The sequence below is a fragment of the Arcicella lustrica genome, from assembly GCF_034930985.1.
GTDB classification, from domain to species: Bacteria; Bacteroidota; Bacteroidia; order Cytophagales; family Spirosomataceae; genus Arcicella; species Arcicella lustrica.
Map to the genome: position 1 here is coordinate 115,344 of NZ_JAYGIM010000014.1, position 57,671 is coordinate 173,014.

Genomic DNA, 57,671 nt, shown 5'->3' on the forward strand with positions numbered 1-57,671 from the left:
TTGAACTCTGATTGAATCCGCTAATTCATTCAGGGCTTCTTCGTCAAAATGCGTTCTTGGTTGATATGGGTTCGTTTCGATTAAATCAACCGAAATTTCGTTCATCGAACTAATTTGCTCTAAACGTGTAGGGCGTTCGATGGGTGTTGCAGGTTGACGAGGCTGCGTGTTATTTACTTCGTCCGAATCTTGAAGTAAAGCTCCTAAGCCTCTACCAAGTCCGACACGTTTTTTTACTGCTGGGATTTCTACTTTACTCATTTCTTATACGATGATATAGAACAGATTTTTCGGGATGGCATTTTCCAAAAGGAAAAATCTACTCTTGTGTTACATATCCATTTTTAGCCAAAACCTCACGAGCGAGGTTCAAGTAACTAATTGCACCTTTACTTTCTGAATCGTGTGCAATGGCTGGAACACCAAAACTTGGAGATTCTGAAAGACGAATATTTCTAGGAATGATGGTATTGAATACCATGTTATGAAAATGTGCTGTTACTTCGGCAACTACTTGGTTCGACAAGCGTACTCTTAAATCATACATTGTCAATAAAATACCTTCAATCGCCAAATTGGTATTCAAACGAGATTGAATAATTTTTACAGTATTCAATAGTTTTCCAAGTCCTTCTAATGCAAAGTATTCGCATTGTACAGGAATTATCACAGAATCAGCGGCTGTAAGGGCATTAATGGTGATTAAACCTAAAGACGGCGAACAGTCGATAATGATAAAATCATAGTTATCAAGAATAACACTTAATGATTCTTTCATTTTTTGTTCACGGTCACGAAGGTTAATCATCTCAATTTCAGCACCAACCAAATCAATGTGTGAAGGAATAATATGCAGATAAGGTAAATCTGTAGCAATGATAATATCTTGCACATTTACTCCATCAACCATACATTCATAAATTGAATTTTCAATTTCCTTAGGATTAAACCCTAAACCTGAAGTAGAGTTTGCCTGAGGGTCAGCATCAACAATGAGTGTTCTGAATTCGAGAGCGGCTAAACTTGCCGCCAGATTTATAGTGGTTGTCGTTTTTCCAACTCCTCCTTTTTGGTTGGCTATGGCAATTATTTTCCCCATCTTGGATTTTTCTGAGTTACAGTTTTTTTAAGCTAGGCATTTACGAACAGACAAACAGGTAAAAGAAGTACTTGATAAAAAAGCCAAATCTTACTCCTTAATTCCTACAAGTTGATTCACAATTCCCAGTACCTCAAATAACAGACTTCAAATATCGTCCTTTCCGACCACATAAGCAAAGAGTGTTCCACAAAATGTTTCACGATTATTGATTTATGAGTATAATACTATTATTGATTCAGTATTAACAATCAATAGGATTGACAATTTTATGAGTTAAAATGATTATTTTTATTTTGTAAAAAATTAGATTAAGACAATAAAAATGATGATTTTTAGATATAAATAACAACAAAGTACAAATAACAGACATTCGACATACTTTTAGAGATGTATTCAAAATTGTTTCTAAAAATCAGAAAATGTATTTTAGCATAATTTTGGAACGTTCAATCTTAACATTTTATTTACATTTCATTCATATACTTTATTAACAAATTTATTTTATGACATCAAAATCCATTGAAACCGAAGAGGTTCAAAAATCAAATAGCTATCCCAAGGCTGTTCCCTACATCATCGGAAATGAAGCCGCTGAGCGTTTTAGTTTTTATGGTATGCGTTCTATCCTTCCTACTTTTTTAATTGCACAATTTTTCAATCCTACTTTCAATCCGCTCCTTCAACAAACTGCCGAAGCCCAATCTAACCAAAAAGTACACATGTTTGTTGCCTTGGCATATATTATGCCTATTTTAGGAGGTATTGCAGCTGACTGGTTTTTCGGGAAGTATAAAGTGATATTATATGTCTCTATTTTATATTGTTTTGGGCATTTAATGTTAGCTATGTTTGATACCAACCTTGCATTGTTCTCATTAGGAATGACGGTTATCGCAGCGGGTGCAGGTGGAATTAAATCCAATGTTTCTGCCAATGTGGGCGACCAATTTGATAAAACTAATGAACATTTTATGTCTAAAGTATATGGTTGGTTTTATTTCTCAATCAACTCTGGCTCTGTAGTATCTAACCTTTGTATTCCAATCATTTATGCAAAATATGGAGCAGCTTGGGCATTTGGAGTACCAGGAATATTAATGGTACTGGCTACTATAATATTCTTCTCGGGTAGAAATAAATATGTGAAAGTGCCGCCAATGGGTATTAATAGAAATAATTTTATTTTTATTTCTTTCAATGCGCTAGTAAATATGGGCAAGAGAGTAAAGGGTGAACATTGGTTAGACGTTGCCAAAGCAAGTTATGACCCACAAAAAGTTGATGATATAAAAGCTGTATATCGTTTAATCATCGTATTTGCTTTTATTCCAATTTTCTGGGCGTTGTGGGATCAAAATTTATCTGAATGGGTTTTGCAAGCTCAAAAAATTGATTTGAATACAGGCTTAGGCTTTGCTTTATTACCAGAACAAGTACAAGTATTTAATCCTTTCTTCTTAGTAAGTTTCATTCCTATTTTTACCTATTTTATCTATCCTTTCTTTGAAAAACTGGGCATAAAAACTACGCCCTTGCGTCGTTTAGGGGTTGGGTTTTTCTTGACAGCTTCATCTTTCGTGATTATTGCCTTGATTCAAGAAAGTATTGATGCTGGTGGTAAACCTTCTGTTTGGTGGCAAATATTAGCTTATTTAGTTTTGGCTTGGGGTGAAATCTTAGTGTCAATTACAGGTTTAGAATATGCTTATACCAATTCGCCAAAATCTATGAAATCGACGATGACTGCTATTTTTTATTCAACTGTTTCTATCGGGAATTTAGCCGTTTCGCTTATCAACGAAAACATTGCTAACAAAGGCTTCTTTGCTCAATTAGATGGCGCTAAGTATTTTTGGTTTTTTGCAGGATTGATGTTTATCTCGTTCTTGATTTATATTTCTATTGCTTCAAGAATGAAAGAAACACGTTATGTAGGAGTGGCGGAGTAAAGCCATTAACGAGTTTTTAGCTTTGAGCTTCAAGAAATAGACTAAGATAAAACTTAAATCATATTTCTTGAAGCTCATTTTTTGTATATTTCCACGAAAAAGCTCAAGGCTGAAAGCTCATTGCTCAAAGCCCTTAAAAACATTATGGAAGAACAACACTTAGAAAGCTCTGATTTTATTAAAGATATTGTTATCGGGATGTCAGATGGATTGACCGTCCCTTTTGCTTTGGCGGCTGGACTTTCTGGAGCGGTGGCTAATACTTCCATCATTACTACAGCGGGCATTGCTGAAATTGTAGCAGGTTCAATTGCGATGGGCTTGGGTGGTTTTTTAGCAGGTCAAACAGAAGTAGAACATTATGATGCCGAACTAAAACGAGAATACGAAGAAGTAGAAAGAGTTCCTGAAAGAGAAAAAGAGGAAGTAAGAGAAGTATTTGCAGACTATGGTTTGGATGAAGAAGCACAAAATTTAATCGTTGAAGCCCTTTCAAAAGACAAAAAGAAATGGGTAGATTTTATGATGAAGTTTGAATTAGGTTTAGAAAAACCAGATATTAACCGAGCTAGAAATTCTGCTTTAACGATTGGTACTGCCTACATCGTTGGTGGAATTATTCCGCTTTCCCCTTATTTTTTTGTTGAAGACGCTCATCAAGGATTACTTTATTCAATGACGGTAACTTTGCTAACACTTTTTGTTTTTGGTTATTTTAAAAGTAAAGTAACAGGACAAAATCCTTTAAGTGGTGCCATCAAAGTAACATTAATTGGCGCAGCCGCTGCTGGTGCAGCTTTCTTTGTAGCAAAGATGTTTGGAGGATAAATAGAATAGTCGTGAATTGTAAATTAGCGAGTTAGTGATTATTTGACACAAAGAATAAAAAATCCAACAAAGAAAAACCTATCAGATAAACCTAGATTATTACAAATGACAAAACAACAAGCAATTTTTAATTGGAGTGGAGGGAAAGATTCTGCTTTGAGTTTATATAAAATCCTTCATTCGAAAGAATATGACGTGAATTGTTTGCTGACAAGTATCAATGAACAATATCGTAGAATTTCAATGCACGGCGTTAGAGAAGAATTATTAATTCAACAAGCTAAAAGCATCGGTATTCCTTTGGTAAAAATGTATCTTCCTGAAATGCCTACAATGGAAGTTTATGAAAACGTAATGAAAGCTACTTTAGAAGATTTGAAAACTAAAGGAGCAACAACTTCTATTTTTGGAGATATTTTTTTAGAAGATTTACGCCAATACCGTGAAAATAAATTAGCTGAATTGAATTTAAGAGGTGCTTTTCCTTTATGGAAAATCCCAACGAAAGATATTATCAAAGAATTCCTTGGCTTAGGTTTTAAAACTATTACTACTTGTGTAAATGATAAGTATCTGGATAAGAGTTTTGTGGGAAGAATCATTGATGAATCCTTTTTAAGTGATTTACCCGACAATGTTGACCCTTGTGGTGAAAATGGAGAATTTCATACTTTTGTTTTCGATGGACCGATTTTTAAGCAACCCATTCCATTTGAAAAAGGTGAAATCGTATATCGACAATATACTCCTGCTACACAAAAAGACGATACAAGTTATGATTGCGATGATTCTACACAAGAAAATCCATTTAATAATGGTTTCTGGTATTGTGATTTATTACCCAAATAATCTTGTAATTTAAAGTCAGAAAAATATTGAATTTGAGAACTAACAGTATAGTTTTTGGATTAAGTTTTAAATAATCTGCCTAATAAAATAAAAATTGTCCTTAATTTCGTACTCATTTGAACACCAAATACCTTAATAATCTATATTTAGTAATGGTTAGTTCTATTTAAAATTCAACATTAGGCATGATAAGTACAACCCCAAAACGTAATCAATCTATTGATTTTCTAAGAACAATTGCTGTTTCTTTAACCCTATTTCGCCATTTTAAAATATCTAATTTCCTTCACAAAATCGGATGGATTGGAGTGGATCTTTTCTTTGTTTTAAGTGGTTTACTTGTTTCAGGTTTACTATTTAACGAATATAAAAAAACCAGAAAAATCAATTTCGTTCGATTTTTTGTGCGAAGAGGACTCAAAATTTATCCTTTATTTTACTTGTTATTTATAGCCGTCGTCATACATACACAACTCCATCCTGAATTTAAAATTTCAATTCGCCATTTTGTAGCTGAAGCTTTTTTCCTTAAAAATTATTTTGGCACAAGTGATTATGCATTAATTCATACATGGTCAATTGATGTTGAAGAACACTTCTATTTTATATTACCTATTCTTCTAATTATTTTAATTTTCTTTAACAAAGAAAGTAGCAATCCATTCAAAGCGATTCCATTTATATTTATGATTATTACTTTAATATGCCTAGCACTTCGTATATATGTAAATCATATAGAGCCACAATTCGACCATTTAACACATGTAGCACCAACACACCTCAGAATAGATTCTTTATTTTTTGGAACAATGCTTGCATATTTCTATAACTTCCATTTCGAAAACCTTAATAAATGGGTAAACAAATACAGAAGATTTATTTTACTTAACTCCATTTTATTATTATCTCCAGCTATTATCTTGTGGGACAACAACTTATTCATGCGAACATTTGGTTTTATCACATTGTATCTAGCCTTTGGCGGAATCATCTTACTTAGCCTTTTCTCTAAAAACAATCTTACAATCACTACTTTTGTATTCAATTTTATTGCTAATCTAGGTTTCTATTCTTATGCCACATACATCATTCACTTTCCTATTTATTTGTGGTACATTCATCCGCATCTGGATTACTTAGACTCACACTTATCTCTTAAATTAATAGTATTTATCTCATATTTCATGGTTAGTTTTATAGGAGGTTGGCTACTATCCTTTACAATTGAAATCCCTTTTTTAGCATTAAGAGATAAACTATTTCCAAGTAATTCTAAGGCATTGTAAAGCCTAAAAGCTACTGTTTCAAGATAAAACGTCTATATTTAAAATAACATTCTAAAGTAGTTTTTTATCGTGTCTGAACAATATGCAAGAGCTATCCATTAAACAATTTTTATCTAAAGAGATTAAAGCCTTCTTTAAACTTAAAAAGTCGGATAGACTTTGGCATATTCCTGTACTTGCTTCACTCTGTATAGGAATTCCTTTATTGATTGGTTTGGCTTTTGATAATGTAAAATCGGGTTTATTAGCAAGCCTGTCAGGACTTGTCATTTTATACATTCCTACTGCCAATTCAATCGTAAGCAGAATGGCAACCATGTTGATTTGCTCCTTTGGCTTTATGGTGTCTTATGCAGTAGGCTTAATTTTCAGTTTTAATCCATTTGTTTCAACTATCGTTTTCGGCATTTTTTCAACGATGGTTTATTGGATTAACCTCTATTTTAAGACAAAACCACCTGCAAGTTTCTTCTTTATCATGATTGCCTCATTGGCTAGTGGCATGCCTCATGACTTATCAAGTATTCCTCAGAAGATTGGTCTAATTGCTATGGGAACCATGTTGGCTTGCACTTTGGCTTTACTTTACAGTTTTTTAGTGAAACGTAAAAATCATAAAAAAGACGCTGCTATTATTTCTGATTTATTGGTAAAAAGTAAGTATGCAGATTTAGTTGAAGCCATGATTGTAGGTTCTTTTATGTTTACTTCGATGCTTATCGGACATGTTTTAAAATTGCAAAACCCTTATTGGATTCCCATCTCCTGCTTGGCGGTGATGCAAGGTGTAAACCTTTACCATATTTGGCAAAGAGTTATTCATCGCATTTTGGGTACTTTTTTAGGTTTGGGTCTATGTTGGCTTTTTCTATCAATCGTCCACACGCCTTTCAGTATTTGTATTACAATTATTGTTTTACAATTTATCATTGAAATATTAATTGTTAGACATTATGCTTTAGCCGTTATTTTTATTACGCCCATGACGATACTCCTAGCTGAGGCTGCCAATCCATTAATTCTTAACCCTGATTTATTAATTGCTACTCGTTTTTTAGACATTTCAATTGGTAGTTTAATTGGTGCAATTGGTGGTTGGTTTGTTCACAATGAAAAAATTCGCTTTTATACTACCATGAAAATCAGAAAAGCCAAATTAGTAGTAATGGGTAAATAGGTAAAATATACGCTCGCTGATTTTTTGAAATCTATATAGACTAACATGAATAAAAAAATACTTTTAGTAGAAGACGATTTTAGCGTTGTTGAATTTTTAAAAAAGGGCTTAGACGAAGCTAATTTTGAAGTATCCGTCGCCTTGAATGGGAATTCAGCCATCAGCATGGCTTCAGAATCTTCTTTTGATATTATCCTTTTAGACATCATGTTGCCTGATAAAAATGGGATTGAAGTATGTAGAATATTGCGTTCTCAAGGTATTAAAACACCCATTCTTTTTCTAACAGCTCTTGGTACTTCCGAAAATATCGCTTTGGGCTTAAATACTGGTGCAGACGATTATCTGGTAAAACCTTTTAAGTTTATTGAATTATATGCCAGAATCAATGCCCTTTTGAGAAGAACATCTTATACTGATAACCTTTCAGATGAAAAGGTTAAAAACACTTTTATCATCAGCGATTTAATCATTGATGATGATGCCAAAACGGTAGTGAGAGGAGAACAAAAAATTTCATTAACAGCCACAGAATATCGTTTGTTACTGGTTTTAATGAAAAATAAAGGAAGAGTACTTTCAAGAATAGATATTTTAGAAAGTGCTTGGGACATTAATTTCAATATGGGAACTAACGTTGTGGATGTCTATATTAATTACCTAAGAAAAAAAATTGATGGTGATTTCGAAAACAAGCTTATCCATACGGTTGTTGGAATGGGATATGTGCTAAAAGAAAAATGAAAACACAAACTAAACTAGCCATCATACTTGGTTTTCTGAGTACTACACTTGTTGTGGTTTTTGGTATATCTGTATATTATTTTCTGGATAAATACTCTTATGTAGATTTTTATAAAAGACTAGAAGCACGAGTAAGTATTTCGGCACAATACAGTTTAAATTCAGGAACGTTAAATGCTAAATACTTAAAAAGTTTAAGAAAACAGCATTTAGAAACGCTTGAAAAAGAGAAAGAGTATTTGATTGAAATTTCACCAAATGTGTCCTTAAAAGACATTTCTCAAAAAAATAAATTACCTCTTAATTTTCTTATTTCGCTCTCAAAAGTAGGAACTTACAAAGAAAAACAAGGTAATTTATTCATAGCGGGTTCACAGTATAAAAAAGGGAATAAACATTACTTTGTCATTGTTTCGGCTGAAAATTACTACGTTTCCAATCACTTAATTTTTTTAAGAACAGTATTGATTGGTGGAATTTCGATGGTGATTTTAATCGTTGCAATTTTCTCTTTTTACTTTTCTAGACATATTTTTGACCCTATTCGAGACATCACCGTTAAAGTAAAACAAATCAGTACTGAAAATATTCATCTTCGATTGGAAAACAATATTGATAAAAGTAGTGAAATCAGTGAGCTAACCAGTACTTTCAATGAACTCCTTAATCGTATCGAAACGGCTTTTGAAACTCAAAAAAACTTCATCAGTAATGCCTCTCACGAACTTGGTACTCCGCTTACAACCATTATTGGCGAAGCAGATTTTTCTTTATTGAAACCCAGAACTTCTGAAGAATACATTGCAGCCATTAAAAATATACTCCAACAGGCTGAACGTTTAAACGAAATAACAAAGTCATTACTTTTCTTGGCTCAAACTGGCTACAAAGGCAAAGCTATTACTTTTGAAATGGTTCGAATTGATGAAATTATTTGGGAAACCAAAAGCTTGATTGATAAACTAAATCCCAATAATAAAATTTTGGTTGATTTACGCCTCCTCCCAGAAGACCCCAAAAAACTAAAAGTAAAAGGCAATCAACAATTGTTGCATTTAGCTTTTGCCAATATTCTGAGTAATGCTTGTAAATATTCAAACAATAAACCTGTAACGGTGCATATTGCTTCTAGTAATTCTCAAGTAGTTATTATGGTTGAAGACCAAGGTATCGGTATTCCAGCATCTGAAATCGCCTACATTTATGACCCATTCTTTAGAGCTTCCAATACTAATCTTTTTGAAGGCTATGGCATCGGATTGCCACTAACCCGAAATATCGTTTATCTGCATAAAGGTGACTTAATTGTAAGTTCACAAGTAAATGTTGGCACGAAAGTACAAATAAGAATTCCCCTGATAGAAAAATAAATCCACTCTTATCGAATTCTAATCTCACTCTTAAAAGTTTATAATCTGCTCAAAATAGATTTGTCTCAATACTTAAACAATAAGTGATGACAAAAACTATTTTAGTCCCGATTGATTTCCGTGTTGCATCGCTCAACACGCTGAAACTTGCGCTGGAACCATACAGTGAAGACCCTATTGAGGTAATCCTCATGTACTCCGAATATCTGGATGATTCTATCACAGAATTATTATTTTATACACCAAACAAAACGGTTGCAAATCATATTACTCCCGCATTTAGAGAAGCCTTAGAAATCATTCGAAACCGATTTGAGGGGAAAATAAAGTACATCAGCATTGAATTATTTCATGGGCATAATAAAAATGCGATAAAGACTTTCCTTGAAGCCAACAAGGTAGATGAAATCTATATTGCCCAAAACTACCAGCTCAAAATGTCAAAACGAGCATTTGACCCTACTCCTCTTCTCAAAAAATCATCCTATAAAATCATAGAAGTAAATATTAACAATGACATCGAACAAACCGAACATGAACAATTAATAGCACTCTTTAACTAACATTAGCCATGAATAAGAAAACCTTCCCAACTACTCCGCTAGGGAGAATTAAATTGTTCTTTACTTTTTTTGATTCACGTTGGGAAGACCTAACAAAGGAAAACTGGCTAACAATTGTTTACAGAGATTTCAGTGCAGGTTTGATTGTAGCAATGACCGCCATCCCGATGGCAATGGGTTTTGCGATGGCAATGGGCATGCGTCCCGAACATGGTATTGTTGCAGGAGCTTTGGCTTGTACTATCGGTAGAACATTCGGTGGTTCTAAATATCAGGTTTATGGCCCTACTGCTGCTTTTATTCCAGTGATTGCTAGCTTGATGACGAAGTATGGTCCAAGTAATGGTGGGGTTTTCGAAACAGCTCATGGTTTTTTAATCTTGGTATCCATCATAGCGGGTATAATCTTAATCATTATGGGTATATTTGGCTTTGGCAGATTTGCCAAACTGGTACCTAATTCAATCATTGTTGGTTTTACTGTAGGTATTGCCTTAGTCATTGCACTTACAAATCTTGAAGACATTTTGGGTATTGAGTCTTTTTCTGACTTATTAGGAGGACAAGAAGAAAGCCTAAGTGGAGGATTCATCCATAATATTAGTACTGCTTTTAATAATTTACATTTGATTAACGGCTGGTCGATTTTATTAGGTGTTATGACCTTCGCTTTAACCAAAATACTTTTACGAATTTCAATTTTCATTCCTGGACCAGTCATTGCAATGAGTTCAGCTACAGTACTGTCCGCCACAGTACTTCAAGACAAAAACATTATTTTGGTAAAAGATCTTTATGGTTCTATTCCAAATAATTTTTTCAAATTCACGACACCCATTTTACCAGCTTTGGATAGCTCGGTCATCATCGACATCGTTTATTATGTAGCTGCCATTGTATTTGTTTCGGGCATAGAAAGTATTTTGTGTTCATCAATGGCTGATAAATTAGCCAATAATGACAGAACACCTTTTAACCCAGACAAAGAATTTTTCGGGCAAGGATTAGTACAAATCATTACACCACTGTTACAAGGTTTTCCATGCACAGGTGCTTTAGCCAGAACTGCAACAAGTATTAAAGCTGGCGCACAAACGCCATTGGCAGGTTATTTCAAAGCAATTTTGAAATTATCTATGGCATATTATTTAGCAAAATATCTTGAGCTCATCCCAATGGCATGTATTGGTGGAATTTTGGTTTGGGTATCAACCAATATGATTAAGCCTTCGGAAATTAAAGAAATAAAACATTTAGGCAAATTTGAATTTTCAATGATGATTTATACCGCCGTGATGGTTCCTGTAACTGATTTTTTAACTGGCGTATTATCAGCTTTGATTATTTACTTTATCGTTAAAAAAGCATTCAAAAGAAGAATACAAGCCCAAAGCTAATTTTGAATTACAAGCATAAACTTTCATCAGCAAACCACAAAAGAAGAAGCACGTTTTACAAGAACGTGCTTCTTTGTTTATTTTTATTCTTGAAATAATATGTTATTTTTAATAATCGTAAATTCAAGGAGTTAATGCTTTGATAATAAAAACATAAAAAATCTAACAATGAAATTAGGCGCATTTTCAGTAAGTTTAAGTGTCAAAGACATTGAAACTTCAAAGCAATTTTATGAAAACCTTGGCTTCTCGGTTTTTGCGGGTGATCTTTCAAAAAATTACCTTATCATGAAAAATGGGAATGCCTTAATTGGGCTTTTTCAAGGAATGTTTAACGGCAATATTTTGACGTTTAATCCGGGTTGGGATGAAAATGCAAGTACTTTAGAAGAATTTGATGATGTCAGAGAAATTCAGCGACAGTTAAAAAGTAAAAATATTGCATTAGCCTCCGAAGCAGATGAACAAACGACTGGCCCTGCAAGTATTTTTGTAACTGACCCTGACGGAAATGTCATTCTATTTGATCAACATATTTAGGAACAAGTATGCTAAACTATTGAATTAAACCTATAAGGATTATTCACATAATTATCTAGTAATGAAATCCTTACCTTAAAATCCTTATAGGTTTATAAATACTTAGATTATATTATTTCAAACATTAATAACCTACAGCAGTATCGTCTGCTCTAACATCGGCGCCACCTTCGTAAGTACCATCTGGTAAAACCAAGATACAGTCCATTCTACCAATCGTATTTTTTTGTGAATCTAGCTTATAACCTCTTTCACGCATTCTGATTAAGGTTTTTTCGGTAAAAGCTCCTTCTTCAAAAGTAGTTCTGTCGGGCATCCATTGATGATGAAAACGAAGTGCATCAACAGCCTGTTGCATCGACATTTGATGTTCAGCAACATTTAAAAATACTTGAAAAACCGAAGTAATAATGGTTGAACCACCTGGAGTACCTAAAACCATCATTAATTTTCCATCTTTCTCTACAATCGTTGGCGTCATTGAAGAAAGCATTCTTTTATTGGCAGCAATGGCATTGGCTTCGTTTCCGATTAATCCATAAACGTTTGGTACACCCGGCTTTATAGAAAAATCATCCATTTCATCATTCATTAAAAAACCCGCTCCATCCACTACTACTTTGCTTCCATACGAACCATTCAAAGTAGTGGTAATCGAAACGGCGTTTCCTTCTTTATCAACAAAAGATGAATGCGTAGTTTCTGGACTTTCATAACCAATAATATCTCCGCCTTTTACAATTTTACTATCTGTTGCTTGAGCGAATTGAAAATCTTGCCAACGTTTCTTTAAGTATTCAGCATCTAATAATTCTTTCTGGGGTACTTTTGCAAAATCTGGGTCGCCCAACCATTTCGAACGGTCGGCATACACACGGCGCTCTGCTTCAATCATTACTTGTGTGGTAGAATCGCTATGCCAGCCCCATTTTTGGAGTGGATAAGGTTCTACAAATTTCAATAATTGTAAAAGAGCAATTCCTCCGCTTGATGGCGGTGGCATAGAAATCACTTTCAAGTTTTTATAATTTCCAATTACCGCTTCACGCCAAACTGCATGATAATTATCTAAATCTTTTTGGGTGATAATCCCTCCTCCTCTTTTCATTTCTGCTAAGAGTAATTTAGCCGTTTCACCTTCATAAAAACCTTTTCTTCCTTGCTCCTGAATCAATCGAAGCGTTTTAGCTAAATCTTTCTGAATCAATATTTCACCTTCCTTCCATTTAGCAGTGTCGGTTTTCATAAAATATGTTTTCGTTGGATTATATTTCAACAAATCCGCTTTAACATTATTTAAACCTCTGGCTTCTCTGGCTGTTAGTTTCACGCCATTTTCTGCTAAATCAATCGCTGGTTGTAATACTTGTTTCCACGAAAGTTTACCAAAGCGTTTATGAGCTTGTTCTAGACCATCTACAGAACCGGGCGTTCCACTAGCTAAATGCCCTAACCAACTTGGTTGACCAGCTTTTATATTTTTATTTTCATCTAAATACATATCTCTACTGGCATTTTCAGGCGCTTTTTCACGATAATCTAAGGTATAACTTTGCCCATTTTTATCACGATAGACCAAGAAACCACCACCACCGATATTTCCAGCTGCAGGATGCACCACAGCTAAAGCAAATTGTGTTGACACGGCGGCATCAATCGCATTGCCGCCTTGTTTTAAAATATCAGCACCCACTTGCGAAGCTACAGGATGCGTAGCTATTATCATCCCATTTTTCCCATAAACAGAAGCTTTTTTGGCAAAGAATGGTGAGGCATTCGGGTCTTCATTTGTAAATTGATAAAAGCCTTGATTTTCAGCAGGTTTTTGAAGAGTGGTATTCTGCGAGTTGGGCTGCGTAGTTTTGCAAGCGACCAAACCTAAAAAGCATATTGATAAAGTAAGTAAATATTTTGAATTCATATTTGTTGATTTTTTATTTTCAATTTACAGAATTCGAAGAATTTAAGCAATTAAAATATGTAAACACGATAGGATAAAATCATTTTCACACTCTGTAATTTTCAAAACCTAATCCACTTATATTAATAGTTGATATTATTTTTGGTTAAATCACATTTTGTGGTGCTATTTGCACAAACAATCATCGCTTTTAAGCTGTTATTTACTGGCATGACAATTTACTATTTTGTAGTGTTCGTTCTTTACACAACATCCAATGAAACCAACCTCAAATAGCTATTTAAAAAAAGCACTAATCATTTGCCTATATGGTTTGATTGGGCTTTTGATATTGCTGACGATTATTGGATTATGGGGATTAAAGCCTTTATTAACAAAACGCATTCAACATGCTGTTTTAACAGCTACTAATAACTTATACTATCTTGATTTTCAAAATATCCAGTATGATTTCACTACTGGCGAAGCCAAATTATCAGGAGTAACTTGTCAGGCTGACTCAACATTATACAGTCAGCTAAGAAGTAATAAACAGATGCCTGACAATATTTATCAAGCCCAAATAAAAGAAATCCATCTGAAAGGAATAAAACCTTGGAAAATTGTTTTCTCATCAAAACTAAATCTTGAATCTATCAGTATCAAAGAGCCAATTATACAAATTACTCATCAGAAACAGGTTTATAATTCTTTTAAAACAGCTGCACCATTTCATGTTATTCTTTCAAAATTTGTAAAATCATTTTCAGTAGATAAAGTGAGTTTAGACAATATCAACTTTACTTATACAGACCACTCTAAACCTGAAATTCCTCGAACCAGCAAAGTAGAACATTTAGACATTGAACTCTCTGATTTACAAATAGATTCGGCATCGCATAAGGATACAAATCGCTTTTACTACATGAAGGAATGTATTTTTAAGCTAGAAAAACTAGAAATACTTACTGAAGATTCATTAAATAAATTTAAAATCAGGGAATTACTTTTCTCTACAAAATCACGTTTATTATCAATTAAACATCTTGAATTTGACCCACTTTTCAAACCAATAGTTTACGGTAACAAAACTCATGGCGACGACAGAATAAAGATTGTTTGTCAAGATATTAAACTGGAAGCAATTGATTTATTCAAACTTTTTGAAGAGAAAAAGATTTATGCCAACAACCTTTTTATTAATCAAGGAAAGATTAATGTGTTTACAGATACTCGTATTTTTAGAATACCACCGAGAGCCAAGTATCGCCCTTTCCCACATGAAGCATTTAGGAAATGGCAACTTAAATTTATGATTGATACCATAACATTGAGTCTTTTTAAAATCACTTATTCTGAATATAATCCAGAAACCAGATTAGTAGGCAACGTGATATTTGCCCAAACGAATGGTAAAGTATTCAACTTTACAAATGATTCTATTCCATTACAAAAAAATCCCAATTGCTTAGTGTTACTAAAAGGAAAGTTGATGAACAAAGCCAATGTCAACATGACGTTTAACTTTAATGTAGCAGCACCAAAAGGAGATTTTACTTGTAGCGGTAAATTATTAAACATGGCTGTAGCCAATGTAAATCAGGTAACAGAAGCTTTGGTAATGGCAAAAGCAAAAGAAGGCTTTATTACATATTTTGCTTTTGAAATGAAAGGCAATAAGTTTGGGTTAACGGGTTCGACAACGATGCTGTACAAAGATTTGAATGTAATGATTTATAAATTTCCACCGAAGAAAGGCATATTCAAAAAACGTAAATTACTTTCTTTTATCGCTAATACATTTGTCATCAAAGAAAGTAATCCCATTAGAAAAAAGCCTGCTAGAATCGCTAAAATCAATTACAGAAGACTCCCAAACAAACCTTTTTTTTATACGCTTTGGAAAGGTTTGCTTGAAGGAATTAAAGGTTCGGTGATTTAGGTTTGGGTTGTTATTAACCAAAAATAATTAAGAAGTTCGTATGTGTAGTTTTTGTATCTTTGATTTATTAAATGTGTTTTATTTACAAACCTTTTGAGATAAAATGATGACCGTAAACCAAAAACCATTCTCTAATATTCAAATGGAATTATTGAATTTATATGCTATGGATATAGAGGAAGAAGACTTACTGAAGATAAAAAACTACTTAGCGCAGTTTTTTATGCAAAAAGCAATTGATGAAGCTGACAAAATTTGGGAAGAAAATACTTACTCTGACGAATTAATGGACAAATGGCTTAATGAAGATAAATAATGAAATTAGTAATTGATACCAATGTAATCATTGCTTAATTATCAAGTAAATCTAAATACCATTGGATTATCCAATGGCTTAGAGAGGGTAAATTTCAACTTGCAGTAACAACAGAAATTTTTCTCGAATATGAAGAAAAATTAAAAGAAAAGTATAATCCAATTGTTGCAAGTTCTTTCTTAAATGCACTCAAAGAGTTAGAAAATGTAAATAATGTGGAGATTTACACAAATTGGGGCTTAATCCAAGAAGACCCTGATGATAATAAATTTGTTGATTGTACTATTGCTTCAAATGCGAATTTTATCATTACTAACGACCGACACTTTAATATTCTAAAAACAATAGGCTTTCCTAAGCTTAATGTAATGAGTATTGAAGAATTTAAACAATTTTGCGAAGAAAATATATCAGACTAAGCAATAGTTGGAGAAAAAATAAATTAAATTAAACATCTTAATAAACAAAAACACCTGATAGGTTTTAGTCTATCAGGTGTTTTTGTTTGAAATAATTGCAAACAAGCGACATAACTTCACAAATCAAAGTGCTCTATATATCAACACTTTAAACCGAAGTACCGAACCACTCATAATTCATAATTCAAAACTCATAACTGCTACCTATCTTCCTCCTGGAGGGCAATATTGTTTTAAATAATTAGTAAATAAAGTATTCAAATGGGTACGAGTACCTTCGCCTTCATAAATTCCATGCGAACGGTTTGGATATGCCATGAACTGAAATTGCTTGTTATACTTAATTAATTCATTGACTAATTGTTCTGCATTTTGATAATGAACGTTATCATCACCTGTTCCGTGAATGTACAATAAATTTCCTTTCAAGTTTTTAGCATAAGTAATCGGCGAACCATTTACAAAATCTTCACGGTTTTCTTGTGGAATGCCCATGTATCTTTCTTGATAAATATTATCATACGAAAGTTGATTCGCTACCGCAGCAACTGCTATCCCTGTTTGATAAATTTCTGGATATTGGAAAAGTAAATTCAAAGTGGTTGAACCTCCACCACTCCAACCATGAACCGCTACTCTTGTTGGGTCGATGTATTTATTTTTCAATAATTCTTTGGCTGCCATCGCTTGGTCACGGATATTGATTTGACCAATTTTACGATAAATCGCTTTTCTCCATTCACGTCCTTTTGGTGAAGGCGTTCCACGTCCATCAATCGAAACATAGATATAACCATCTTTCGCCATATCGCCACTGTATAATCCATTTGAACCTGCCGAATAAGTATCTTTCACCGTTGCCGAAGCTGGTTCTGTATAAACCATAAATACAATTGGATACTTTTTAGTAGAATCAAAATCATAAGGTTTTACCATCCAAGCATCTACTGTGATATTATCTTCCGTCTTGATTTTCAAAAATTCTACTTTATTTTTTCTTGGTTTTTGTTTTGCAATTTTCGCATCAATACTCTCAGCTTCATTAAATGGTTTATGCTCTGGCAAAGAAATCATTTCACTTACTGGACTCACTACTGAGCTTGTAAAACGATGTTGTGCAAACTTACCTGTAGGAGAAATATTATAACTATGCGTTCCAGCTTGGTTCAAAGGAGATACTCTTTCAGCTTTACCTTTTCCGTCTAAAGTAGTTTTATATAAATACTGTTGCGTAGCATTTTCTGGCGAAGCCGTGAAGTAAATAACATTAGCTGTTTCATCGAAAGCCAATAAATTAATCACATCATAGTCGCCTACGGTAATCAATTTTTCTTTACCATCTTTTCCAACAATGTATAAATGATTCCAACCATCTTTTTCTGATTGCCAGATAAAATCTTTACCATTTTTCAACCAATCCCAACCTACAGATTCACCCCCACGGTTATTTACATTTACCCAAGCTTTGTCAGATTCACTATAAAACGTTTTTGCTTCTCCTGTTTTGATATTACAAAGTATCAATTTTGTTTCGTTTTGCTTGCGAGGTAATTGTTGAATAATGATTTCAGATGAATTACCAGCCCATTCCATTTTAGGAATATAATTGTTAGTCGATTCACCCGGTACTTTCATCCAAATTGTTTTGGCTGTTGCAATATCAACTACTCCTACTTTACAAGCCGAAGGCTTCTCTCCTACTTTTGGATATTCTACAGGAATGATTTGTGAATAAGTAGAATCAGTAGTATTCAACATAAAATAATCACGAATGGTATTCGCATCAATCTGCCAATAAGCAACTGATTTGCTATCTGGACTCCAACGAAAACCGTCTCTGCAATCAAATTCTTCTTCATAAACCCAGTCGAAAGTACCGTTGATTAACTTCGTCGTTCCGTCTTTCGTCAAAGCTTTGATTTTGCTAGTAGCAAGGTCTTCTACATAAATATTATGTTTTGAAACATAAGCTACTTTTGAACCATCTGGCGAGAATTTCGCAAACATCAATGATGATTCTGGCATTGTTTTACCCAACTGTTTGAATTCTTTGGTAGCCAAATTAAGCACCCAATAATCACCACGAGTATCTTGTCGCCATACTCTTTTGCTGTTGGTATAAATCAACACCTTTTTTGCATCTTCAGAAAACGCATAACTTCTGATGGCCAAAGCTTTTGTTTGTCCTTTAGGAATCAATAAATCAGCAGTAACAATCGTAGTTTTTTGTAAAGAGGGAAGACTTACTCTTGAGATTTGGCTACCTTCCAAAAGCGTGTAAGAAGTGCCGTCGGTATCCCAATTAATGCCTTGTGCGAACAATCCTGCGGGAATAAGTATCAGGATTAGCAATAGTTTAGTAAAGTGTTTTTTGTTCATGATTTTTAATTGATGAATGAAAGACGAAAATAAGAAAAACATTTTGCTTATGATGAGAATTGCTGAATCATTTTATATGGTGATGTTTTTAATCTCATCATTTATAATTTTACTACGGTTTAGATTTATTTATCTTTGAAAACGGAAATTGTAACGGTAAACCCTTGCGGTTACCGCACTCAAAACGGCAACCGCAAGGGTTTGCCGCTACAAAAAAATTAATTTAAGAAATATTGAACACTATTAAATCCTTCGTACAAATCTAATTTATAATTCATAATTCCTATCTAATATCCTGTATTCATTGGTTTGTAAATCTCCTAAAGTAACATTTCCAATTCTGATTCGGATAAGTTCTAGTACTTCATAATGTAATTGATAACACATCCTTCGGATTTGTCGATTCAAACCTTGTACTAAAATAATTTTAAAGGTAAAATCATTGATTTTCTCGACCTGACAAGGCAAAGTAGTTTTACCCATGATTTTTATTCCGCCTGACATTCGGGTAATAAATTCTTCATCAATTACTTTATCGACAGTAACTAAATATTCTTTTTCAGTTTGATGTTCTTTACGAAGCGTTTTATCAAAAAGGCGACCGTCGTTTGTCAATAATAATAATCCTTCTGATTCTTTGTCTAATCTGCCCACAGGGAAAATATCTTCAAAAGGCAAAAGAGCTTTTAAGTTATCTGGAATATCTGTATTAAGCGTTGTTTCGATGCCACGAGCTTTGTAGAAAGCTAAGTAAATCATCTTTTTACCTTCTTTAATGATTGAATGATTGTAGATTACTTCATCTTCCATTTCGATAATTATATTCTCATTGACCATCACACCATTGACGATTATCTCTCCTGATTGAATCAGCGACAAAGCCATTTTATTAGAAATTTGAAGACGTTTAACAAGTAAATATTGAAGACGATTTCTGAAAGTCATTTGGGAATAAATATTTTGTTTGCAAGATACGGGAGTTTTTTAAAAGTGGCATGTAAGAGGTTTTTCTAAAGTAGAATTTAAAGTTGAGTATATTTACTCTTCATAAATATGCTTCATCATTAAAATGTATAAGCATGATTACATGCTTTAAAAAAATATAACAAGAAAAATGAATAAAACTGGACCAATAATAGTAATAGAAGACGATAGCGACGATCAAGATATTTTAGATGAGATTTTTAAAGAACTTGATTTCAAAAATGAAATTATCTATTTCAAAGAAGGAGAAAAAGCACTTGATTACTTGATTAAAACTGCATTAGAACCTTTCCTTATTCTTTCAGATATTAATATGCCAAAATTAAACGGCATAGAATTAAGAGAAAAAATTCATACAAACGAAGATTTAAGAATAAAATGTATTCCTTATTTATTCTTTACAACAAGTGGGGAACAAAAACACGTTGTTGATGCTTATTCAAAGTCAGTTCAAGGCTTTTTTGTTAAGCCCAATACTTTTGAAAAATTAAAACGCACGATAAAAATAATTGTAGAATATTGGTTAGAATGCGAATCACCCAATTACATTAAATAATTGCCTTTTTCACTTCCTAAAAAAGCTTTTTTAGGAGGTGACAAACATTTAAATACTATTTTGTAGAGTAGTAATAAATATTTTCACCCTAGAAAAACTATTTTGTAAGGTAGAAATAAACTTTTTAACCCCTGAAAAACAATTTTGTAAGGTAGAAAAAAACATTTTAACCCTTGAAAAATTATTTTGTAAGGTAGAAATAAACTTTTTAACCCTTGAAAAAGTATTTTGTAGGGTAGAAATAAACTTTTTAACCCTTGAAAAAGTATTTTGTAGGGTAGAAATAAACTTTTTAACCTTTGAAAAAGTATTTTGTAGGGTAGAAAAATATGTTTTCACCATTGAAAATTTTCTCTTAATGCTTATTCCTTCACGTAAAACTCAAATGGGAAAAGTGCATCACGCTATCAAAAAAGTCTTTTTGGTTGATTAAAATATAGGAAATAGTGATTACAAAAATAGTCAGTTCTTTTGATTTGCTAATTAATGATAATTAGGTGATTGTAAAGTAATTCAAATAAGGATTGGTTTTTCTATTCCAAATTTTTACGGAACAATAAATAAAATGCAGACTCAGTCTGCAAGTGAAGTACTTACCAATAAAGTCGAACATTATTTTATTAATAATTTCAAATGGACTATTTACAAAAAATTATTGGAGACTTTGAAATTCACTCAGTTGAAGGAATTAAGGAATGTTTTGAAAATGGTATTGACCCAAACCAAATACACAAAGACAAACCTCTTGTTTATGAAATGATAAACATGTATTTGAGAAGTCCTAAATTCAAAGACTGTATCAAAGTTTTTGTAGATTATGGTTTAAAATTTGACGACAAAGTATTATTGGCAGTTTTACTTGATGATCCAAAAACACTTGACCAACTTCTGACTAAGGACAAAACATTATTACACAAAAAATATTCATTAGACTGCACTTTTACTCCTCTGTATGAAGCATCCCTTTTACATATTTGTGCAGAATATAATCATTTGTCATGTGCTAAAATTCTTGTAAATCATGGAATAGACATCAATAACAAAGCAGGATTTGACAACTTCGGATTTGGAGGGCAAAGCCCAATTTTCCATACTGTTAATCAACATGCAAATGCTTGCTTCGACGTAATGGAATATCTTGTTTCACAAAATGCAGACTTATCATTAACAGTACAGGGACTTATATGGGGAAAAGGTTATGAATGGGAAACATTTATTGCTTCTGTAAATCCAATAAGTTATGCCATGATGGGATTACTTAGACAATTTCAAAGAACAGAACAACAAATTTATAAAGTAGTCTCTTTGTTGTTAAAAGCAGAATATGGGACTGAATATTTTCCTACGAATGTCCCTAATAAATATTTAAGCAATTAGCAAAACATAGTATTTCGCCCTCCTTAGACTTACCTCTACAGCCATTTAAACAGCACAAAGGACAAGAAAAAAGAAAACCTTTTCATGGATTTAATTTAGTTAGAAAAAGCAATGTAAATTTGACTTTCTAATCAATCTGTTAAACCATGAAAAACAATGCTTAAAAAACACAATCTTTTACTATTAATGCTTCTATTAATAGTCCCTGCCACGCTATTCTCACAGAATATTACGAATAACAATGCAGTAATTCCCCGAATGCGTGTAATTGTTGATAATGATTTCAGTGGCGACCCTGATGGTTTATTTCAATTAGCACATCTTTTACTCTCTCCTTCTGTAGAAATAAGAGGAATTATTGGTTCGCATTTAAGTGTAGGAGATGGTTTCGACCCTTCTAAAACACAAGCAGAAAATGCGGCAAATAAAGCAAAAGAATTATTACAAGTAATGGCTGTTAAAAACAATATTCCAGTTTTTGCGGGTTCAAATACTGCCATGCTGAATGATAGTACGCCTGTAAAAGATGAAGCAGTGAATTTTATTATCAAAGAAGCTTTAAGGACGGATACAAAATTGCCTTTATATGTACTTTGCGGAGCAGGTTTAACAGAGATTGCTTCAGCAGTTTTAACGAATCCACAAATTGCGAATAAATTAACATTAGTATGGATTGGCGGTCCAGAATATAACGATTTAGCGTTACCTCCTCCAAATTTTTCTGACCCTGAATATAACCTTAAAATAGATATTTCGGCAGGTGCAGTTATTTTCAATAAATCAAATATTTCTATCTGGCAAGTACCCAGAAATGCTTATCGTCAATGTTTGATTTCATATAATCAGTTACTGAGCAAAGTAAAATCAAAAGGAAAAACTGGAAATTATTTGGTCACGATTTTAGAGAATTTAATGAAGAGAATCCAACCATATTACAATATTGGCGAAACTTATGTATTGGGCGATAGTCCTTTGGTATTATTAACAGCACTTCAATCATCCTTTGAAGCTGATCCATCATCGAGTAAGTATGTAATTAAATTAGCGCCAAAAATCAATAAACAGGGAGCTTACGAGTATAATCATAAAGGCAGAAACATAAGAGTTTACAATCATTTAGATACTTACTTAATGTTTGAAGATTTTTTTGCAAAACTAGAATTAGCGAATCAATAATGATTTCTTTAACGAATAGAGCAATTTTAAGAATCGTAATATCACAAAAATGCCCAGCTGAATGATTTCAACTGGGCATTTTTATATTAATTATTAAACCAGATTATGGGTTTGAAGCACAATCTTTGTTTACGTTAATTTCCGATTGAGGAATTGGCCAAATATAAGCTGGCGATGTTACCGGAATTGCAGCAATATTCGCTTTAGCAGGAAGTGGTAAATTGTTACGTTGCAAATCAATTGAACGGAAACCTTCACCTAAGAATTCAATTCTTCTTTCTGTCAAAATTGCGTTTACTAAATCAGTTCCTGTAGCAAAATCAGCAGCAGTATAAGCAGTAGTTGAACGGCCTCTAACAGCATTCAATAAAGCTAATGCCGAAGCATCAACACTTGCACCTGCTAATCTAGCTTTTGCTTCAGCAAGGTTAAGCAATACTTCTGCATAACGTAATACTGGAACAAAATCTTTATGAACAGGACCCGTTGGATATTTAGTTAGACGGAAACGACCAGCATCACTTGCAAAATCATTTTTCACAAAATTGGTACGTCTAGCATCAGTAGCACTAAAAGCTGCATTTCCTAAAATACCAGCAGGGTTTAATGAGAAGTCACCAATACCAATTAATGGTAAATAATAACTAGCTAAACCATTTTGAGTACCCGGTAAGTCGTTATCACCCATTGGAAATGAGAAAATAGATTCAACCGTTGTATATGGTGCTGCAAAAACCGAAGCAACTGATGCTTGTAAAGCATTCGCTACACCAGTACCTGCTTTAAATGGAGCAGTAGCTGATACAATTTTATTAGCTTCAGTAACGACATCTGCCCATTTACCCATTGTTAAATAAGCACGTACTTTCATGGCAATCGCACTGTTTTTATGAGCACGAGTAGTGTTCAAAGCAGCCGACGCATAAGTAGCAGGAAGATTTTGCTCAGCATAAGTTAAATCAGAAATGATTTGAGTATATACTTCAGCAACCGTACTTCTTTTCAAATTATTATTACCACTACCAACTTCGCCAGTCAAACGCAAAGGTACACCTAAGCTTGCACCAGCATCTTTAGTATATGGTTGAGCATAAGTATTTACCAAAGAATAGTAAATCAAAGCTCTTAAAAATCTAGCTTCAGCCTTGTATTGTGTTGCCAAAGTAGCATCAATAACACCAGCGTTTTTATCTAAACCTTCAGCAAACAAGTTAGCACGGTTAACTGCTAAATATGCAGCATTCCACATGTTTGTTGGCTCATTTGATGAAGAGTTGTTAGTATGGTTCCAAGTTTGTAAAGCAGTAACACCATTTGATGTTACGTTCAAAAACTCTTCTCCACGTACATCGTTATAGATATAATAACGACCACCATAAAGTTGCCCAGATTTTGTACTTGAATACAAACCATTCACTTGAGCCAATACACGGTCAGGAGTTGAGAATGCTTGTAAATCAGATAAAGATGTAATCGGAGTTGGTTCAAGCAAACTTTTTTCATCACAAGCTAACACAGCTGTTAGCATCATGATAGAAGCCATCGATACTTTGATGGTTTTCCCTGCGTTTTTAAAAGTAATATTTATATTTTTTTTCATCTTAAAATCAATTTTAAAATTAGAAACTAACTGATAGACCAACTGTGTAAGTACGAGCTTGAGGTGTAGAGTTACGGTCAACACCAGGAGCAATGTTCGAGTTACGGTTTGTTGAAATTTCAGGGTCAGCACCAGAATATCCAGTAATAATGAAAGCATTTTGTACTTGAGCGTATAATCTAGCACTTGAAATTTTAGCTTTTTCTAATAAACCTTTCTTGAAAGTATATCCCATTGAGATATTACGCATACGGATAAAATCACCTTTTTCTACGTTTTCAGAAATTGGAGTAGATGAACCATTAGAGATGTTATCACCAAATACTAAACGTGGTACATTAGTAATATCACCTTCTTTTTGCCAACGAGTCAAGATCTCTGTGTGGTTGTTCCAAGCACGTTGGTCACGAAGACCCGCTTTTGTACCATTGTAAATATAGTTACCACCTGAGAATTGTAAGAAAACTCCTAAATCAAATGATTTGTATTTGAAAGTATTGTCTAAACCTCCAAAGAAAGTTGGGAAAGCTGTTCCCCAAACTTTACGGTCAGAACCAGTAATAGCAGGAGCAGTACCACTACCATCAACATAAGTCCATTTTCCTGGATGAGAATATTGTACTTCTTTACCAGCAGCATTTACAAAAATACGTTGTCCGTTTACAGGATTCACACCTCTTGTTTCTACTACGAAAATACTACCTACTGGATAACCAACACGAACGATGTTTGAACTTTCTAAACCACCAGTTTGAGCAATGATATCAGCATTGTTATTTGCCAAAGCAAGTACTTCATTAGAGTTAGCTGAGATGTTAAAGTTAGCATTCCAAGTAAAGCCTTTCTTTTCTAATACTAAAGCATTTAAAGTAAATTCCCAACCTTTGTTAATCATTGACCCAACGTTAGTATTGATTGAGTTGTTAGGTACACCACGTGAAGGAGCTTGTGGTTCAGCCAAAACTAAGTCAGAAATATCGTTTTTGTAATAGTTGATTTCCCCAGAAATTCTGTCGTTGAATAAACCATAGCTCAAACCGATGTCCAACTTAGTACTTTGTTCCCATCTCAAGTTTGGATTTCCTGCTTGCGCAAATACCCATGTTGGAGTAGAACCATATAAACCAGAACCAAATAAACTTAAAGAAGCGAAATCACTTACACCAGTATTACCAACACGGCCCCAGCTAGTACGTAATTTCAATTCGTTTACAGTATTCGCTAATGAAGATCCTTTCCAGAATTCTTCTTCAGATAAACGCCATCCTAAAGATGCACCTGGGAAGTTACCCCATTTATTACCTACAGCATAAGCTGAGTATCCATCACGACGTAGTGTGAAAGAAGCAATATATTTCTTGTCGAAATCGTAGTTCAAACGTCCAAAATATGAAAGTAAACCATTTTGAGTTTGGTAGTTACTACCTACAGTATTATTTACAAAACTACCTTGGAAACTAGTAAAGAATGGATCTGATACGTTGTTTCTTGAAGCACCCCAACGGTTGATTGTAAATTTCTGCGCTTCAGTACCTACAACAACTGTAACATTATTTTTCGCTACATTGAAATCGTAAGTCAAGTAGTTTTGGAAGTTCCATTGTTTGATGTTTGTATAAGCATTAGTAGCAATACCATTACTACCACCACCTTCACCATGAACTGGGTTACTAAAGCTGATATCTTCAACTTGCGTATTATCCATACCATAAGAAGTTCTGAATACTAAGCCTTTGTATAATTTAACATCCGCAAAAACATTCGCAATTAAGTGAGCATTTTCAGAAGTAAACTTACTTAAATCTAAATCTGGAAGTGGGTTATAATATCCACCAGGACCTACTAAGTTTTTACCTAAGCCCATGTTATTACCTGCTTTGTTGATGTTATATGAACCATCAGCATTGTAAGGAGCAATGTTTGGAGCTAAAACTAATGGCAAACGACCTAAACCACCTGTTGAGAAAGCACCAGTTGTACCAGTGTTAGGCGATTGGTTAAAGCTGTTTGCATAAGTAATGTTCGAACCGATTGTGATAAAATCATTTAATCTATGAGAAACGTTCATACGTCCTGTCATACGACTAAATGTATTTTTCTTAATCATACCATCTTGATCTGTGTAACCTACTGAGAATGAGTATTTAGTATCTTTATTACCACCATTCAAGCTTAAGTTATGGCTTTGCGAAATACCTGTTTGATAAACATAGTCATACCAGTTAGTATTTACTAAACTACCATCAGCATTGTAAGAAGGGAAAAATTGATCGGCTAAACCTGCATTTCTTGAAGCCTCATTTTTAATGTCCATGAATTGCTGAGCATCTAACATTTTGAACTTTCTGAAAGCCTGAGTAGAACCCACCCAAGTATCATAAGTTAATTTAGCTCTACCTTCTTTACCTTTTTTAGTTGTAATCAACATTACACCAGCAGCAGCTCTTGAACCATAAATAGCAGTAGCAGAAGCATCTTTCAAAATCTCAACTGACTCAATATCAGATGGGTTAATATCACCAAGTGGGTTATTAACAGTATAACCACCTGAAGATACATCACCTGAGTTGATTGGCATTCCATCAATAACAATTAAAGGAGATGAGCTTTGGTTGATTGAAGATGTACCACGCACACGAATAATAGGAGCATTATTCAATACACCGTTTGGAGTAGTAATATTCACCCCTGACACACGACCTTGTAAACCTTGGTCAAATGATTGAACTGGTTGAGACGCAATGTCTTTTCCAGAAACTGAAGTTACAGCACCAGTAATCACTTTTTTACTTTGAGTACCATAACCTACAACAACAACTTCATTCAATTCAGAAATGTCTTGATCTAATTGAACGTTGATTGTGCTTAAGTTACCTACTTTTACTGAAGTAGCTTTAAAGCCTACGAAAGTAAAAACCAATGTTTCACTTGGTGAAGCGCTGATTGTGAACACGCCATTCGCATTTGTAGTGGTTCCACGAGTTGAACCCTTAACAGATACGCTTACTCCTGGTAGCTCGGAGCCATTCTCAGACGTTGTAACTTTTCCTGTAATCTTACTCTGAGCAAAAAGTATGCTCACACTGAAGACCAACAGCATGGTAAGTAGAAGTCTCTTCTTCATGCAATAAAGGGGTTAATTTGTTGATGGTTATTACTTATACGTTACTGATTATTAACAAATGGTTAACAAAACCAGTATGTGAAAATATGTATTAACTGTTGTTAAAGCAACAGTTTTTTAAACATATAGGCATAAAAATAAAATAAATACAACAAAAAGAAAAATAAATACTACTATTTCGCATATTCCAGTAATTCCCTTCAATAATTATCTTTAGTAAAAAACAATCTTGCAGAAGATTTATCCAGAAAACCACTAAAACAACCGTTCATTATATGGTTATTATTACTTATAGCCAAATATTATTTCATAGCCTAACTTGGGGTGGTCAAGTAGTTATACGTATTCATTGTTCATCATAAGCATTAAATAAATAGTATTGTTTAATATTCTGAGTACTTTCTCTGTCTTTTTTACTTTCCAAAAAGGCAAAGTCCAATAAATAGAAAAGCCACTGCAATTTCTCACAGTGGCTTTTCTATTTATTATTTTATTGAGATTAATTGCTTGGTTTAGCAATCTCAACATTTACTCTTTTCCCTTTAATAGAAGCACCTTCCATACGGTTCAATACAGTAGTTGCGTATTCTTTCGGAACGTCAACAAATGAATATTTATCGAAAATATTGATTTGACCTAAAGTGTTTCCAGGAATTCCTGACTCTCCAGCGAAAGCTCCTACGATATTAGCAGGAGAAATCTTTTCATCAAAACCAATGTTTACAAACATTCTTACCATGTTAGCATCCTGACGGTATGGTTTACCAGCTTTGTCTGTACGAGGGCCACGATCTTCAAAAGAACGTTGACGGTCGTTTGAACGACCGCCAGAAGAACGGTCATCACGTGAGTTACCACGGTCAAAACGGCTACCACCTTCTCTGTTTCCAAAACGATTTCCTGATTCACGATTTCCACCACGACCAGCATCTCTACTTCCAAAACGGTCGTTTCCACGATCATTTCTACGTGCATTGCGTTCTGCTTCTCCGTCTAAGTTTTCGTCAGCGAATTCGTTTTTAGCAACACCCATATTCATTTTTACTAAAGCAGCAATAATTTGCTCAGCAGTAAATCCTGAATGTTCTAATGAAGCATAAACATCACCGAACAATTCTAAATCACCTGCTTGGATAGTATTTTGAAGGCGTTCAATAAACATACCTTTTTTAACTCCTACTACATCCGAGAACGATGGAATAACACCTTTGTCAATTTTAACTTTAGTGTAATTCATGATGTCACGTAAACGGTTACGTTCTGAACCTACTACTAAAGTAAATGCTTTACCAGATTTACCAGCACGTCCAGTTCTACCGATACGGTGTACATAGTATTCTTCATCTAATGGAATATCGTAGTTGAATACTGCATCAACATCACTTACATCAATACCACGAGCCGCAACGTCAGTAGCTACTAAAATATTTACAACACCTGAACGGAATTTAGCCATTACGTTAGTACGTTGTGCTTGACGTAAATCTCCATGAAGACCTTCAGCTGCATAACCACGTAATACTAATTCTTCTACTACTTCGTCAACTTTTTTCTTCTGGTTACAGAATACTAAAGCTAATTTAACAGTATGTAAATCCATCAAACGAGTCATTACTTCTAATTTCGCTTTTCCTTTTACATCAAAGTATAATTGTTCGATGTTTGCATTAGTAATTTCGTTTTTCACTACTTTCACTAATTTAGGATTATTCTGATAACGAGTCGTTAATGCCATGATAGGCTTAGACATCGTTGCTGAGAAGAAAACTGTTTGACGGTCTTCGTTAGTTTCTTGTAAGATACTTTCGATATCTTCACGGAAGCCCATGTCTAGCATTTCATCTGCTTCGTCAAGAACAGCCATTTTAACATTTTCAAGTTTCAAAGCACGTCTTTCGATTAAATCGATAACACGTCCTGGCGTACCAACAACGATGTTTGCACCTGCTTTTAAAGACTTAATTTGACGTTCGATTGAATCACCACCGAATACAGTAGTTACCCAAACGCCTTTTTTGTATTTTGATAATTTTTTAATTTCTTCAGTTACTTGTACAGCCAACTCACGTGTTGGGCAAAGTACTAAACCTTGTACATATTTATCGAAAGCGATAACTTTGTCAATCATCGGAATACCAAATGCTGCAGTTTTACCTGTACCAGTTTGCGCTTGTCCGATTACGTCACGACCTTCTAATAAATAAGGAATTGCTTCTGATTGGATTGGTGAAGCAGTTTCGAACCCCATGTCCTTTACTGCATTTTTGATGTCTTCCGACACGGAAAGTTCATCGAATCTTAATCTTGTGATTTCACTCATGATTTTTCTAAAACGATTTCAAAGACGCAAACAAACATGAAGAAATAGCTTTGGAAAACCGATTTCTTAATATAAGTTGCTTTCAATGATTTCGTTGCCTTTGTTTGTATAGCCTACCAAACGACATGAAGAAGATTGAGGGCATCGACCTGATGCTCCACTCGTTCCTGAGACTAAATTTGTAATTGATTTGAAATAATTGCTTTAATGATGCCTGAACATCCGTTAAAGCTCTGGGAGACCGACTTAGAACTGTAAAAAGTTCCTGAGAAGAATAGTTTCGTATCCAACGAAACGTACACAGAGACGTGCGGATGTTTTTTGTACTAATTTTCCACAAAGGTACGTCAATCTTTTTTATTCGCAAGTGTTTCTTGCATTTTTTTTAGAAAATAAAAAAAACATTTCCGGTTATTTAGCACAAATAGCTACTATCTTTCATTAAAAGCCCTTTTATGAAAAATAAATAAATTGTAAATACCCAAGTTTTCACTAAAATAGCTATTAACCTTATTCGCTTTTCAAAAATTATTACAGAACCAAATAGATTTTTGAGAAATAAGTGAAAACTTTAACCAATATTTCACAAGACCTAAGCGTTTAATTAAAAATAACATTTTGTATTATTTCATGAAAAAAACAATCTTATTTACTGCTATCGGCTATCTGTTTTGTACTTATGCAGGATTCTCCCAAGTATTTTCTGATTCAGTATTCATTAATATTCAAGGCTCGCTTGGTAAACTACAAAGTGAAAATGAAAATTTGAAAAGTCGTTTGGAAATGCAAAGTCGTTCTTTAACTGATATTTCAAAAAATCAATCAATAAGCGACAAAACTAAATGGGAAAAAATTAGAACAAACTTGGTAAAAAGTGCTGAGGTTTATAAAATTTTGAGTGACGATATTATTGATTTAAAATCTCAGGTAATCAATCAAGACTATCAAGGTTATATCAAGAAATTGAGTTCTGTAGAAAAAGGTCCATTAGGTTTTTCTTTTGAAGAAGTAATTATGAAAACGGCTCAAAACAAAGCCATTTTCAGCAAAAAGGAGAAAAATGAACGTTTCATGACGGTACTAAAAAGTTTGAAAGATAGCCCAATCGTAGGCTTAATTCCTTATGCTTCACAGGCTGTCAATCTTTCTACAGCAGCAGTAAATGTGGCTTATGCGGCTGGAGTACAAGACAAAAAAGTGAATTTTGATAAAATTCGTGAATTTGAAAAAGAGCTTCAACGCTACACAGGCTTCTATAATGCTTTAGATAAAGCCAATTTAACCAATGCAAATGCGAGTTCACAAACTGTTACTTTGTTAGAAGCATTACAATTAGATTTACTTGAAAAATTCAAAAAAGATGTTCAAAAAATTGGGTACAATCCAAGAGATATTAGAAATGAGGAATCTTTAGATGATTACTTCAATTATATGGTGAATGAGTTTTCTACGGATTATGTAAAGAAAAGAATTAGCGATATTGAAAGTAAATACACGCAAAAAGATGGTAAAACGAATTTGACAGATATGTTACAAACTGAGTTAGATATTCGTCATGTCAACAACAATTTAGATTATTTACAAAATTTGTGCAATCGTTTTATTGGTATTCATGACCAATATTTTGATTTAGAAAACCGTTACTTTGATTTAGTGAAGCAGTCAATCAATGTTGCTAAAAGTAATAATATTATTGAAGCCGTAGGTGAACGTTCAGCTCAAATGGTTTATGATGATTTGATTAAAGAATTAGGTGCTAAAAAGAAAAAGAAAGATTCAGCCATTAAATCAAGTATCAATATTAAAGAGTTAAAGGATAAAATTGATGCCGTCGATATTTATAAAATACTTTAGTTTTTAAAATCTTAATCCATAAAATACCTCTTTCTGAAAAGAAGGAGGTATTTTTATGTTTAAATCTCTTCAATTATTCAGCAAACCAATTTTCAAATATGTATTATCGTCTTTTAATTTGCTTTCTATTATTTTCCGCAAAGCTTTTTGCACAACAAAAGCAGCCTGCTACCTTTCAAGTTGTACCTTTGGGCGTAAAAGGTGGAACTGATGAAAAGAACCTTTCCGCCTACCTCCTCGCTCCTATTTCAACAAACGATTATGTATGTTTAGATGCTGGAACTGTTTATGCAGGCATAGAAAAAGCTGTACAAAATAAAGTATTCAACGTTTCTGTTAGTGAAGTACTTAGAAAATACATCAAAGGTTATTTCATTTCACACGCTCATCTCGACCATGTTTCAGGTTTAATCATTAATTCTCCTGGTGATTCTTCCAAAACAGTTTATGCTACACAAAAATGTATGGAAATGATGCAAAATCATTACTTCAACGATGAAACTTGGGCTAATTTTGGTGATGAAGGCAAAGGCTTTCCACTAAAAAAATACCATTTTCAAACGTTAAAGACTGGAGAAGAAAGCGCTATCACGAATACTCCTATGACGGTGAAAGCTTTGGCACTAAGTCACGTGAATCCTTATCAAAGCACTGCTTTCTTAATTAAAAACCAAAACAATTACGCTTTGTATTTGGGCGATACTGGTCCAGATGAAGTAGAGAAAAGTGATAAATTGGCTTTACTTTGGAAAGAAATTGCGCCAATTATTCAGCAAAAACAATTGAAAGGCATTTTTATTGAAGTATCATTTCCAAACGAACAAGCTGATAAGTTTTTATTCGGACATCTTACTCCAAATTGGTTGATGAAAGAAATGAATAAATTAAGTGAGTTGACAGGAAAAGAAGCATTAAAAGGCTTTAAAGTCATCATTACGCATTTAAAACCACCAGCAGTGAATGAAGTAAAAATCAAAAAACAATTAATCGAACAAAATACTTTAGGATTAAATCTTATTTTTCCCGAACAAGGGAAGAGATTTGAGTTGTAAAAAAACATATTTCGCTCTTCTACTTATCATTGAGCAGAAGAGCGAAATCTTAATCTAATAAATTACTGTCCAGAATGTAATCCAAGCAAATTGCCTTCTGTATCTATAAAAAATGCCATGTTACCTGTTTCAGCGTCGATATTGGTTTTGGGCATTGTAATTTTACCACCAGCACTTTCTATTTTATCTAATACCAATTGTAAATCTGGATTGGCATTCAAGTAAATAATAGTTCCTGTTGTACTTGGAGTATGATAAGGACTTTGTACCAATGCCCCACTTGACTTTGGACTTTCGGAAGGAAACATCACCATTTGCATTCCCATCATTTCGATGTGCATCATCTCAATATCGAAAATCGTCTCGTAAAACTTTTTTGCTCTTTCCACATCAGTAATGGGAATTTCGAACCAGTTCAAAGCATTGGTTGCGGCACTTAATTTTTCCATGTTAGCAGTATTTAAGGTTTAATGAAAATTCTATTGTTTTTAACCAATTAAAGCACTGATAATAGTAAGCATCAAGAAAGTTCTAAAGTAAAGGAGATAAAAGAAAGGGAGAATTATCTAATAAGCTAAATTTAGAAAATTTTATAGCTTACTGCAAATTTATGGCTTATTTTAATTGACTTATTTTTGGTTTCAAGTATATGCAAATAATACAAGTGAAATGCTCTTTATCATTTTGTCGTATAATAATCTACTACAATCAGACTAAACTTATTCATCAAACAGTATTCATCAACTTATTGGCTATTCTTTTTAAAGCAAGCATTGATGTTTTAGAGGTCACTTTGTTGACTTTCAGTCTAATCATTTTATTTGCTTTGGTAGAGATAAAAGTAATGAAATTCGTTTGGTCTGTTATGATAAAAGCTTCATCTCCGAAATCTTTCAAGCGTTCAAAACCATGATGATTTTGATTGGATTGCATAAAACTTTGTATAAGTTTGTTGGCTTCTTTAGCATTTTTATATGTCTCGTATGTGTAATATAAGTGGCCAAGTTTATTGGTTTGTGCATCAATTTCATTGGCTACAAAAGTACTTTTAAAGAAATTAACTTCATTTTTAATGCCAGAAGTTTGCTCTTTCAAACTAGCTTGTTGTCCCAAAATTAATTCAGCTTCTTGAATTGATATTTTTTGTACTTCTTCAAATCTCTTTTGCTCAATCGAATTGATGTTGAGTAATGTTAAAATGAATAATGTAATAAAACTTTTCATGTTCTTGAGGGTTTTATTTGGCTAAATTGGTCGTAGGTTCATTCACTTATTCACCTACGACCTAAAAGAAAGATGAGTATATTGCTCAATATCTACAACTTATAATCTTCTCTGACAGGACTAAAAATATCAAATAATTTACAAGGAGTAAGTGCTTTACCACCATGAATTACATGGGAAGGAATTACTGCTACATAACCTGCTTCATATACTTTGGTTTCATCATCAACGGTCAATTCAAATTTTCCTTCTAAAACTTTTGTTACTTGTTCATGGAAATGCGAGTGCAAGGGTAATACAGCGCCTTCTTCAACATCCCAGTAACCTAAGGTTAGGTTATCAGTATGGATAAACCTTGCTTTGAACCCTTTAATAATTTCCTTTTGTGCTATACTTGTAATTTCAATCATATTCTTTTTTGTTTAAAGATTTAGTAAAATGCTCTCTACAGTTTTGATTAAAGGAGTATTTAAACCAGTGTTTAATCTATTATTTCTAAAAATAATGTTTAAATATTGAAAATTAGATTATTATTTGCGTATCATAACTATTTTTGTAAATAGTTGTTTGTCACAACAAACATATATAATTTTTCCCCGCCTTTTTAAACAACCGTTTATCGTATTTTTAATAAAATCTCCATTTCCTAAAACCTAATTATCCGTACTTTATTAATGATGAATTCCGCTAAAAAAAACAATGTAAAACTAGTTGGTAAACTAGATGGTCCAACGATTATATTCGCTCATGGATTTGGTACTGACCAAAATGCTTGGTCTAAAGTATCAGTAGCTTTTCTGGCTGATTATAGAGTAATTCTTTTTGACAATGTTGGTGGTGGTAGTTCAGACCCTGAAGCTTTCAGTCCTAACAAATACGATAGCCTTGAAGCTTATGTTGATGACCTGATTGATATTTGTACTGACTATGATGTAAAAAATGCTATCATGGTTGGGCATTCGGTTAGTGGGATGATTAGTTTATTGACAGCCATAAAAAAACCAGATTTTTTTTCTAAATTGATATTAGTTGGTGCTTCTCCGAGATATTTGAATGATGTTGATTATGTCGGAGGTTTTGAGCAACAAGATTTAGATGCTCTATTTGATACCATGGCGAATAATTATTTCGCATGGGTAAGTGGTTTTTCAGCGGCTGCGATGGCAAATCCAGAAAATCCACATTTAGCAGAGAACTTTGCTGCTAGCTTAAATGCTATCAGACCTGATATTGCACAGTCGGTAGCAAGAGTTATTTTTCAATCCGACTATCGAAGCGAATTACCAAAATTGGATAAGCCCACTTTACTTATTCAGGCGAAAGAAGATATTGCTGTGCCTTTAGACGTAGCAGAATATCTTAATAAACAGATTGCTAAAAGTAAGCTTGAAGTAGTAAATGCTTATGGCCATTTCCCCCACATGAGTGCCCCAGATGAGATTATCAATTCAGTAAAAAACTTTATTTAATCATTTTGGATAAGCAAAAAAATATTGACTGGACATACGAGGCTGTCAATTTTTTAATAGGTCTTTATCCTATTAAAAAAGAAAAAGACTTCGAAGTCATTTATACTCGGGCTACAAATCTTATCAAAAAACATGCTCATGCAAAAGCCGCCGCTTTTGTACGAATGGAAGATAAACTTACCGTTAGAAAACACGCTAATACTTCCGAACATTTTCTAAATAGGTTTAATAATGCAACATTGGTATTAACACTTTTAGAAAAAAACCAAATTGTTTTTGATACAGATAATGCCTTCCCGAAAGAAGAGGGAGAGGAAGTTGTGTTTATTCCCTTGAATGAATCTGGTTTTGTGGGTGCTGTGGTATTATTGATTGATGAAGAACTCAAGTCTGATGAATTATTGAAATTTTTAGACTACGCTTTAGTCGGACTAAAAGAGACTGCCTTTATTATTCAAAATTACTTTTTAATTGAAGAACTCACTACTCGTTTCAATGCTATTCTTGAAACGATTCCGCAAGGAATTGTATTCGTAGATGATATGGGGAAAAGTGGCTGGGTGAATAGCCAAGCGGCTGAGATTCTGGATATTCCTAAAGAAAGAAATCATCCTGTTGCCATTGCTGAAGCGATGCAGCAATTAAGGAATACTGCTGCCAACAAAGAAGAAATTATTCAGGAAGGAATAAGGCTGTTTAAAACTCCGGGGCAAAAGATTCATCATTGGAAATGGATTTTTGGAAATCCTATTACTTCGGTGTTGAGTGTTTCCTGTGTGCCAACGATTTCTGAGAATATTAAAGGACGTTTATGGGTATTTACAGATGTTACTTTTCAGCATTTGGCAAATGAACAATTGTATGAACTGAATACAGAATTAGCAGAAAAAAGAAGAATTGCTGATGACCAAAATAAAGCGAAGTCTGATTTTCTTGCCAATATGAGTCATGAAATTCGGACACCTATGAACGGCGTAATTGGTATGGCAAGTTTACTGACTAATACCGAACTCAGCGAAGAACAAATTGATTATGTAGAAACGATTCGTATCAGTGGCGAAGCCCTTATTACTATTATTAATGATATTCTTGATTTTTCTAAAATTGAATCTGGCAAAATAGAGTTAGAAAACAAACCTTTATATATTAACAACGTCATTGAAGAAACCTATGATTTACTGTCTGTCAATGCCAACAATAAAGGACTTGATTTACTCTATTTCATCGAACCAACCGTGCCATTGGAAATAGAAGGCGATATTACCCGACTCAGACAAATCATGATTAATCTGGTAAGTAATGGCATAAAGTTTACCGAAAAAGGCGAAATACAAGTAAACGTTAAAAATTTAGGACTAGAAGACGACGATTTCTATAAATTAGAATTTACCGTAAAAGATACTGGAATTGGTATTCCTAAAGAGAAGTATTATAGGCTGTTCGAAAGTTTCTCTCAGGTTGATTCCTCTACTACTCGTAAATATGGCGGAACAGGCTTGGGTTTAGCCATCAGCCAACGTTTAATTACCTTGATGGGCGGAAGCATTCGAGTTGAAAGTGAAGTAGGAAAAGGTTCTTCATTTATTTTTCATATCAAAGCAAGAGCCCATAAAAGTGTCAAAAAGTATAATACCATCAATATCAATACAGAAAAAGTTTCGATTAAAAATAAAAAAGTATTAATTCTTGATGATAATAAAACCAACCTAAAGATACTTAAAGCACAATGCAGTATCTGGGGAATGAATGCCACAACGTTTGAGTATTTCGAGGACGCATTGACATCTATTGAAAAGGAAGATTATGATTTGGTCATCATTGATATGCTAATGCCTGTGAAAGATGGCATTGAAGTAACTAATATCATTAAAGAATTACGTAAAGACTTACCTGTGATTTTATTTAGCTCATCAGGCAATCATCATTTATTGTCTTTAAAAGAGAATACAAGATTATTTGAAGCTATCTTAAATAAACCAACCAGACATAGCCAAATATTGAAAGCCATAGAGGAGGTTCTGAGCAAATCAACAAAATGGGCCCCTCGAATAATAGATGCTGTAGAGGAAGTTGCGCCATCTTTACCAATTAATATTCTGATAGCGGAGGATGATTCTATCAATCAAAAGCTTCTAAAAAGAGTATTAGAAAAAATGGGATACATGGCAGATATTGCTGAAAATGGTTTGGAAGCATTGAAGGCAATGGAGGAGAAACGATACCATTTGATATTTATGGATGTAATGATGCCAGAAATGGATGGTTTTGAAGCTACCAGAATTATTGTTGAGCAATATCCTAAAAATATCCGACCAATTATTATTACCACTACAGCCAATGCACTTACGGATGACCGTGAAAAAGCAATACTTGCTGGCATGGATGATTATATCAGTAAGCCATTTAAAATGCAGGATGTTAAGGATAAGCTTGATAAATGGAAAGATGAAATTCTAGCTAAAGTAGAGCAATAGTATCAATAAGCATTGGGAAATTCAAGGAAGGCGAAAAACTAGTAAAATCAAGAGAGTTTCAATATACGGTTTTTGTCAGTTTTGTACGGGAAGTTGTGTAAAAAAGACAGATTGGGCTGAGATAAAGATGGAATTGCTTACTCATCAATCACAAACATGAATCTTCCCAAATTTTTCTTAAAATAGAGACTTATATACAAAGTAAAACAAGATAGCCTCGGAGAGGCGAAATATCGGTAGGAGAAACATTTATGATAAAAAATCCCTTTCAAGCCTCATCGGGGCGGGATATTTAGCCCCGATGGGGCTTGAAGGAGTTAAAACAAGATATATCTACCGATATTGTGTTCCTAACGGAACTATAATCAAACAAAAAAGCGGTCAAAATTAACTTTTGACCGCTTTTTTATGATTTTAAAATTCGAGACAACTCTTGTTGTGAAATTAATCAGTATTTAAACTCATCACTCAACTAACTCTTACTTATTCTTAGCCATTTTTTGTTTACGAGTAAAATCAATAAAATCTTCTACTTGCTCGATTGGTAAGCGTTTAGCGATGATTTTCTTTTCTTTATCCAACACATAAATTACTGGAGTAGCATATACATCAAAAGTATTTTTAAAGTCTGTATAATACTCTTCTTTTCCAGTTTGTGGATTCTTATGAACATCAATGCCGTTGATAATATCTTCTAATTTAAACTCCTTAATAAAGCCTTTCCATTTAGAAGATGTTCTATCAATTGAAGCCGCCACAACTTTTACATTTTTAGCTTTTAAACTCTGATATGCCTTTTTCAATTTAGGAGCAGATTCACGACAATGACTACATTCTGGGTCATAAATAAACATCACAGTATAGTCTGCTGGGATTCTTGGAATTTCGATTTCTTTACCTAAAGTATCCGTCAAATACATATCAGGAAATCGCTTACCAATCAAAAGTGGTTTGAGAATAGCCACTCTTTCTTTCATTCTTCTAACGGTAGAAGTATCCCACAATACTGGTTCGCCGATATAATATTTTTCTGCCATGTGTACAAAAGCGCCATCTGTTCCTAAGATTTTTGGTGTTTCATACTGACTAGAGATTTTATAAATCACATATCTTCTTACGTCTCTCGCTGTGGCTCTTGCCAACACAAAATCAGCTTCTTTTGAAATAGAATCGGAAGTTTGTACCGTTAAATCATCAAAATAACGTTCTAACTTTTTCTGCAAGAAAGGCGTGCGCATCATTCTATCGTCTTTCAAATCAATATTATCCCAAAAATGTGCTTTATAATATTGAAATTGATATTGATACATCGCTGCAGTATCCGCTTTTGTTTGTACTGGCTTTGGATATGCAGGAATTTCTGGCTCTTGAGAAGATTTAATCAATTTTCTGGCAAACAATGTAGCATTGTTTTTAAGCCATTCTTGTTGAAACTGACTTGTAGCCGCTTGTACTTTCTTGATTTTTGCTTCAACTGCTGGTGTTTTTCCTTTTTTTGCCTCCGCTTCCAAAGCTTTCATTTCATCAAAACGGTCGGACATTTCCTGTTGAAATTTAAAGAATGCCTCATTTTCTTTTGAACCAACAATTTTCATTTTACGAATCAAATTAACCGTATCTGTTTCAAATGAAAACTCTTGATTACCGATAATCATATCAAAATACTTGCCTTTTGGCAAAGAAACCAAGTACAACCCTTCTGGTAAAGTCTTTTCTCCTTTAAAATGAAAGCTTCCTTCTGAATCTACTTTAGCAGTATCTTTTATCACTTGTTGGTTATAACCAAAATAATGAGCTAAAAAAACGGTGGTATCTTTAATACCTTTTACTTTTCCTTTGATAGAAAAACCTTCAGTCTTTTGTGCTAAAAGTTGCTGAGAGAAGGTTGTAATAAATAGTAGGAGTAAAATTTGAGATAATCTTTTCATTGGGTTTAATTGTTGTTTCAATATTTTAAAAATTAAGCGTTTTTATTTTTAAGTTGACAAATGATGCAATATTAGCCAAAGTTACTTTAGGAAAACATTAAGAAAAAGTATTTAGTAGTTTTGTAAACAAAACTTAGATAATTTCATCTCAAATGCTTTTCTAAAGAGCAATAACGATTTTTTTCCCTTAATCAACATATCCTTTTTAACTTATGTTTTACTTTCTTTCAAAAGTACTTTTTTATGTATTAATGCCTTTATCCATTACGCTTCTGATATTGGTTTGGGCAGTGTTTACTAAAAATATCAAACGCAAAAACAAACTCTTGAAGATTGGTATCATCATGGTTTTTGTATTTGGAAACGACTTTCTTGTGAATGAAGGCTTTTTGTTATGGGAAATTCCTCCTACTTCGCCAGAAAGTATCACTGAGCCTTATGATGTTGGGATTGTCTTAACAGGCGGAATGATTAGTAATAAAGAAGGAACGCCACAGGAAATATTTGTTGATAAAACTGCCGATAGGTTTATCCAGCCTCTACGACTTTATAAACAAGGAAAAATCAAAAAGATATTAATAACGGGTGGTAATACTGATTTGACTGTTATCAGAAATGATGTATCAGACGAAAACCTAAAAACTGCTCAACTTTTAGAAGAATTGGGTGTAAAGAAAAGTGATTTAATCTTAGAAACTAAAGCCCGAAACACCAGAGAAAACGCTATTTATACGGCTGAAATTCTCCAGAAGAATCCACAATTAGGTACAAAATATCTTTTATTTACCTCCGCTTTTCATCAAAGACGTTCCATAGGATGTTTTGAAAAAGCTAGATTAACAGTAACACCTTTTAGTACAGCCTTCAAATCAAAAGCCAGAACTTTTACTTTTAATAGCTTAATCATTCCAAGTGAAGCAGGATATTATGAAGGCTATCACCTGATTCACGAAATATTAGGCTATTGTGTTTATAAGGTTTTGGGCTATTGTTAGGGTTTGAATAACTTAATAGTATAATCCAACAAAGCGATATTTCCATACTCTCCATGTCCGGGAATTACTGTTTTTACGTTGGGATATTTCTTTTTAATTTTTTCAACCGTGTTTGACCACTCTGCAACATTTGCATCGCCTAAATAACCTTTACCTGCTTCTAATTCTTTAATTAAACAACCACCAAACATGATTTTTTCGCTTGGGAAATATCCTATTACATTATCTTTGGTATGTCCTTCTCCAAAAAACTTTGCGATAATATGTTGATTGCCCACTTTTAAAATAAGGGAATCACTAAAGCTATTTTTGGGAACAACATAATTATTTTCTTTAGCCAATTCAATGGTTTTGAAATAGGCATACGAAGGAATACCATTTTCATCAAATGCCTTTAATCCTCCCAGACAATCATCATGAAAATGCGTTGGAATAATAGCATTGATTTTACAATGAAGCTTTTCTTTAATCCATTTGATTAACATTGCTGAACTTTTATCATTGGTTGGCGTATCGAAAATAATTACTTCATTACTGTTTCTAACAATCAGCCCGTTGCAAGGAACATAACCAAAATCGTTGGTTTGTTTAAAGGAAGTATGTTCAAAAGCATTCTTAGCAATTTGAGTAATCACTAAATCCTTGGATGTATAAATCACCTTAGCTTTAAATACTCCTTGCTTTTGAGCAATGCTTTTAAAGTTTGTGATAGATATTATAATGATTAATAGAGTTTTTATGAGGGGTTTCATTTTTTGTTTGTGATTTTTTAATTTTTGGGTAAGGCTTTGGCTTAATAGATAAGTTGTCGGTACAGAGCACCCAACTGCAAAAAACTCACGTTCGATACGATTAAAATTCTGGGCGATTTATTTTTTTATGGGTATATAAATCTTTATTCATATTATCAAACCAAAACTTTAAAATATTTGTGCTATTATCTAAAAAAGGTTCAATCTTAAATAGATGAGTTGTATATTCTTCGTCAAAAGGTGCTATGAGACCAAGTTCTGTTGTAGAGTCACCGAGTACAATATGGTCACTTGTATTTGTAACATGATTCCAAGTAATAATATCCTCATCAAAAGGTAAAAGTGATGTAGGCTGTAATCCAATTCGAAATATGTAAGGGCTACAAATTTCATAGTAGACGTAACTACCATCATCCTGAGTATGCATCCAAATATGATTACTTAATAAAATAGAACTATCAATATAATGACATAATGTAGCGGTTCTATTTGTTGTATCTTCTCGATAGACAGGTATTTTTATGATTTTTTTAGAGATATCAATCATTAAAGGTATTTCACCGTCACTAGCCATAGCTATCATAACTAAATCTTGCTGTTGTTTAATCTCGTCAAGGCTAGTAAAATAAGCATAAGATATGTTTTTTAGAGTTTTAGTTCCTTGATAATTCCAGACAGAACCCTTGTAGCATGATGACTCTTTAATTAATTTTTTAATTGCTGGCGTTGTATGATGAAACAGTCTAATGTAAGGAATGTTATTGATTATTTTACCTTTTCCAGTAGCATAGTCCATTAAATCTTCAGGACCTGTTATACTACTCTTAAATAAATTTGAAGAGTCACGTAAATTCCCTATATGCCCCTCATTTGAAATTGTAAGCTTTAATGTATGTCCCCAAGCAATATCTACAAAAATTGTCCCATAAATTTCATCCGCAGTAAATTTTGACAGATGATTAGGCAAAAATGAAAAAAATTGGAACCAAGAAAAGTTTTCTTCATCATCCATAATGTAGATTAAATCAGGAACTATTACGGAAAACATATTATTATGTACAAGTTTACACTTTAGAAAGCCTTGATAAACTTTGTTTCCTTCTGGTTTATCACCACGTACATTATTGTAAAAATGAGAATTATTTAATTCATATCTGTCAAATCGTTTATTTTCTTTCATCTTTTTTGAGAGTGGTTAGGTTTAATAGCAGTCAACTTGTTAATAATCGCTGTTTTTTAGTCCACTAATAGCAATTATGTCTGTGTTTTCTATTTTCATACTAAACGAATCGTAATGGGGGCGAATTGCAAAATGTGTATATGCTGTGTCATAAACAGCTTTGTCAAGTTTACTAACAAAATCATAAGCTGTGCCAATGTCAAAATCGTCCACTAATTTGAATAAATCATTTAATGGTTCCATTCTGTTCATATGTCCTGCGATTTGATTTCTAATGTGTCTCATTTCAATGTATTTACTTTGAAATATAGGGTTCGTTAGTAATTCTTGTAATACTGTTATGTTACCAATACCTAATTCGTCTATAACTTCATAAAGACCGTCAATAGAATATCTGTTATAAATGTCTTTGAAAATACAATCCTTCATGTTTACAGCATGAAAGATATAATCAATTTTGAAATTTCGCAGTGCATTAGGATAATTTAAATCAATCGATAAGTTATTTATAAAGAAATTTGCCAAAATGCTTAATTCTTTTGAACTATTATAGCGATAAAAACAGCCTGAAAGATTATTTGAGGAGGCTTCTTTTATTTGATTTTCTCCGGTGCACAAAAAATTATTACTAACTCTGAACCCATTATAAAATTTTGCTTCAAATAATTTTAAAGTTTGTTTAGCCAGATTTTCTATCTTCAAAAGTTTTTCTGCATCTGTCAATTCTTCAAAATATTTAATGTTTGTTTGGTCTGCTAAATGTCCAGTCATAAAAGCAATTAACTGGTCAATATTTTTGCTTTTTACTAGCTCAGATGAATTGAAAGCTTTTGAAAACTGGTTGTTTTGTTTGTGTGCAAGAAAAATATCTCTAACTTCTCGAATTGCAGTAAATTTCCTGTCATCCACTACATCTTCAAATGACATTGCATTAATAATAATTTTAAATGCTAGAAATTTTCTCAAACAATTATTATCTGTCTGTTCTATGATTTTTTGATAAAGTAAAGCTGAATTCAGTAGAAATCTTTTTTTGTCTTCCATCTTTGTAATTTGTTTATTGTTTCATCGTATTTGGTTGTAGCCACCTAGTAAATATACGCATATTCACGTTTTTCCTTAAAAGTAAATAATTGAAATAAACAAAGCAATCACCCATCTAAATCAATTCATAAAACACTAATTGTCAAATAATATAGCTTTACAACAAGTCAAAAAAACACTAATTCTCTCAAAATCAATTTACTCCCATAAGTAAAAATCAGCCTATATTTCCTACATTTGAATCAACAGAAAAGCCTTTTTTGAAAGCATAACCTAATTTTTGCTTTAGGTTGCTAAGGGAAGGGATTAGCAGTAACAGGAATTTTTCAAGGGTGAAAATATATTTTTCTACCCTACAAAATAATTTTTCAAGGGTGAAAATATATTTTTCTACCCTACAAAATAGTTTTTCAAGGGTGAAAATATATTTTTCTACCCTACAAAATAGTTTTTCAAGGGTGAAAATATATTTTTCTACCCTACAAAATAGTTTTTCAAGGGTGAAAATATATTTTTCTACCTTACAAAATAATTTTTCAAGGGTGAAAAATTATCATTCTACCCTACAAAAAAGTAGTTCTTCCTTTATTCATTTCAAGGATTGTTATCTAGCTAATAATCAAGCCATAAAATACATTTATTTATATACGTATTACTTGTTTTTAAAATATATTTTTTCGTATATTCGGATACTAAAACATGTACTACTTTATCAAACACCGAGTTTTAGTCTTTCTATTAGCTAAATAAAATGTTCAACGCTTAAAATTGTTTTGTTTATGGCAACCGTAAAAGTAATCATAAGCTTTGCCAAGCTTCGAGACGACGATTTGGACACCAAAAGCCAAGTTATTATCGAGAGTCTCACCAACAACCCCAATTTTCTTTCTCCTCAACCTTCTTTAGCAGATATTGCAAGTGCAAGAACGGCTTATATTAATGCTCTTACTGCCAATGAGATGGGTGGAAAACAAGAAACTTTAGTGAAGAACCAAGCCCGAAAGGTATTGGAAGCTCAGTTAAAGTTGCTTGGATTGTATGTTGAGGCAAACTGTAAAAATGATGAGGTCATTGCCCAAAGTTCGGGCTTTGATATTCAGAAAAACAGGGTGCCAGTCGGTATTTTATCTAAACCTACCAATTTTAAGGTAGAGAATGGACCTGTTTCAGGTAGTTTGACAGCGAGTTGTAACAAGATTGACGGTGCTAATTCTTATGTATTTGAATATACAAAAGCACCCGTAACCGAAGAAAGTGTTTGGAAACCTGAATATTCAAGTGCCAAAACACATTTATTCAATGGATTGATAGCTGGTACGCAATACGGAATCAGAATGGCAGGCATTGGCACAGACCCACTGTTGGTTTATTCGGATGTACTCTTGCGGTATGTACAATAAATAAAAAATAGAAAGGAGTAAAGTAGTACCAGCCCAAGCCAAAACTTGGGCTGCGGTGTTTATAGGGAAGCATTTTGTAAATAAGTCCTTGAATGTTAATATTGTAGAATATTAAAATACACAACCCCTTAATCAACCCCCTATGAGAATCTCTACATTCTTGTTTCTGTTGTTCTTTCTAAGTCAAAACCTATTGGCACAACAAAAACAAATTCCTTGCGGTGTAAACGAAAGCGTTTTACCCGAAAGCACTATCAAAGCCATGCAAATGGCACCCACTTGGCTAAAACAACAACAAGCCCGAAAATCTGCTGAGGAGTTTTATGTTTGTAGAATTGCAGTTGAAATAGATTCAGATACTTATCTGTTATTTAAAAAAGATAGTACTTTAATAAAACGTGAAGTCATCAAGGTAATTGAAAGGGTTTCAAAAATCTATGAAGCAGAAATTAATACTCAATTGCTTGTAAGCTTTATTAATATCAGAAAAGACAGCCTTACTGACCCATACCGTGGTGTAAATAACATATATAGTTTATTTTCAATATTAAAAAAAGAAGAAAATAACGGAGTATTTAAAAATGTTTCATTTGACCATGCCATGTATTTACCAACAAAAGCTATTTCTGGTGCTGATGGTTTAGCTGATGATAAATCTAATATTTCATTATGGGGTAATGTTCATGTAATAGCACATGAATTAGGACATAACTTTGGTTCGCCACATACACAAAACTGTAATTGGCCCGGTGGAGTATTAGATTATTGTTATCCAGCAGAAGGAGATTGTTATACTGGCCCTTTAGACTTAAAAAAGGGAACAATCATGAGTTATTGTAACAACTTAGAACTTACCTTTCACCCTTTATGTAGAGCTTTAATGCAACTCTATGCATCTACCAATTTGAATAAAATTAGTGCTATGTCATCAATAACACTTACTGGTAGTAATAATATTGATGGAAGTTTCTATATTTTCAACCCAATTCCTTTGGCAGAAAAGTATTTTTATCAAGTTTCGGAAAAGAATGATTTTTCACAAATCATTACTTCAGACTCTATTGATATCAATATTATTAATTATGGTAAAATATCAAGAAATAAAACTTATTACTTGAGAATTAAAGCAATAAACAGATTAGGAAGTTCTGAATGGTCAAATACAGTTACTATAAGAATACCCAATACTGTCCTTACTTCCCCCCAATTGCTAACGCCCCTTAATGATATTAAAGATATAAATCCATACAGTGAAATGACTTTTACCTTTGAGCCTGTTGAAGGTGCTACCTCCTATGAAATTGACTTTGCAGATTTTCAGCGACGCAATTACCCAAATTTTACGATGAATCGAAATATAACTAATACCTCTAATCAATTTACAATTACTCCATCTATGCAATCCCTATCCTATGATCATTTCTACTGGAGGGTGAGAGCTATTAATGGAAATGTAAAAGGAAGTTGGTCTGAATCCAGAAGAGTATTATTAGCTCCTCGTTCTTACGATATAAGCAGTACCTACGGTTCATTCTATGGTTTCCAGTTATCAATCCCATTCTATTTTAGAGAATATAGTAAAAATTATGAATCAAAGGTCACCGTTTCTAAAAATGAAAACTTTAGTAATCCAATCATAGAAAAAACCATTTTCCCAAGTAAATATAATATTCAATCCAATGTATTTTCACTTGAAAATTTAGAAGCTAACACACAGTATTATTTGAAATTTGAAACCATCAATCCTAAAAAAGATTTAGTATATGATTTTCCCAAAGGAGTAATTAAAACCTTGACCCAATCATTTAAAACAGGAAATTTTTTACCACCAAGCACATGGAAATATATTAACAATGATAATACTCCAAATTTTGGATTAGTGAACTCTAAGCTTATTCCAATCGGCAATAGTGTTTTTAAGTTTTCTGAAGAAGGAATTGTGAAAATCAATTCAGATAGTGTAAAAGCTGTATTATATGGATTTGAGAATACCAACAAAGTGATAGGAAGTGAAATCAAGGCTATTGATGTGGACACCTTAGGTAATCTTTGGGTAATTATGGAAATCAGCAAAAGAAAAAACTATTCAGGAAGCTTTCCCGATCCTGTTTACGAAATGAAACAGTTTGACTCAAAAACAATGAAATTGTTATCATCAAGAGAGTTAGATTTTCAAGGTTTATTACTGAATATTACTCACTTTGACATCAATCATAGAATTATAAGCGATGGTGTAAAAGTGGCTCAAATAGATAACAACAATCTTGTAAACATTTTCTATCAATTTAACGGCAATGGAAATTATTTCAATAAGATGGAAGTAAGCAAAACAGACATTTGGTTTCTTTCATATTTATATACTACAAACACTTATGCAGTAAGCCGTTATAATTTTGCTACTAAAGAAATAACACATTTTAATAATAAAAATACAAGTGCTATTCCAAAGGTAATTCTTAAAATCAAACTTGATAAACAGGGAAACCTTTGGTTACTATATGAAAAAGGTATTGTAAAATACGATGGACAAACTTGGACAGACTATCCTTTAAATACCTATTCTACTTATTCGGCAGGAATAAATGATAACTTCTGTTTTGATGATAATAATAATCTATATTTAAACACATACTATTATGAAAGTGAAATATTTACCCTCAAAAATAATACTTGGCAAAAGGTAGTCTCGTTTCCAACATTTAATTCTAACAACATGGAAATCGATAAACAGCAAAAAATTTGGCTAAATTCTTATGCTGGAACTTTGCGAGTGAATCCATGTAGTTCAATTACAAAACCAGAATTTACCAATAACACTATCAAAACTATTGATGCTGGGCAGTCTATCAATTTAGAAGCAAAAGGCTGTAGTAATGTAATGTGGAATTGGAGTAGTGCTACCGAACAAGTAAATAATAAATTAATTTCAGGTAATAATACCTTAGCAGTTAACCCAAAAGTTAATACAGCATACTCAGCTCGTTGTTATGATAATGGCTGTATGAGTGATGAAACTGTTTTTAGTTTAGCCGTTCGTCCAAACCTTTTAACCAATAAAGTAGCCAAAAATGAAATCTGTTTAGGAGATAGTATTAAAGTACTTTCAACCATAGAAGGTTCTTTTGATGAAAACAATGTATTATCTGCTACTTTAACTTCTAGCACTAAAACAAAGTATAATTTCACTTTAGTGAATCAGAAAAGCTTTTCATCTTTTATACCAAATTCAAGTATTCCGAGTGGAAAGTATTGGTTAAAAATCAGTTCAAGCTCTCCAAAACTTACTTCAAAAGATTCTGTTGAAATAACGATAGCGGCTATCCCCACAGGAAGTATTTCAGGAACAAATAATTTCTGTGCTGGCGGTAGTACTTCTCTTACTGCCAATACAAACAATACAGTAAGCTATCAATGGTTTGAAGGGGAAAATATAATAGGAACAAATAACAAAACTATTGTTGCTAGTAAAAGAGGAAAATATACGATTCTCATGAAAAACAATATAGGATGTATAAACACTTCTGAAATATTTACCGTTGATGAAAATCCATTACCTACTGGTGAAATTACTGGTAATAATAATAGTCTTTGTAATGGACAAACGACAACCCTTTTCGCCATAACAAAAGATAAGGTAAGCTTTCAATGGAAAAGAAATAATGTAGCGATTGGCTCTAATGCAAATAATTTATTTGTGAACCAAGAAGGTAAATATCAGGTAGAATTAACGAGTGCGTTTGGGTGCAGTAGTACGCTAGCGGCTACCACTGTTGTTATAAACCCAAGTCCAAGTGGCACAATAACTGGAGAGCAACAATTTTGTGAAGGGCAAAGCACGACATTAACAGTTAATAGTAAAAATACCAAGTACTATAAATGGGATAAATGGTTAGGCATACACTACGAAACAATTAGCACCGACAAAAGCATTACTATCAAAGAATCAGGAGGTTATAGATTATTACTTGAAAGTGATAAAGGGTGTGTAATTGAGCTGGCGCATCTTCATATAAGCAAAAATCCTTTACCAACAGGTAATATTACTGGGTCAACCAATTTTTGCGAAGGTAGCAGTACTATACTTTCTGTAAACAGTAACAATGCAAAAAGTTTTCAATGGTTAGAAGGTAAAAACGTTGTTGGCACTAACAAAAGTATTACTGTAGCAAAGGCAGGAAAATATGCTATTGTTTTAAAAAGTGATAGCGGATGTGTTAACACCGCAGACACTGTAATAGTAACACAAAACATTTTACCAATTGCTACCATATCAGGCGATAAAAGCTTCTGTGAAGGAAGTATTAAACCTTTGACAACTTCGGTAAGTGCTGGACTAGCCCCTTTTACTTATTCTTGGAAACTTGGGAATACGCTTTTAGCTGATAAAACAAATACCATTAGTATTTCAAAAGAAGGTAATTATGCTGCTGTTGTAACTGATGCAAATGGATGTGTAGATACTACTAATATTCATACTATCAATGAAATAAAACTTGTAAAAGCAACCATCAGTAAAAGTGGAACAACGGATATTTTACAAAATACGGATGTAACATTATCGGTAACACAAGATGTTACTTATGGCTATCAATGGAATAAAGACAATGCTATTATTACGGGGGCAACTACTAATACTTTCACAGCCAAAGAGGCAGGAGTTTACAATGTAACCATTACAGCAAATGGTTGTTCAGCAACTACTGAATCAGTAACTGTGAATCTAGTAACAGCTAATGAACCTAATACTTATTGGAACAATTTCTATCTCAATGCCTTTCCTAATCCGAATGAAGGACAGTTCACTTTGGAATTTACTAATAATGATAATCAGCCTATTTCATTATTCCTATATGATATAGTAGGAAAAACGATGATTCAGAAAGTCATTAAAACAAAAGGAAAATATTCGGAAGTAATTGATATTTCAACGTATCCAAGCGGAGAGTACTTTTTGATGTTACAAAAAGATGATTTTAAGAAGACTTTGAAATTGAGGAAGAAGTAAAAGGCACAAAAAAAGCTGGAATCTCTTCCAGCTTTTTTTGTTTTGTGAGGATTTTAAAGACCGATTAAAAACTAATATTATTTACTTAAAATACCAGCTAATCTTAATAAATCAGTATTGATAATCTTCTTTTTCGTAATTGTATCGTGGAAAGGAGTGTAAATTAATTCATCATTTACAATTCCAGCCATTTCATTTTTATGTCCATCCAAAAGTCCTTCTAAAGCACCCAAACCTAAACGGCTTGCAAGGATTCTATCAGCAGCACTTGGGCTACCTCCTCTTTGAATATGTCCTAAGTTCGTTACACGAATATCAACAGGTACATCAATAGTTTGCTTGATTCTATCAGCGATTACAGCAGCATTGCCTTCTTCATCTCCTTCTGCTACGATAACAATTGAAGAAGTTTTCTTTTTATTGAAGCCAGATTTTAAAGTTTCTACCACGTCTTCAACAGTTTGTCTTTCTTCTGGAATCAAGATTGATTCTGCTCCACCCGAAATACCTGATTGAATTGCAATATAACCTGAGTCACGACCCATTACTTCAATAAAGAAAATTCTATCGTGAGAATCGGCTGTATCTCTAATTTTATCAATAGCATCCAAAGCTGTATTTACAGCCGTGTCGTATCCAACTGTAAAATCAGTACCATAAAGGTCGTTATCAATTGTTCCCGGAACACCTACCGTTGGAATTTGAAATTCATTATAGAAAATTTCAGCTCCCGTAAAAGTACCGTTTCCTCCGATAGCAACTAATCCTTCAATGCCGTGTGATTTCAACTGATCATAAGCCTTTTTTCTTCCTTCTGGAGTCATAAACTCTTTACTTCTCGCAGATTTCAAAATAGTACCACCACGTTGAATAATATTACTTACTGACTGTGAATTTAGTGGAATAATATCTCCTTTAATCATTCCATTGTATCCACGAATTATTCCAAAAATTTCGACTCCATGATGTAGTCCTCCTCTAACGACCGCTCTAATTGAAGCGTTCATACCTGGTGCATCACCTCCTGAAGTAAATACCGCAATTCTTTTCATGTTGGTAAAGATTGTATTTTAGTAAACTTGGTTAATAGTAGCGATTAGGTTAACATGAATGACATAAATCATCATTCATTTACGCAAAACCTTACAAATTTATCGTTTATAAGTGATGTTTCTAAGATTTTTTCAAAAAATTACAGTTAAATAAAACATAAATGGTAATTTATGTAAATATTTCAATATTAAATTGAACTCATTGATTTTTCACAAAGAAACAAAATATTTTAAAGCTAAAATCTGTATCGTCAAGAAGTAATTTGTATTAGCGGTATATTTGCAAAATTATTTAACCATTAATTTATCTCTTCGATTTCTTTAGAGATAATTTCTTAGCTTTTCAACTACCATTCCATGTTTAGATTAGTACTTCTTTTTATTATTTATTTATCATTTCCTTTTCGAGGAGTAGCACAACAATGGTTAGGTATTTCTGGCAGTAATTATACAGGGACAAACACACTTTACTCAAATCCAGCTAATGTAGCAGATTCTAGGTATAAAGTTTATGTTAATTTAATAGGGAATGATTTATTTCTGACTAATAATTTTACCAATTGGGATGCCCCTTACTCTGTCCTCCAGTTATTTTCCAATACAGTTTCTAGCGAATACAGAAACCCTGTAACTAAAAATATCATTTATAAAGATGAATATTTAGCGGCTAACCAGAGTAATGGAAAAAAACACATGCACAGTATTGATGACCTACGTGGTCCATCTATTATGATTAACCTCAATGACCAACAAGCTTTTGCACTATCTACAAGAATTAGAACTGGGATTAATTTCACGGGGATGGAAAGTCAATTCGCTGATTTTATTCGTACTGGGATTAAAAACGAAGACCTTGAAAATAAACTGGTCAGCCTCAATGGTACTGCATTCAATACTAATAGTTTTGTAGAAATAGGATTAACATTTGGACAAGTTTTATTTGATGAAGAAGAAGATTTTGTAAAAATTGGAGGAACGATAAAACGATTGGTGGGTTTATACTCTGCTCATTTAATGGTTGATAATGCTAATTATAATATCATTGAAGACCCAGCAAATCCTGACGAACGATTACTCCAACTCAATAATATTATTGCAAAATACGGATACACTCAAAACGGTTCTTATGAAAATGCAAGATTTTCACCAAGCTGGTTATTCGGAAATAATTCGGCAGGAAGTGGCTGGGGACTTGATATTGGCTTTGTTTATGAGTATCGCCCTAATCTCAAAAAGTTTACTTATCGAGAAAAAGGAATCTTGAAATTAGACCCAAGTAAAAATAAATATAAATATCGTTTGGGAGTTTCATTAATTGATATTGGTGGGCTAAAATATGCCAACCCAAACTATGTTAAAAACTGGCAAGTAAATGCTACTAATAAAGTTTTTAATTCTGCTGATTTCAAAAAAATAGCTGATTTTGATGATGCTTTTTCTCGTTTAAATAATTCACTTAATTTGAATGATGCACAAGCAAAAACTTTATTCAATAGTACTTTGCCTACTGCTCTGAGTGTAAACTTTGATTATCACTATAAAAATAATATTTACATCAACAGTGTTTGGACACAAGCTTTACGAAGCGATTATTCTGTTGGAATAAAATCTCCTTCATTATTGGCAGTAACACCAAGATGGGAAACAAAATGGGCAGAAGTAGCCATGCCTTTTGTACTGTTAGATAATTACAGTACTTTTTCATTTGGTTTAGCCGCTCGTCTTGGTCCTGTTTTTTTAGGAACGGATAACCTTGGAAGTATTTTAAATATTGGCAAGCCTCGTGGACTCGACCTTTACTTTGGAGCAAGTATTCCAATTTTTCGTCGCCCTCCTACTGTCCCTAATGCTTGCTTTTATGAAAATTCTTCCCGAAAAAGCTTCAAAGAAATCCTGATGTTTTGGAAAAAATAAGCTTAATGGAATAGGCTTAAAAGTGTAATTATCAACACATTAAATTCACAATTCACCACTCAAAATTGATAATTACATTACTCCTTGGTCGGCAAAACTGTAGTATTTTTTGTCTGTGAAAATCAAATGATCTAGTACAGAAATGTCTAAACTATTGCCAGCGGCTTTTAGTTTTTGGGTAAGATCTCTATCTGCTTGACTTGGATTTAGATTACCAGAAGGATGATTATGAGCTAAAATAATTCCACTTGCTAAGTGTTCCAATGCTATTTTGAATATCATTTTCGGGTCGGCAATCGTTCCTGAAACACCTCCGCTACTTACTTTTTCGCATTTAATCACATCGTTAGCTCTATTCAAAAGGATTATCCAAAATTCTTCGTGTGATAAATCAGATAAGTGAGGCTTCAATATTTCATAAGCATCTTCAGAACATTTGATTCTTGGACGAGTACTTGTTTCTGTTTCTTTCTTTCTTCTCCCTAATTCTAAAGCACTGACAATGGTAATTGCCTTGGCTTCGCCAATTCCTTTGAATTTGGCTAAATCTTTTACCGAAAGTCGTCCTAATTGATTCAAATCATTCTGAACACTTTGTAGGATTACTTTGGCAATATCCACGGCTGTCATTTTTTGAATGCCCGTGGCAATTAAAATGCCTAATAATTCAGCATCAGATAAAGCGGCTTTACCTTTCAATAGTAATTTTTCACGGGGTCTATCCTCTTCTGCCCAAGATTTGATATTGAGATGTGTATTTTCGTAGTTTTTCATAGGTGTTTTTACTTTGTTTGTAGTCTTTATTTTAAATTATTATTTAATTCTAAATTAAAACTAAAAACATTTTCTTCAAAATTTTGGGCATAAAAAAAGACCTAACTTTTCAGAAAGGTCTTTTTTTATGAATATTTCAAAGCTATATTAAGCTATTTTATTCACTAACTTTGCTAACTTAGATTTCAAGTTAGAAGCCTTGTTCTTGTGAATAATGTTCTTCTTAGCTAATTTGTCAAGAGCAGAAGAAACTTTTTTATAGAGATCAGTAGCAACTACCTTGTCGTGTGTCAAGCGCAATTTCTTTACCATTGTACGGGTAGTTTTGTGCTGATAACGGTTACGTAGTCTTTTTGCTTCGTTGGCTCTGATTCTCTTTAATGATGATTTGTGATTTGCCATGTTTATTTCCCGAATAATATTGGTTTTCTGATTTTCTAATATTGAGGTGCAAAGGTACATCTTTTTTAAGATAATACAAGTGCATATTTACAAAAACTTTCAAATTTGATATAATTAGATTTTTTCACCTAAAGTTTATTCCTATGAAAAAAATGTTTATAAGCTTCATTTCCCTCTTGTTTTCAGCTTTCCAAGCTCAATTTGTCCTTAGCAATTCATTACATTTATCATCAAAACATAGCCCCAATACTCCTAATAGCACAAAATGGGGTTTTTACGCTCATCAGCGAATCAATCGTTTAGCGATTTTCACTTTGCCTCCAGAAATGATTTCTTTCTACAAAACAAACCTATATTATATTGTAGAAAATGCGGTTGCTCCCGACCGTCGACGCTATGCTGTGAAAGATGAAGCCCCAAAACACTATATAGATTTAGATACTTACGGCGATAGTGCTACTTATAAACTACCGCATTACTGGAATGATGCCGTTGAAAAGTTTACGGAAGATAGTTTGATGAAACATGGCATTGTACCTTGGCATATTCAATTTATGAAGTTTCAGTTGACGAAGGCTTTTCAAGAAAAAAATACTTCTAAAATATTAAAACTCTCTGCTGAAATTGGTCATTATATTGCCGATGCTAATGTGCCATTACATACTTCATCAAATTATAATGGACAAAAAACAAACCAAATCGGTATTCATGCTTTTTGGGAATCACGTTTGCCTGAAAGCTTTTCAGATGAATATGATTTCTTTGTAGGTTCAGCTACTTATGAAAAATCAATCAGTAAAAGAATTTGGGAAGCTATTCGAAATGCTAATGCCTGCTTGGATTCTGTCTTTATTTTTGAACAAAAGCTAAATATTGCTACCAAACCAAGTAAAAAATACGGTATCGAAGAACGAAATGGTATCACAATTAAAACCTATTCAAAAGAGTATTCTAAACAATATCATGAAATGTTGAATCATCAGGTAGAAAGACAAATGCGTCGTTCTATTAAAATGATTGGGGATTTTTGGTACACTGCTTGGATAGATGCTGGTCAGCCAGATTTAAAAAATTTACTTCATCAGCCTACTGAGCAAGAAAAAGAAGCTGACGTTAAAGAACAAAAAACTTGGCTACAAAAGCTCTTTAAAGTACGAGATGAGAATTGATTCATGTTAAAATGAACGATGAATAAACATTAAAACGATTTTCATCTGTAATTTTACAGTATGAAATCACAAATTATTTTAAAAGCAGGAAAAGAGAATCCTGTAAAACGTTTTCACCCTTGGATTTTTTCGGGTGCTATTGCAAAAATCATTGGCAGTCCTACTGATGGCGAAGCGGTTGATGTGCTAGATTCGCACAAAAATTATCTTGCTACAGGTCATTATCACGAAGGAAGTATCGCTGTAAAAATATTTTCTTTCCAAGAAACTGAATCAGATGAAAGTTTTTGGTTTGATAAAATCCAAAAAGCCTATCAGGTTCGTCAACTAATTGATTTCGAAACTACTAATTGTTACCGTTTAATTCATGGCGAAGGCGATGGTTGTCCGGGTTTAATCATCGATTTTTATAATGGTGTGGCTGTATTCCAAGCCCATAGCATTGGGATGTATCTTGAAAAAGAGAAAATAGCAGTAGCACTTCAAAAAGTTTATGGCGACAAATTGTTGGCTATCTACAATAAATCTCATGAAACATTGCCTAATCAGTTTGCGGCTACTGTGCAAAATGGTTATTTGTACGGACAATGTGCTGTACCTCACGCTGTATTGGAGAATGGTTTCAAGTTTATGATTAACTGGGAAACTGGACAGAAAACGGGCTTCTTCCTTGACCAAAGAGATAACAGAGCTTTGTTAGCGAAATATTCTAAAGGTAAAAAAGTATTGAATTCATTCTGTTATTCAGGTGGGTTTTCGATGTATGCTTTGGGTGCTGAGGCTGAATTAGTGCATTCAGTAGATGTTTCTCAAAAGGCAATTGATTTGGTTACTCAAAATATTGAAGCCAATAATTTTCAAGACTTAAACCATCAAGCATATTCGGAAGATGTGATGAAGTATTTGAAAGCCAATGACCAATTTTATGACCTTATCGTACTTGACCCGCCTGCTTATGCTAAAAACGTAGCGACTCGTCACAATGCGATTCAAGGTTATAAAAGATTGAACACAGAAGGTTTCAAGAGATTAGCCAAAGGAGGCATTTTGTTTACCTTCTCTTGCTCGCAAGTGGTGGATAGAGAGTTATTCTATAATACTGTTGTTTCGGCGGCTTTAGAAGCTGGACGACAAGCAAAAGTATTGCACCATCTTACGCAACCCGCAGATCATCCCGTGAATTTCTTCCATCCAGAAGGAAGTTATTTAAAAGGCTTAGTACTTTATGTGGAATAAATAACAGCTTTGTCTGAATATAAAAAGAGTCGCAAACTTCGGTCTAGTGAAGTTTGCGACTCTTTTTGCAATATCAGGAATAGGACAACCTATCAAAAAGATGGAAAAACCTATCTCGGAAATAGGACGACCTATCAAAAAGATGGAAAAACTTATCTCGGAGATGGGACGACCTATCAAAAATATAGGAAAACTTATCTCGGAGATGGGACGACCTATCAAAAACATAGGAAAACCTATCTCAGAGATAGGGCAACCTATCAAAAAGATGGAAAATCCTATCTCGGAGACAGGTTTCGTTTGGCTTATCCAGCAAATATCTATATAAAACCAAATAAAATTCCGAATCAGATTAGTTTTAAGATTTAACAACTTTTAAAAAAAGTCTAATCTAATTCAAAATGTATTTTTAGTAGCTTGTTGTCATTACCGCTAAATCACTCGCTTTCTTCAATGGAATAGTAAAAAAGAAAGTTGTACCTTCATCTGGTTTACTTTCGAACCAGATATTGCCATGATTTTTCTCTACAAGCTCTTTACACAACAAAAGCCCCAAACCACTGCCCTTTTCTTGAGCAGTACCAAAGCTTGAATAAGAAGTATATTTATTGAAGATTTTAGATTGAGCCTCTAGTGAAATTCCCTGTCCATCATCTTTAATTGATACAATAAGTTTATCTTCTTTTTCTTCTGTAACAATGCTTACACTATTCCCTGCTTTCAAAAACTTCACAGCATTTTCTACCAAATTCCTTATTACAATATCAATCATCGCTTGGTCAGCCAAAACCATTTGCGAATCCTTTCCTTCTTCCTTAAAAACCCTAATGCTTTTCTCAGTAGCTCTTG

At 33.3% G+C, this 57,671-nt stretch carries 45 protein-coding genes and 1 pseudogene (2 of these 46 cut by a window edge); 27 read left to right on the forward strand and 19 right to left on the reverse strand.

The genetic code is table 11. The annotated features are described in order from the left end of the window. On the reverse strand, positions 1-261 hold the start of the coding sequence (locus VB798_RS18055) for a ParB/RepB/Spo0J family partition protein (RefSeq protein WP_323260881.1). It extends 681 nt beyond the left edge of the window; the window shows 261 of its 942 coding nt (coding positions 1-261); the start codon lies at positions 259-261; the stop codon falls past the left edge of the window. Between the two features lie 58 nt (positions 262-319). Further along, positions 320-1,099, reverse strand: coding sequence for a ParA family protein (locus tag VB798_RS18060; protein ID WP_184133437.1), 780 nt, complete (start codon positions 1,097-1,099; stop codon positions 320-322). Positions 1,100-1,605: 506 nt separating this feature from the next. On the opposite strand from VB798_RS18060, the gene VB798_RS18065 reads away from it, so the two are divergent. The 10 genes from VB798_RS18065 to VB798_RS18110 all read left to right on the forward strand — a co-directional run bounded on the left by VB798_RS18065 (position 1,606) and on the right by VB798_RS18110 (position 11,805). Then, positions 1,606-3,051, forward strand: a complete 1,446-nt coding sequence (locus tag VB798_RS18065; protein WP_323260884.1) for a POT-type proton-dependent oligopeptide transporter — start codon at positions 1,606-1,608, stop codon at positions 3,049-3,051. Positions 3,052-3,195: 144 nt separating this feature from the next. Continuing rightward, complete coding sequence (locus VB798_RS18070; RefSeq protein ID WP_323260887.1) at positions 3,196-3,879, forward strand: VIT1/CCC1 transporter family protein; 684 nt, start codon at positions 3,196-3,198, stop codon at positions 3,877-3,879. A gap of 105 nt (positions 3,880-3,984) precedes the next feature. Further along, positions 3,985-4,728, forward strand: coding sequence for a Dph6-related ATP pyrophosphatase (locus VB798_RS18075; protein WP_323260889.1), 744 nt, complete (start codon positions 3,985-3,987; stop codon positions 4,726-4,728). A gap of 185 nt (positions 4,729-4,913) precedes the next feature. Continuing rightward, positions 4,914-6,014: an acyltransferase family protein gene (locus tag VB798_RS18080; protein ID WP_323260891.1), complete on the forward strand. Its 1,101-nt coding sequence runs from the start codon at positions 4,914-4,916 to the stop codon at positions 6,012-6,014. 82 nt (positions 6,015-6,096) lie between these two features. Beyond that, a complete protein-coding gene (locus tag VB798_RS18085) occupies positions 6,097-7,191 on the forward strand; it encodes an FUSC family protein (protein WP_323260892.1) in 1,095 nt (364 codons plus the stop codon). A gap of 45 nt (positions 7,192-7,236) precedes the next feature. Next, the gene (locus VB798_RS18090) at positions 7,237-7,935 is read left to right on the forward strand and encodes a response regulator transcription factor (RefSeq protein ID WP_323260894.1); all 699 of its coding nucleotides are present in this window, start codon (positions 7,237-7,239) and stop codon (positions 7,933-7,935) included. Next, the gene (locus VB798_RS18095; RefSeq protein ID WP_323260896.1) at positions 7,932-9,305 is read left to right on the forward strand and encodes a sensor histidine kinase; all 1,374 of its coding nucleotides are present in this window, start codon (positions 7,932-7,934) and stop codon (positions 9,303-9,305) included. Before VB798_RS18090 ends, VB798_RS18095 begins: the two co-directional genes overlap by 4 nt. 86 nt (positions 9,306-9,391) lie before the next feature. Then, the gene (locus VB798_RS18100; RefSeq protein ID WP_323260898.1) at positions 9,392-9,868 is read left to right on the forward strand and encodes an adenine nucleotide alpha hydrolase family protein; all 477 of its coding nucleotides are present in this window, start codon (positions 9,392-9,394) and stop codon (positions 9,866-9,868) included. 8 nt (positions 9,869-9,876) lie between these two features. Beyond that, positions 9,877-11,265, forward strand: a complete 1,389-nt coding sequence (locus VB798_RS18105; protein WP_323260900.1) for a SulP family inorganic anion transporter — start codon at positions 9,877-9,879, stop codon at positions 11,263-11,265. 168 nt (positions 11,266-11,433) lie between these two features. Beyond that, positions 11,434-11,805: a VOC family protein gene (locus tag VB798_RS18110; RefSeq protein ID WP_323260902.1), complete on the forward strand. Its 372-nt coding sequence runs from the start codon at positions 11,434-11,436 to the stop codon at positions 11,803-11,805. 124 nt (positions 11,806-11,929) lie between these two features. Here the strand turns inward: VB798_RS18110 and ggt are convergent, their stop codons facing one another. After that, positions 11,930-13,726 (reverse strand): gamma-glutamyltransferase, encoded by a 1,797-nt coding sequence (ggt, locus tag VB798_RS18115; protein ID WP_323260904.1) that lies wholly within the window; start codon positions 13,724-13,726, stop codon positions 11,930-11,932. Positions 13,727-13,982: 256 nt separating this feature from the next. Between ggt and VB798_RS18120 the strand changes: the two genes are divergently transcribed. From VB798_RS18120 to VB798_RS18130, 3 genes and pseudogenes are all read left to right on the forward strand, one after another. Continuing rightward, entirely contained in the window at positions 13,983-15,647 is a 1,665-nt protein-coding gene (locus tag VB798_RS18120; protein ID WP_323260906.1) for a hypothetical protein, read from the forward strand. Positions 15,648-15,750: 103 nt separating this feature from the next. Further along, positions 15,751-15,963 (forward strand): hypothetical protein, encoded by a 213-nt coding sequence (locus VB798_RS18125; protein ID WP_323260908.1) that lies wholly within the window; start codon positions 15,751-15,753, stop codon positions 15,961-15,963. A 56-nt stretch (positions 15,964-16,019) separates the two neighbouring features. Then, positions 16,020-16,382 (forward strand): annotated as a pseudogene (locus VB798_RS18130) (putative toxin-antitoxin system toxin component, PIN family); the annotation flags it as partial. Between the two features lie 204 nt (positions 16,383-16,586). Here the strand turns inward: VB798_RS18130 and VB798_RS18135 are convergent. Continuing rightward, the gene (locus VB798_RS18135) at positions 16,587-18,761 is read right to left on the reverse strand and encodes a S9 family peptidase (protein WP_323260910.1); all 2,175 of its coding nucleotides are present in this window, start codon (positions 18,759-18,761) and stop codon (positions 16,587-16,589) included. Positions 18,762-19,028: 267 nt separating this feature from the next. Continuing rightward, positions 19,029-19,706, reverse strand: a complete 678-nt coding sequence (locus VB798_RS18140) for a pseudouridine synthase (protein WP_323260912.1) — start codon at positions 19,704-19,706, stop codon at positions 19,029-19,031. A gap of 169 nt (positions 19,707-19,875) precedes the next feature. Between VB798_RS18140 and VB798_RS18145 the strand changes: the two genes are divergently transcribed. From VB798_RS18145 to VB798_RS18155, 3 genes are all read left to right on the forward strand, one after another. Then, entirely contained in the window at positions 19,876-20,301 is a 426-nt protein-coding gene (locus VB798_RS18145) for a response regulator (protein WP_323260914.1), read from the forward strand. 633 nt (positions 20,302-20,934) lie between these two features. Next, on the forward strand, positions 20,935-21,678 hold the full coding sequence (locus VB798_RS18150) for an ankyrin repeat domain-containing protein (protein ID WP_323260916.1): 744 nt from the start codon (positions 20,935-20,937) through the stop codon (positions 21,676-21,678). 156 nt (positions 21,679-21,834) lie between these two features. Beyond that, positions 21,835-22,854 (forward strand): nucleoside hydrolase, encoded by a 1,020-nt coding sequence (locus tag VB798_RS18155; RefSeq protein ID WP_323260918.1) that lies wholly within the window; start codon positions 21,835-21,837, stop codon positions 22,852-22,854. A 103-nt stretch (positions 22,855-22,957) separates the two neighbouring features. On the opposite strand, the gene VB798_RS18160 is transcribed toward VB798_RS18155, so the two are convergent. From VB798_RS18160 to VB798_RS18170, 3 genes are all read right to left on the reverse strand, one after another. Next, positions 22,958-24,454, reverse strand: coding sequence for a RagB/SusD family nutrient uptake outer membrane protein (locus VB798_RS18160; protein ID WP_323260920.1), 1,497 nt, complete (start codon positions 24,452-24,454; stop codon positions 22,958-22,960). Positions 24,455-24,473: 19 nt separating this feature from the next. Continuing rightward, positions 24,474-27,578: a SusC/RagA family TonB-linked outer membrane protein gene (locus VB798_RS18165; protein WP_323260922.1), complete on the reverse strand. Its 3,105-nt coding sequence runs from the start codon at positions 27,576-27,578 to the stop codon at positions 24,474-24,476. Between the two features lie 499 nt (positions 27,579-28,077). Continuing rightward, on the reverse strand, positions 28,078-29,898 hold the full coding sequence (locus VB798_RS18170) for a DEAD/DEAH box helicase (RefSeq protein ID WP_323260924.1): 1,821 nt from the start codon (positions 29,896-29,898) through the stop codon (positions 28,078-28,080). A 630-nt stretch (positions 29,899-30,528) separates the two neighbouring features. Here VB798_RS18170 and VB798_RS18175 point away from each other — a divergent pair. Together VB798_RS18175 and VB798_RS18180 are read left to right on the forward strand one after the other, a co-directional pair. Then, the gene (locus tag VB798_RS18175) at positions 30,529-31,752 is read left to right on the forward strand and encodes a hypothetical protein (RefSeq protein ID WP_323260926.1); all 1,224 of its coding nucleotides are present in this window, start codon (positions 30,529-30,531) and stop codon (positions 31,750-31,752) included. 98 nt (positions 31,753-31,850) lie between these two features. Then, a complete protein-coding gene (locus VB798_RS18180; protein ID WP_323260928.1) occupies positions 31,851-32,804 on the forward strand; it encodes a 3',5'-cyclic-nucleotide phosphodiesterase in 954 nt (317 codons plus the stop codon). Between the two features lie 62 nt (positions 32,805-32,866). Here the strand turns inward: VB798_RS18180 and VB798_RS18185 are convergent, their stop codons facing one another. The 3 genes from VB798_RS18185 to VB798_RS18195 form a co-directional block, all read right to left on the reverse strand. Then, positions 32,867-33,253 (reverse strand): VOC family protein, encoded by a 387-nt coding sequence (locus VB798_RS18185; RefSeq protein WP_323260929.1) that lies wholly within the window; start codon positions 33,251-33,253, stop codon positions 32,867-32,869. Between the two features lie 277 nt (positions 33,254-33,530). Further along, positions 33,531-34,028: a hypothetical protein gene (locus tag VB798_RS18190; protein ID WP_323260932.1), complete on the reverse strand. Its 498-nt coding sequence runs from the start codon at positions 34,026-34,028 to the stop codon at positions 33,531-33,533. Positions 34,029-34,120: 92 nt separating this feature from the next. Beyond that, positions 34,121-34,438: a cupin domain-containing protein gene (locus VB798_RS18195; RefSeq protein ID WP_323260934.1), complete on the reverse strand. Its 318-nt coding sequence runs from the start codon at positions 34,436-34,438 to the stop codon at positions 34,121-34,123. A 264-nt stretch (positions 34,439-34,702) separates the two neighbouring features. Between VB798_RS18195 and VB798_RS18200 the strand changes: the two genes are divergently transcribed. Together VB798_RS18200 and VB798_RS18205 are read left to right on the forward strand one after the other, a co-directional pair. Then, positions 34,703-35,497 (forward strand): alpha/beta fold hydrolase, encoded by a 795-nt coding sequence (locus tag VB798_RS18200; protein WP_323260936.1) that lies wholly within the window; start codon positions 34,703-34,705, stop codon positions 35,495-35,497. A gap of 5 nt (positions 35,498-35,502) precedes the next feature. Beyond that, a complete protein-coding gene (locus VB798_RS18205) occupies positions 35,503-37,971 on the forward strand; it encodes a hybrid sensor histidine kinase/response regulator (RefSeq protein ID WP_323260938.1) in 2,469 nt (822 codons plus the stop codon). Between the two features lie 479 nt (positions 37,972-38,450). Here the strand turns inward: VB798_RS18205 and VB798_RS18210 are convergent, their stop codons facing one another. Continuing rightward, on the reverse strand, positions 38,451-39,899 hold the full coding sequence (locus tag VB798_RS18210) for a DUF4369 domain-containing protein (protein ID WP_323260940.1): 1,449 nt from the start codon (positions 39,897-39,899) through the stop codon (positions 38,451-38,453). Positions 39,900-40,111: 212 nt separating this feature from the next. On the opposite strand from VB798_RS18210, the gene VB798_RS18215 reads away from it, so the two are divergent. Then, positions 40,112-40,894: a YdcF family protein gene (locus VB798_RS18215; protein WP_323260942.1), complete on the forward strand. Its 783-nt coding sequence runs from the start codon at positions 40,112-40,114 to the stop codon at positions 40,892-40,894. On the opposite strand, the gene bla is transcribed toward VB798_RS18215, so the two are convergent. The 3 genes from bla to VB798_RS18230 all read right to left on the reverse strand — a co-directional run bounded on the left by bla (position 40,891) and on the right by VB798_RS18230 (position 43,870). Next, the gene (gene bla / locus VB798_RS18220) at positions 40,891-41,646 is read right to left on the reverse strand and encodes a subclass B1 metallo-beta-lactamase (protein ID WP_323260944.1); all 756 of its coding nucleotides are present in this window, start codon (positions 41,644-41,646) and stop codon (positions 40,891-40,893) included. The two genes, VB798_RS18215 and bla, sit on opposite strands and share 4 nt — an antisense overlap. A gap of 100 nt (positions 41,647-41,746) precedes the next feature. Beyond that, positions 41,747-42,826, reverse strand: a complete 1,080-nt coding sequence (locus VB798_RS18225) for a hypothetical protein (RefSeq protein ID WP_323260946.1) — start codon at positions 42,824-42,826, stop codon at positions 41,747-41,749. 39 nt (positions 42,827-42,865) lie between these two features. After that, positions 42,866-43,870 (reverse strand): hypothetical protein, encoded by a 1,005-nt coding sequence (locus VB798_RS18230; RefSeq protein ID WP_323260948.1) that lies wholly within the window; start codon positions 43,868-43,870, stop codon positions 42,866-42,868. Positions 43,871-44,649: 779 nt separating this feature from the next. Between VB798_RS18230 and VB798_RS18235 the strand changes: the two genes are divergently transcribed. Then, positions 44,650-45,270 carry a fibronectin type III domain-containing protein gene (locus tag VB798_RS18235; RefSeq protein ID WP_323260950.1) on the forward strand — a complete coding sequence of 207 codons (621 nt, stop codon included), beginning with the start codon at positions 44,650-44,652 and terminating at the stop codon, positions 45,268-45,270. Between the two features lie 193 nt (positions 45,271-45,463). Then, positions 45,464-50,275 carry a M12 family metallo-peptidase gene (locus VB798_RS18240; RefSeq protein WP_323260952.1) on the forward strand — a complete coding sequence of 1,604 codons (4,812 nt, stop codon included), beginning with the start codon at positions 45,464-45,466 and terminating at the stop codon, positions 50,273-50,275. A 77-nt stretch (positions 50,276-50,352) separates the two neighbouring features. Here VB798_RS18240 and pfkA read toward each other — a convergent pair whose 3' ends face one another. Continuing rightward, complete coding sequence (gene pfkA / locus VB798_RS18245; RefSeq protein ID WP_323260954.1) at positions 50,353-51,327, reverse strand: 6-phosphofructokinase; 975 nt, start codon at positions 51,325-51,327, stop codon at positions 50,353-50,355. 357 nt (positions 51,328-51,684) lie between these two features. On the opposite strand from pfkA, the gene VB798_RS18250 reads away from it, so the two are divergent. Beyond that, the gene (locus VB798_RS18250; RefSeq protein WP_323260956.1) at positions 51,685-53,241 is read left to right on the forward strand and encodes a DUF5723 family protein; all 1,557 of its coding nucleotides are present in this window, start codon (positions 51,685-51,687) and stop codon (positions 53,239-53,241) included. A 72-nt stretch (positions 53,242-53,313) separates the two neighbouring features. Here the strand turns inward: VB798_RS18250 and radC are convergent, their stop codons facing one another. Together radC and rpsT are read right to left on the reverse strand one after the other, a co-directional pair. Continuing rightward, positions 53,314-54,015, reverse strand: coding sequence for a RadC family protein (radC, locus tag VB798_RS18255; protein ID WP_323260958.1), 702 nt, complete (start codon positions 54,013-54,015; stop codon positions 53,314-53,316). Between the two features lie 147 nt (positions 54,016-54,162). Beyond that, positions 54,163-54,417 carry a 30S ribosomal protein S20 gene (gene rpsT, locus VB798_RS18260; RefSeq protein WP_184131519.1) on the reverse strand — a complete coding sequence of 85 codons (255 nt, stop codon included), beginning with the start codon at positions 54,415-54,417 and terminating at the stop codon, positions 54,163-54,165. 152 nt (positions 54,418-54,569) lie between these two features. Here rpsT and VB798_RS18265 point away from each other — a divergent pair, with 152 nt between their 5' ends. From VB798_RS18265 to VB798_RS18275, 3 genes are all read left to right on the forward strand, one after another. Continuing rightward, on the forward strand, positions 54,570-55,586 hold the full coding sequence (locus VB798_RS18265) for a zinc dependent phospholipase C family protein (protein WP_323260961.1): 1,017 nt from the start codon (positions 54,570-54,572) through the stop codon (positions 55,584-55,586). Between the two features lie 60 nt (positions 55,587-55,646). Further along, a complete protein-coding gene (locus VB798_RS18270; protein ID WP_323260965.1) occupies positions 55,647-56,822 on the forward strand; it encodes a class I SAM-dependent rRNA methyltransferase in 1,176 nt (391 codons plus the stop codon). Positions 56,823-56,922: 100 nt separating this feature from the next. Beyond that, positions 56,923-57,150: a hypothetical protein gene (locus tag VB798_RS18275; protein ID WP_323260967.1), complete on the forward strand. Its 228-nt coding sequence runs from the start codon at positions 56,923-56,925 to the stop codon at positions 57,148-57,150. 81 nt (positions 57,151-57,231) lie between these two features. Here the strand turns inward: VB798_RS18275 and VB798_RS18280 are convergent, their stop codons facing one another. Next, a protein-coding gene (locus VB798_RS18280) for a tetratricopeptide repeat-containing sensor histidine kinase (RefSeq protein WP_323260970.1) crosses the window boundary here: on the reverse strand, positions 57,232-57,671 show its final stretch. It continues 1,546 nt past the right edge of the window; the window shows 440 of its 1,986 coding nt (coding positions 1,547-1,986); its start codon lies beyond the right edge, outside the window — the gene reads right to left on this strand; the stop codon is at positions 57,232-57,234.

Excerpts from the sequence above, each read along its gene's own strand:
- VB798_RS18060 (WP_184133437.1), bottom strand. The coding sequence starts at position 1,099 with ATGGGGAAAATAATTGCCATAGCCAACCAAAAAGGAGGAGTTGGAAAA.
- VB798_RS18065 (WP_323260884.1), top strand. The coding sequence starts at position 1,606 with ATGACATCAAAATCCATTGAAACCGAAGAGGTTCAAAAATCAAATAGC.
- VB798_RS18070 (WP_323260887.1), top strand. The coding sequence starts at position 3,196 with ATGGAAGAACAACACTTAGAAAGCTCTGATTTTATTAAAGATATTGTT.
- VB798_RS18075 (WP_323260889.1), top strand. The coding sequence starts at position 3,985 with ATGACAAAACAACAAGCAATTTTTAATTGGAGTGGAGGGAAAGATTCT.
- VB798_RS18080 (WP_323260891.1), top strand. The coding sequence starts at position 4,914 with ATGATAAGTACAACCCCAAAACGTAATCAATCTATTGATTTTCTAAGA.
- VB798_RS18085 (WP_323260892.1), top strand. The coding sequence starts at position 6,097 with ATGCAAGAGCTATCCATTAAACAATTTTTATCTAAAGAGATTAAAGCC.
- VB798_RS18090 (WP_323260894.1), top strand. The coding sequence starts at position 7,237 with ATGAATAAAAAAATACTTTTAGTAGAAGACGATTTTAGCGTTGTTGAA.
- VB798_RS18095 (WP_323260896.1), top strand. The coding sequence starts at position 7,932 with ATGAAAACACAAACTAAACTAGCCATCATACTTGGTTTTCTGAGTACT.
- VB798_RS18100 (WP_323260898.1), top strand. The coding sequence starts at position 9,392 with ATGACAAAAACTATTTTAGTCCCGATTGATTTCCGTGTTGCATCGCTC.
- VB798_RS18105 (WP_323260900.1), top strand. The coding sequence starts at position 9,877 with ATGAATAAGAAAACCTTCCCAACTACTCCGCTAGGGAGAATTAAATTG.
- VB798_RS18110 (WP_323260902.1), top strand. The coding sequence starts at position 11,434 with ATGAAATTAGGCGCATTTTCAGTAAGTTTAAGTGTCAAAGACATTGAA.
- ggt (WP_323260904.1), bottom strand. The coding sequence starts at position 13,726 with ATGAATTCAAAATATTTACTTACTTTATCAATATGCTTTTTAGGTTTG.
- VB798_RS18120 (WP_323260906.1), top strand. The coding sequence starts at position 13,983 with ATGAAACCAACCTCAAATAGCTATTTAAAAAAAGCACTAATCATTTGC.
- VB798_RS18125 (WP_323260908.1), top strand. The coding sequence starts at position 15,751 with ATGATGACCGTAAACCAAAAACCATTCTCTAATATTCAAATGGAATTA.
- VB798_RS18135 (WP_323260910.1), bottom strand. The coding sequence starts at position 18,761 with ATGAACAAAAAACACTTTACTAAACTATTGCTAATCCTGATACTTATT.
- VB798_RS18140 (WP_323260912.1), bottom strand. The coding sequence starts at position 19,706 with ATGACTTTCAGAAATCGTCTTCAATATTTACTTGTTAAACGTCTTCAA.
- VB798_RS18145 (WP_323260914.1), top strand. The coding sequence starts at position 19,876 with ATGAATAAAACTGGACCAATAATAGTAATAGAAGACGATAGCGACGAT.
- VB798_RS18150 (WP_323260916.1), top strand. The coding sequence starts at position 20,935 with ATGGACTATTTACAAAAAATTATTGGAGACTTTGAAATTCACTCAGTT.
- VB798_RS18155 (WP_323260918.1), top strand. The coding sequence starts at position 21,835 with ATGCTTAAAAAACACAATCTTTTACTATTAATGCTTCTATTAATAGTC.
- VB798_RS18160 (WP_323260920.1), bottom strand. The coding sequence starts at position 24,454 with ATGAAAAAAAATATAAATATTACTTTTAAAAACGCAGGGAAAACCATC.
- VB798_RS18165 (WP_323260922.1), bottom strand. The coding sequence starts at position 27,578 with ATGAAGAAGAGACTTCTACTTACCATGCTGTTGGTCTTCAGTGTGAGC.
- VB798_RS18170 (WP_323260924.1), bottom strand. The coding sequence starts at position 29,898 with ATGAGTGAAATCACAAGATTAAGATTCGATGAACTTTCCGTGTCGGAA.
- VB798_RS18175 (WP_323260926.1), top strand. The coding sequence starts at position 30,529 with ATGAAAAAAACAATCTTATTTACTGCTATCGGCTATCTGTTTTGTACT.
- VB798_RS18180 (WP_323260928.1), top strand. The coding sequence starts at position 31,851 with ATGTATTATCGTCTTTTAATTTGCTTTCTATTATTTTCCGCAAAGCTT.
- VB798_RS18185 (WP_323260929.1), bottom strand. The coding sequence starts at position 33,253 with ATGGAAAAATTAAGTGCCGCAACCAATGCTTTGAACTGGTTCGAAATT.
- VB798_RS18190 (WP_323260932.1), bottom strand. The coding sequence starts at position 34,028 with ATGAAAAGTTTTATTACATTATTCATTTTAACATTACTCAACATCAAT.
- VB798_RS18195 (WP_323260934.1), bottom strand. The coding sequence starts at position 34,438 with ATGATTGAAATTACAAGTATAGCACAAAAGGAAATTATTAAAGGGTTC.
- VB798_RS18200 (WP_323260936.1), top strand. The coding sequence starts at position 34,703 with ATGATGAATTCCGCTAAAAAAAACAATGTAAAACTAGTTGGTAAACTA.
- VB798_RS18210 (WP_323260940.1), bottom strand. The coding sequence starts at position 39,899 with ATGAAAAGATTATCTCAAATTTTACTCCTACTATTTATTACAACCTTC.
- VB798_RS18215 (WP_323260942.1), top strand. The coding sequence starts at position 40,112 with ATGTTTTACTTTCTTTCAAAAGTACTTTTTTATGTATTAATGCCTTTA.
- bla (WP_323260944.1), bottom strand. The coding sequence starts at position 41,646 with ATGAAACCCCTCATAAAAACTCTATTAATCATTATAATATCTATCACA.
- VB798_RS18225 (WP_323260946.1), bottom strand. The coding sequence starts at position 42,826 with ATGAAAGAAAATAAACGATTTGACAGATATGAATTAAATAATTCTCAT.
- VB798_RS18230 (WP_323260948.1), bottom strand. The coding sequence starts at position 43,870 with ATGGAAGACAAAAAAAGATTTCTACTGAATTCAGCTTTACTTTATCAA.
- VB798_RS18235 (WP_323260950.1), top strand. The coding sequence starts at position 44,650 with ATGGCAACCGTAAAAGTAATCATAAGCTTTGCCAAGCTTCGAGACGAC.
- pfkA (WP_323260954.1), bottom strand. The coding sequence starts at position 51,327 with ATGAAAAGAATTGCGGTATTTACTTCAGGAGGTGATGCACCAGGTATG.
- VB798_RS18250 (WP_323260956.1), top strand. The coding sequence starts at position 51,685 with ATGTTTAGATTAGTACTTCTTTTTATTATTTATTTATCATTTCCTTTT.
- radC (WP_323260958.1), bottom strand. The coding sequence starts at position 54,015 with ATGAAAAACTACGAAAATACACATCTCAATATCAAATCTTGGGCAGAA.
- rpsT (WP_184131519.1), bottom strand. The coding sequence starts at position 54,417 with ATGGCAAATCACAAATCATCATTAAAGAGAATCAGAGCCAACGAAGCA.
- VB798_RS18265 (WP_323260961.1), top strand. The coding sequence starts at position 54,570 with ATGTTTATAAGCTTCATTTCCCTCTTGTTTTCAGCTTTCCAAGCTCAA.
- VB798_RS18270 (WP_323260965.1), top strand. The coding sequence starts at position 55,647 with ATGAAATCACAAATTATTTTAAAAGCAGGAAAAGAGAATCCTGTAAAA.
- VB798_RS18275 (WP_323260967.1), top strand. The coding sequence starts at position 56,923 with ATGGAAAAACCTATCTCGGAAATAGGACGACCTATCAAAAAGATGGAA.